General features: G+C 69.4%; 48 protein-coding genes, 1 pseudogene and 1 riboswitch (1 of these 50 cut by a window edge). Of the genes and pseudogenes, 28 read left to right on the top strand and 21 right to left on the bottom strand.

Annotated elements, in window-relative coordinates:
• Together andAa and WT60_RS22415 are read left to right on the top strand one after the other, a co-directional pair.
• Positions 1-197: the end of an anthranilate 1,2-dioxygenase system ferredoxin--NAD(+) reductase gene (gene andAa, locus WT60_RS22410; protein ID WP_060356288.1), read on the top strand. The gene continues 1,045 nt to the left of window position 1, outside the view; 197 of the gene's 1,242 nt are visible here — the last part of the coding sequence; the start codon falls outside the window, past its left edge; it ends in the stop codon at positions 195-197.
• A gap of 183 nt (positions 198-380) precedes the next feature.
• Positions 381-797: an HIT family protein gene (locus WT60_RS22415; RefSeq protein ID WP_038751023.1), complete on the top strand. Its 417-nt coding sequence runs from the start codon at positions 381-383 to the stop codon at positions 795-797.
• Positions 798-851: 54 nt separating this feature from the next.
• Here WT60_RS22415 and WT60_RS22420 read toward each other — a convergent pair whose 3' ends face one another.
• On the bottom strand, positions 852-2,504 hold the full coding sequence (locus tag WT60_RS22420; RefSeq protein ID WP_038751065.1) for a phospholipase D family protein: 1,653 nt from the start codon (positions 2,502-2,504) through the stop codon (positions 852-854).
• Between the two features lie 170 nt (positions 2,505-2,674).
• Here WT60_RS22420 and WT60_RS22425 point away from each other — a divergent pair, with 170 nt between their 5' ends.
• The 5 genes from WT60_RS22425 (at position 2,675) to WT60_RS22455 (ending at position 9,765) form a co-directional block, all read left to right on the top strand.
• Positions 2,675-3,208, top strand: a complete 534-nt coding sequence (locus WT60_RS22425; protein WP_060356303.1) for a GNAT family N-acetyltransferase — start codon at positions 2,675-2,677, stop codon at positions 3,206-3,208.
• A 29-nt stretch (positions 3,209-3,237) separates the two neighbouring features.
• Positions 3,238-4,524: a DUF445 domain-containing protein gene (locus WT60_RS22430; protein ID WP_038751025.1), complete on the top strand. Its 1,287-nt coding sequence runs from the start codon at positions 3,238-3,240 to the stop codon at positions 4,522-4,524.
• Positions 4,525-4,740: 216 nt separating this feature from the next.
• Complete coding sequence (locus WT60_RS22440) at positions 4,741-6,321, top strand: Na+/H+ antiporter (RefSeq protein WP_060356290.1); 1,581 nt, start codon at positions 4,741-4,743, stop codon at positions 6,319-6,321.
• A 323-nt stretch (positions 6,322-6,644) separates the two neighbouring features.
• Positions 6,645-8,285, top strand: coding sequence for an acetolactate synthase large subunit (locus tag WT60_RS22450; RefSeq protein WP_038751030.1), 1,641 nt, complete (start codon positions 6,645-6,647; stop codon positions 8,283-8,285).
• Between the two features lie 46 nt (positions 8,286-8,331).
• Positions 8,332-9,765: an aldehyde dehydrogenase family protein gene (locus tag WT60_RS22455; protein ID WP_059671637.1), complete on the top strand. Its 1,434-nt coding sequence runs from the start codon at positions 8,332-8,334 to the stop codon at positions 9,763-9,765.
• Positions 9,766-10,013: 248 nt separating this feature from the next.
• Here the strand turns inward: WT60_RS22455 and WT60_RS35305 are convergent, their stop codons facing one another.
• Positions 10,014-10,361, bottom strand: coding sequence for a MaoC family dehydratase (locus WT60_RS35305; RefSeq protein WP_236860912.1), 348 nt, complete (start codon positions 10,359-10,361; stop codon positions 10,014-10,016).
• Between the two features lie 899 nt (positions 10,362-11,260).
• On the opposite strand from WT60_RS35305, the gene WT60_RS22465 reads away from it, so the two are divergent.
• The 9 genes from WT60_RS22465 to WT60_RS22515 all read left to right on the top strand — a co-directional run bounded on the left by WT60_RS22465 (position 11,261) and on the right by WT60_RS22515 (position 23,739).
• Positions 11,261-12,358: a hybrid sensor histidine kinase/response regulator gene (locus WT60_RS22465; RefSeq protein WP_038751033.1), complete on the top strand. Its 1,098-nt coding sequence runs from the start codon at positions 11,261-11,263 to the stop codon at positions 12,356-12,358.
• 193 nt (positions 12,359-12,551) lie between these two features.
• Positions 12,552-14,228, top strand: a complete 1,677-nt coding sequence (locus WT60_RS22475) for a methyl-accepting chemotaxis protein (RefSeq protein WP_060356291.1) — start codon at positions 12,552-12,554, stop codon at positions 14,226-14,228.
• A gap of 28 nt (positions 14,229-14,256) precedes the next feature.
• Positions 14,257-14,793 carry a chemotaxis protein CheW gene (locus WT60_RS22480; protein ID WP_060356292.1) on the top strand — a complete coding sequence of 179 codons (537 nt, stop codon included), beginning with the start codon at positions 14,257-14,259 and terminating at the stop codon, positions 14,791-14,793.
• Positions 14,790-16,937 (top strand): CheR family methyltransferase, encoded by a 2,148-nt coding sequence (locus tag WT60_RS22485; protein ID WP_060356293.1) that lies wholly within the window; start codon positions 14,790-14,792, stop codon positions 16,935-16,937. Before WT60_RS22480 ends, WT60_RS22485 begins: the two co-directional genes overlap by 4 nt.
• Complete coding sequence (locus tag WT60_RS22490) at positions 16,918-17,646, top strand: chemotaxis protein CheW (protein WP_059581104.1); 729 nt, start codon at positions 16,918-16,920, stop codon at positions 17,644-17,646. The genes WT60_RS22485 and WT60_RS22490 overlap by 20 nt, the downstream gene beginning before the upstream one ends.
• Positions 17,643-20,027 carry a hybrid sensor histidine kinase/response regulator gene (locus WT60_RS22495; protein WP_060356294.1) on the top strand — a complete coding sequence of 795 codons (2,385 nt, stop codon included), beginning with the start codon at positions 17,643-17,645 and terminating at the stop codon, positions 20,025-20,027. Before WT60_RS22490 ends, WT60_RS22495 begins: the two co-directional genes overlap by 4 nt.
• A 4-nt stretch (positions 20,028-20,031) precedes the next feature.
• Positions 20,032-21,054, top strand: a complete 1,023-nt coding sequence (locus WT60_RS22500; RefSeq protein ID WP_060356295.1) for a chemotaxis response regulator protein-glutamate methylesterase — start codon at positions 20,032-20,034, stop codon at positions 21,052-21,054.
• 382 nt (positions 21,055-21,436) lie between these two features.
• Complete coding sequence (locus WT60_RS22505; RefSeq protein ID WP_038751047.1) at positions 21,437-22,159, top strand: haloacid dehalogenase type II; 723 nt, start codon at positions 21,437-21,439, stop codon at positions 22,157-22,159.
• A 146-nt stretch (positions 22,160-22,305) separates the two neighbouring features.
• A riboswitch (Fluoride riboswitch) is annotated at positions 22,306-22,372 on the top strand.
• A gap of 83 nt (positions 22,373-22,455) precedes the next feature.
• Positions 22,456-23,739, top strand: coding sequence for a voltage-gated chloride channel family protein (locus WT60_RS22515; protein ID WP_060356296.1), 1,284 nt, complete (start codon positions 22,456-22,458; stop codon positions 23,737-23,739).
• Between the two features lie 106 nt (positions 23,740-23,845).
• On the opposite strand, the gene WT60_RS22520 is transcribed toward WT60_RS22515, so the two are convergent.
• The 6 genes from WT60_RS22520 to WT60_RS22550 all read right to left on the bottom strand — a co-directional run bounded on the left by WT60_RS22520 (position 23,846) and on the right by WT60_RS22550 (position 29,103).
• Complete coding sequence (locus WT60_RS22520) at positions 23,846-24,793, bottom strand: CPBP family intramembrane glutamic endopeptidase (protein WP_059644535.1); 948 nt, start codon at positions 24,791-24,793, stop codon at positions 23,846-23,848.
• Between the two features lie 353 nt (positions 24,794-25,146).
• The gene (locus tag WT60_RS22525) at positions 25,147-25,422 is read right to left on the bottom strand and encodes a DUF4180 domain-containing protein (protein ID WP_060356297.1); all 276 of its coding nucleotides are present in this window, start codon (positions 25,420-25,422) and stop codon (positions 25,147-25,149) included.
• Positions 25,423-25,701: 279 nt separating this feature from the next.
• Positions 25,702-26,373: a glycine zipper 2TM domain-containing protein gene (locus WT60_RS22530; protein ID WP_059671631.1), complete on the bottom strand. Its 672-nt coding sequence runs from the start codon at positions 26,371-26,373 to the stop codon at positions 25,702-25,704.
• Between the two features lie 15 nt (positions 26,374-26,388).
• The gene (locus WT60_RS22535) at positions 26,389-26,871 is read right to left on the bottom strand and encodes a hypothetical protein (RefSeq protein ID WP_186448648.1); all 483 of its coding nucleotides are present in this window, start codon (positions 26,869-26,871) and stop codon (positions 26,389-26,391) included.
• Complete coding sequence (gene trpS, locus WT60_RS22540; RefSeq protein WP_038751052.1) at positions 26,831-27,871, bottom strand: tryptophan--tRNA ligase; 1,041 nt, start codon at positions 27,869-27,871, stop codon at positions 26,831-26,833. The genes WT60_RS22535 and trpS overlap by 41 nt, the downstream gene beginning before the upstream one ends.
• A gap of 167 nt (positions 27,872-28,038) precedes the next feature.
• The gene (locus tag WT60_RS22550; RefSeq protein WP_060356298.1) at positions 28,039-29,103 is read right to left on the bottom strand and encodes a GlxA family transcriptional regulator; all 1,065 of its coding nucleotides are present in this window, start codon (positions 29,101-29,103) and stop codon (positions 28,039-28,041) included.
• A gap of 87 nt (positions 29,104-29,190) precedes the next feature.
• Between WT60_RS22550 and WT60_RS22555 the strand changes: the two genes are divergently transcribed.
• Positions 29,191-29,889 (top strand): DJ-1/PfpI family protein, encoded by a 699-nt coding sequence (locus tag WT60_RS22555; RefSeq protein WP_059581126.1) that lies wholly within the window; start codon positions 29,191-29,193, stop codon positions 29,887-29,889.
• A gap of 367 nt (positions 29,890-30,256) precedes the next feature.
• On the opposite strand, the gene WT60_RS22560 is transcribed toward WT60_RS22555, so the two are convergent.
• Positions 30,257-32,251: an ABC transporter ATP-binding protein gene (locus WT60_RS22560; protein ID WP_059644546.1), complete on the bottom strand. Its 1,995-nt coding sequence runs from the start codon at positions 32,249-32,251 to the stop codon at positions 30,257-30,259.
• Positions 32,252-33,296: 1,045 nt separating this feature from the next.
• On the opposite strand from WT60_RS22560, the gene WT60_RS22575 reads away from it, so the two are divergent.
• Positions 33,297-34,178, top strand: coding sequence for a Dyp-type peroxidase (locus WT60_RS22575; RefSeq protein WP_038744348.1), 882 nt, complete (start codon positions 33,297-33,299; stop codon positions 34,176-34,178).
• Between the two features lie 59 nt (positions 34,179-34,237).
• On the opposite strand, the gene WT60_RS33905 is transcribed toward WT60_RS22575, so the two are convergent.
• Both WT60_RS33905 and WT60_RS34650 read right to left on the bottom strand, forming a co-directional pair.
• The gene (locus tag WT60_RS33905) at positions 34,238-34,765 is read right to left on the bottom strand and encodes a hypothetical protein (RefSeq protein ID WP_145986855.1); all 528 of its coding nucleotides are present in this window, start codon (positions 34,763-34,765) and stop codon (positions 34,238-34,240) included.
• 38 nt (positions 34,766-34,803) lie between these two features.
• Entirely contained in the window at positions 34,804-34,953 is a 150-nt protein-coding gene (locus tag WT60_RS34650; protein ID WP_156432572.1) for a hypothetical protein, read from the bottom strand.
• Positions 34,954-35,060: 107 nt separating this feature from the next.
• On the opposite strand from WT60_RS34650, the gene WT60_RS22590 reads away from it, so the two are divergent.
• Entirely contained in the window at positions 35,061-36,287 is a 1,227-nt protein-coding gene (locus tag WT60_RS22590) for a DUF3472 domain-containing protein (RefSeq protein ID WP_052145000.1), read from the top strand.
• Between the two features lie 485 nt (positions 36,288-36,772).
• Here WT60_RS22590 and WT60_RS22595 read toward each other — a convergent pair whose 3' ends face one another.
• Both WT60_RS22595 and WT60_RS22600 read right to left on the bottom strand, forming a co-directional pair.
• The gene (locus tag WT60_RS22595) at positions 36,773-37,174 is read right to left on the bottom strand and encodes an OsmC family protein (protein WP_059644556.1); all 402 of its coding nucleotides are present in this window, start codon (positions 37,172-37,174) and stop codon (positions 36,773-36,775) included.
• A gap of 90 nt (positions 37,175-37,264) precedes the next feature.
• Positions 37,265-38,191 carry a LysR family transcriptional regulator gene (locus tag WT60_RS22600; RefSeq protein WP_059671651.1) on the bottom strand — a complete coding sequence of 309 codons (927 nt, stop codon included), beginning with the start codon at positions 38,189-38,191 and terminating at the stop codon, positions 37,265-37,267.
• Positions 38,192-38,344: 153 nt separating this feature from the next.
• Between WT60_RS22600 and WT60_RS22605 the strand changes: the two genes are divergently transcribed.
• The 6 genes and pseudogenes from WT60_RS22605 (at position 38,345) to WT60_RS22635 (ending at position 44,372) form a co-directional block, all read left to right on the top strand.
• Positions 38,345-39,577 (top strand): acyl-CoA dehydrogenase family protein, encoded by a 1,233-nt coding sequence (locus WT60_RS22605; protein ID WP_038744327.1) that lies wholly within the window; start codon positions 38,345-38,347, stop codon positions 39,575-39,577.
• Positions 39,574-40,653 (top strand): phosphotransferase family protein, encoded by a 1,080-nt coding sequence (locus tag WT60_RS22610; RefSeq protein WP_060356300.1) that lies wholly within the window; start codon positions 39,574-39,576, stop codon positions 40,651-40,653. The genes WT60_RS22605 and WT60_RS22610 overlap by 4 nt, the downstream gene beginning before the upstream one ends.
• Positions 40,650-41,339, top strand: coding sequence for a histidine phosphatase family protein (locus WT60_RS22615; protein ID WP_038744337.1), 690 nt, complete (start codon positions 40,650-40,652; stop codon positions 41,337-41,339). The genes WT60_RS22610 and WT60_RS22615 overlap by 4 nt, the downstream gene beginning before the upstream one ends.
• Before the next feature lie 34 nt (positions 41,340-41,373).
• The gene (locus WT60_RS22620; protein WP_038744322.1) at positions 41,374-42,144 is read left to right on the top strand and encodes an SDR family oxidoreductase; all 771 of its coding nucleotides are present in this window, start codon (positions 41,374-41,376) and stop codon (positions 42,142-42,144) included.
• Positions 42,145-42,340: 196 nt separating this feature from the next.
• The gene (locus WT60_RS22625; protein WP_060356301.1) at positions 42,341-43,132 is read left to right on the top strand and encodes an SDR family oxidoreductase; all 792 of its coding nucleotides are present in this window, start codon (positions 42,341-42,343) and stop codon (positions 43,130-43,132) included.
• A 77-nt stretch (positions 43,133-43,209) separates the two neighbouring features.
• Positions 43,210-44,372: pseudogene (locus WT60_RS22635) on the top strand (NADP-dependent oxidoreductase).
• Positions 44,373-44,767: 395 nt separating this feature from the next.
• Here WT60_RS22635 and WT60_RS34655 read toward each other — a convergent pair.
• The 4 genes from WT60_RS34655 to WT60_RS35575 form a co-directional block, all read right to left on the bottom strand.
• The gene (locus WT60_RS34655; RefSeq protein ID WP_100185375.1) at positions 44,768-45,073 is read right to left on the bottom strand and encodes a hypothetical protein; all 306 of its coding nucleotides are present in this window, start codon (positions 45,071-45,073) and stop codon (positions 44,768-44,770) included.
• 93 nt (positions 45,074-45,166) lie between these two features.
• A complete protein-coding gene (locus tag WT60_RS34660) occupies positions 45,167-45,421 on the bottom strand; it encodes a hypothetical protein (protein ID WP_186448649.1) in 255 nt (84 codons plus the stop codon).
• A 7-nt stretch (positions 45,422-45,428) separates the two neighbouring features.
• Positions 45,429-46,634, bottom strand: coding sequence for an MFS transporter (locus WT60_RS22650; RefSeq protein ID WP_060355634.1), 1,206 nt, complete (start codon positions 46,632-46,634; stop codon positions 45,429-45,431).
• A 174-nt stretch (positions 46,635-46,808) separates the two neighbouring features.
• Complete coding sequence (locus WT60_RS35575) at positions 46,809-47,333, bottom strand: hypothetical protein (RefSeq protein WP_186448650.1); 525 nt, start codon at positions 47,331-47,333, stop codon at positions 46,809-46,811.
• 229 nt (positions 47,334-47,562) lie between these two features.
• Between WT60_RS35575 and WT60_RS22660 the strand changes: the two genes are divergently transcribed.
• Together WT60_RS22660 and WT60_RS22665 are read left to right on the top strand one after the other, a co-directional pair.
• Positions 47,563-49,608 carry a TonB-dependent receptor gene (locus tag WT60_RS22660; protein WP_060355635.1) on the top strand — a complete coding sequence of 682 codons (2,046 nt, stop codon included), beginning with the start codon at positions 47,563-47,565 and terminating at the stop codon, positions 49,606-49,608.
• A 491-nt stretch (positions 49,609-50,099) separates the two neighbouring features.
• Complete coding sequence (locus WT60_RS22665) at positions 50,100-50,528, top strand: hypothetical protein (RefSeq protein ID WP_059581162.1); 429 nt, start codon at positions 50,100-50,102, stop codon at positions 50,526-50,528.
• 244 nt (positions 50,529-50,772) lie between these two features.
• Here WT60_RS22665 and WT60_RS22670 read toward each other — a convergent pair whose 3' ends face one another.
• The 4 genes from WT60_RS22670 to WT60_RS22700 all read right to left on the bottom strand — a co-directional run bounded on the left by WT60_RS22670 (position 50,773) and on the right by WT60_RS22700 (position 55,719).
• Positions 50,773-51,831, bottom strand: coding sequence for an AI-2E family transporter (locus tag WT60_RS22670; protein ID WP_038747983.1), 1,059 nt, complete (start codon positions 51,829-51,831; stop codon positions 50,773-50,775).
• Between the two features lie 215 nt (positions 51,832-52,046).
• Positions 52,047-52,631 carry a YSC84-related protein gene (locus WT60_RS22680; RefSeq protein ID WP_038747986.1) on the bottom strand — a complete coding sequence of 195 codons (585 nt, stop codon included), beginning with the start codon at positions 52,629-52,631 and terminating at the stop codon, positions 52,047-52,049.
• Positions 52,632-52,679: 48 nt separating this feature from the next.
• Entirely contained in the window at positions 52,680-53,060 is a 381-nt protein-coding gene (locus WT60_RS22685) for a DUF883 family protein (RefSeq protein WP_038747989.1), read from the bottom strand.
• Between the two features lie 784 nt (positions 53,061-53,844).
• The gene (locus WT60_RS22700; protein WP_060355637.1) at positions 53,845-55,719 is read right to left on the bottom strand and encodes an ExeM/NucH family extracellular endonuclease; all 1,875 of its coding nucleotides are present in this window, start codon (positions 55,717-55,719) and stop codon (positions 53,845-53,847) included.
• A 364-nt stretch (positions 55,720-56,083) separates the two neighbouring features.
• Here WT60_RS22700 and WT60_RS22710 point away from each other — a divergent pair, with 364 nt between their 5' ends.
• The gene (locus tag WT60_RS22710; RefSeq protein ID WP_038748132.1) at positions 56,084-56,437 is read left to right on the top strand and encodes a YciI family protein; all 354 of its coding nucleotides are present in this window, start codon (positions 56,084-56,086) and stop codon (positions 56,435-56,437) included.

A 56,437-nucleotide genomic window follows, 5' to 3' on the forward strand; every position in this document is an offset into this window, starting at 1 on the left:
GCTCGCCCGAGCGCGACGGCGCGTTTTGCGTGTTCGCGCTGAACGCGCGCGGCGAGCTGAAGGCGGTCGCGGCCGTCAACGCGGGGCGCGAGATCGCCGCGTGCCGCCGATTGATGACGGCGAACGTCGCGCTCGATCCCGCGCGCCTCGCGGACCCGTCCGCCGCGTTGCGCTCGATGTTGCCTCGCGGTGCGTAGCGCGTAGCGTCCGCGCCTTGCGGAACGGCTGCCCGATCGATGCCGTCACGCACGCGTGCGAGCGCCGGACGCTTGCGCGCGTGCGCCTTCTCGCGCCGTATCGCTTGCGCGTTCGCGCGCGAGCGGTAAGAATCGCGTGTTGACTGACATCCGACAGACAGGCTCGCGAGCCGGGAGACTTTGATGGCCTACGATCAATCGAACATTTTTGCGAAGATCCTGCGTGGCGAGGTGCCGTGCATCCGGTTGTGCGAAACGGACACGACGCTCGCGTTCATGGACATCATGCCGCAATCGAAGGGCCATGCGCTCGTCGTGCCGAAGGAGGCGGCGGAGACGTTCTACGAGCTGTCCGAGGAAGCGGCGGCGGAATCGATGAAGATGGTGAAGCGCGTCGCGCTCGCGCTGCGCAAGACGCTCGAACCGGAAGGGCTGTTCATCGGCCAGTTCAACGGCGCGGCGGCGGGCCAGACGGTGCCGCACGTGCATTTCCACGTGATCCCGCGCTGGGCCGACGAGCCGCTCAAGATGCACGCGCGCGAGATGGCCGATGCGGCGGAACTGCAAGCGCTGGCGGAGCGGATTCGCGCGGCGTTGTAAGCGCAACATGCGCGGGCGGGCGCGGCGCGGCGACGGGCTGCGCCGCGCCGCGCGTCAAAGCTGATCGTCGATCGGCAACAGCAGGCACAGCCCCGCCAGCAGGTTCCGATAGAAGCCCGCGTTCGGATCGACGCTGTACGTGCGCACGCGGCCGTCGGCGACCTCGGTCCACACGAGCGGCCACGCCGTCGCGCTCGCGCCCGCCGTCTGGAGCGCATCCGGCGCGTGGGGCGCGAGCGTCACGCGGTAGCTGATCGCCGGCTTCGTCACTTCGTCGAACAGGTTCGCGACTTCGTTCGCGAGTTGCGGGCTGTGAATCACGAGCGCGAGCTCCGTGTTCAGGTGCGCGGAGCGCGGATCGAGATTCATCGAGCCAATCACGAGAATTTTCCGATCGATCACGTACGCCTTCGCATGCAGGCTCGCGCGTGAGCGCGAGCCGAGCATGCCGATGCGCGCGCGTGCCTGATCCGGCTTGTATTCGTACAGCTCGACGCCGTGCCGCAACATCGGCACGCGATACGGCGCGTAGCCGGCCTGCACGGCGACGGCATCCGTCGCCGCGAGCGAATTCGTCAGGATCGCTACGCGTACGCCGCGCGCGGTCAACTGGCCGAGCGCCTTCACGCCCGCCTTGTGCGGCACGAAATACGGCGACAGCACGAGGAATTCGCGCTGCGCGTCGCGCGTCAGCGCGATGAGCCGCTGCATCGGCGGGCTTTTGTAGCTGTCGTCTGGCGCGGCGATCTTGTCGGGCGAATCGGCGGTGAACTCGGCGCTCGCCCAGACGAGGCCGAGTTCGCTGCGCGCGATCTGCGCGGAAAGCGGCGTCGCGTTCAGCGGCTTCGCGTTGTACGGCGTCGCGTTCGCGCGCCAGTGCGCCCGCAGCGCTTCGCGTGCCGCGTCCAGATCGGTCGCGTCGTAGTGCCGCCGATTCAGCGCCGGCAGCGGATACGTGAGCGCGCTCGCCCAGTACGCGTCGAAGCTTGCCGAAATGTCGCGCGTGACGGGGCCGGCCGCGAGCACGTCGAGATCGCGGAACTGCAGCGTCGGGCTCGCGTTGAAATACTCGTCGCCGAGATTGCGGCCGCCGACGATCGCGATCTGGTTGTCCGCGATCATTGCCTTGTTGTGCATCCGGCGCGTGAAATTGTCGATCTGCGTGAAGAGGTTCGTCGTGCGCGCGAGCATCCCACGGCGCGCGGCGCCGAACGGATTGAACACGCGCACTTCGAGGTTCGCGTGCGCGTCGAGCGCGGACATCAGCTTGTCGACGTCCTTGAAATTCAGATCGTCGACGAGCATCCGCACGCGCACGCCGCGGTCGGCCGCATACAGCGCGGCGCCGAGCAGCAGCTTGCCCGTCGTGTCCTCGGCGGCGATGTAGTACTGAATGTCGAGCGTCTTCGTCGCCGCGCGCGCGACCGCGATGCGCATCTGCAGCGCCTCGTCGCCGCGCGGCAGCACGAGAAAGCCCGATTCGCCCGGGTGCAGCGGCGCTTGCGTGGCGAGCGCGGCCGCGAGGGGCGTCGACGTGCCGGGCGGCAACGCGTAGGAGACCGTGCGGTCGAGCGCCGTGGCGGGCGGATGCGTCGCGCAGCCGGCGAGCCCGAGCGCCGCGCACACCACGAGCGCGCACGCGGCGGCCGTCATGAAGCGGGTGGGGCGGTGCAGCGGCAAGCCGCGGCGGGCGGCACGATCCGGCACGTTGAGACCTCCTTCGGGCATCTGTCTGGATGATCGTCGAATCGACGGCACGGCAGGCCGGGCGCCGCGCGAAGGCATTCTAAGTGGCGCCGGCGACGCGGGTCAACCGAGCCGCGCGCCGCCCGGTGTACCATCTGACGAGTCCGTCATTCCTGCTCGCGAAGCCCGTCATGGCCCATCCGGCATCCTCGCCTTGCATCGAAATCAGGCGCCTTCGCGCCGCGCACGCGGCCGACTATCGCGCGATCCGCCTCGCCGCGCTGAAGGACGCGCCGGACGCATTCGGCTCGACCTACGAAGCCGAGGCCGCGCGGCCTCCGGTCGCGTTCGCCGAGCGGCTCGACAGCGCGATCGTGTTCGGTGCGTACGTCGACGGCGCGATCGCAGGCATGGCCGGCTTCAAGCGTCGGGAAGGCGCGAAGGAGCGTCACAAGGGCTTCCTGTGGGGCATGTATGTCGCACCCGTTGCAAGGCGGCGCGGCGTCGGCGCGGCGCTGCTCGACGCGGTGCTCGCGGCCGCGGAGCAAGCGGCCGAGCAGGTGACGCTCGCCGTCGCCGACGGCAACGGCGCGGCGCGCGCGTTCTACGAGCGGCACGGCTTCGTCGCGTACGGCGTCGAGCCGCGCGCGCTCAAGGGAGCGAACGGCTACGCGGACGAATGGTTGATGGTGAAGTTCCTGCCGTCCGCGCCGCCGCGCGCGTGACGAGACGAAATCGATACGACCGGATCGCGATGCTCGACGACAAGGAACGGGAACTCCGAAACAGCAAGCGGCGCGCGCTCGCGCTGCTGCTCGCCGCGGCGGGCGTGTTCGCGGCGACGCTGTTCGCGCCGCGCGGCTTCTGGATCGACGGCGTCAAGGCGATCGCGGAGGCGTCGATGGTTGGCGCGCTCGCCGACTGGTTCGCGGTCGTCGCGCTGTTTCGGCGCGTGCCGATACCGTTCGTGTCGCGGCACACGGAGATCATTCCGCAGAACAAGGAAAAGATCGCCGACAATCTCGCCGCATTCGTGCAGGAGAAGTTTCTCGATCCGGCGTCGATCGTCGCGCTGATCAAGCGGCACGACCCGGCGGCCCGGCTCGCGCAGTGGCTCGCGACGCCGCGCAACGCGCACGTGCTGGGCGGCTACGCGACGCGTCTCGTCGCGTTCGGGCTCGACATGACCGACGACGCGCGAATCCAGTCGTTCGTGAAGGACGCGTTTCATGCGGCGCTCGACCGGATCGACCTGTCGCGATCCGCGGGCGCGATCCTCGACACGCTGACGAAGGACGGCCGCCATCAGGCGTTGCTCGACGACGGGATCGCGCAGATCGTCGGATTCCTTCGCGATCCCGACAATCGCGCGTCGATCGCGACGTACATCGTCGACTGGCTGAAATACCAGTTTCCGAAGATGGAGAAGCTGCTGCCGACGAGCTGGCTCGGCGAGCACGGCGCGGAGCTGATCTCGAACGTCGTGACGCGAGTGCTCACGCAGATCGCCGAGGACCCCGAGCATCGGCTGCGGCGCAGCTTCGACGACGCGGCAGCGCGCCTCGTGGTGCGATTGAAGCGCGACCCCGCGTTCATCGAGAAGGGTGAGGAAATCAAACGCTATCTGCGCGACGGCGACGTGTTCAACCGCTACGTGAAGGACATGTGGGACCAGCTTCGCGCCTGGCTGAAGGCCGATCTCGCGCGCGACGATTCGGTCGTCCACCAGCGCGCGACGGCGCTCGGCGGCTGGCTCGGCGAGCGGCTCGCGCAGAGCCCGCAATTGCGCGACTCGATGAACGAGCACGTCGAGCGCGCGGCGAGCGAGATGGCGCCCGAGTTCGCCGAGTTCCTGACGCGGCACATCAGCGACACCGTGAAGAACTGGGACGCGCGCGAGATGTCGCGGCAGATCGAGCTGAACATCGGCAAGGATCTGCAATACATCCGGATCAACGGCACGCTGGTCGGCGGGCTGATCGGGCTCGGGCTCTATGCGGTGTCGAGCCTCGCGCGCTGGGCGGGCGCGCTGCCTTTCTGAGCGCGCGCGTTCGTCGCCGCTGCGCTTTCGGCGCTTTCGCCGGGATCAGCGAGATCAGCGAGATCAGCGAGATCAGCGAGATCACCGCGCCGAAGCATCGGCATCCTGAACGAATTTGACGATTGCGCGCTCGACGCCGCATGCGTCGGCATGCTGTAATCGCGCGATCGGCCGCCCGTCGTTCGGCCGTTTAACTCTCGCGTGGAAGGCGCACCCATGTCTCCGGTCTCGGCATTCAAGCTCGTCCTGCTGTCGTTTCTCGCGATCGTCGCGCTCGAGCTGCTCGCGAAGCGGCTCAAGCTGCCGCCCGCCGCCGCGCTGCTCGTCGGCGGCGCGGGCATCGCGTTCCTGCCCGGCTTGCCGCCCGTTGATCTCGATCCCGATCTCGTGCTGATCGTGTTCTTGCCGCCGCTGCTGATGGACGGCGCGTACTTCTCGGTATGGGAGGAGTTCAAGCGCAACGTCGGCGGCATCATGATGCTCGCGATCGGCGCGGTCGCGTTCACCACGTTCGCGGTCGGCTTGGCCGTGCATCTCGTCGCGCCGGGCCTGCCATGGGCCGCGTGCTTCGCGCTCGGCGCGATCGTGTCGCCGCCCGACGCGGTCGCCGCGAAGGCCGTGCTCGAGCGCGTCGCGCTGCCGCGCCGGCTGATGGTGCTGCTCGAAGGCGAGAGCCTGCTGAACGACGCGGCGGGGCTCGTGCTGTTTCGCTTCGCGCTCGCCGCCGCGCTGACGGGCGCGTTCAGCGCGGGCGACGCGCTCGTGCGCTTCGCGGAGCTCGGCTTCGGCGGCGTCGCGGTGGGCTTCGTCGTCGGCTGGCTGATCGTGCGCTTCCTGAAACTCATCGAGGACGACTATCTCGTGATCACGACGGCCGTTCTCGCCGCATGGATCAGCTACATCGCGGGCGAGATGTTCGAGGTGTCCGGCGTGATCGCGACCGTGACGACCGGGATGATGCTCGGCTGGCATCAGCACGAGGTGTTCTCCGCGTCGGTGCGCAATCGCGGCACCGCGTTCTGGCAGGTGATCGTGTTCCTGCTCGAGGCGCTCGTGTTCGTGTTGATCGGCCTGTCGCTGCGCGGCGTGATCGTGCGGCTCGGCGGGCTCGGCGAGGTGTTCGCGACGATGACGCCCGCGGTGGTCGCGGTGCTGGCCGCCGTCGTCGTGTCGCGCTTCGTCTGGGTGTTCGCGGTCGAGCTGCTGAAGGCGCCCGTCGCGCGCGTGCGCGGGCGTGGACCGCTCGCCGACTGGAAGGCGGCGGCCGTGATGAGCTGGGCGGGAATGCGCGGCGTCGTGACGCTCGCGATCGCGCTGTCGCTGCCGGACGCGATGCCGGGCCGCGATTTGATCCTCGTCGCCGCATTCGCGGTGATCCTCGTCACCGTGCTGCTGCAGGGCACGACGATCGGGCCGCTGATTCAACTGCTGAGGCTGCGCGATCCGGGGCCCGCGCCGCATCATCTGACGGAACCGCAGACGTGGGCGCGCGTCGAGGCCGCGCAGCTCACGGCGATCCAGCCGCTCGTGCGCGACGCCGGCGGCAACCTCATTCATCCGCGGCTGCTCGAGCAATATACGTACCGCGCGAACGTGACCGCGCGCCATCAGAACGAGCCGGCGTTTCCGGAGCACGAGCGCAACGCGCACTACGACGTCGTGCTCGCGGCGATCGCGGCCGGCCGTGCGGAGCTGCTGCGGCTGCATCGCGGCGGCCAGATCCACGACGAGATGCTGTACCTGCTCGAACGCGATCTCGACTTGCAGGAGATCGCGGCGCAGCACGCGAAGGGATAGCGGCGCGCGCGGCGCGCATGGTTCTTCGGCGTGTCATCGTTTCGTAAGCTGCCCGCCTCGAAGCGGCTTTTTCGGCGATCTCCTACAATCGAGAATCGCCGCCACCGATGCGCCGCCGATGCGGCGTCGATCGCGCGCCGGCAGCCGTCCGGCCGCGGCCGGAAATAGCGGGCCGCGCAGCCCATCGCCGCGGCTGTTTCGCTCTGCTTGCTTTTGCTTTTGTCTGTCGAAGGAAAGGGTCGCGTGCGCCGTAGGCCGGCGTAAGCGTCGCTCAACGCCGCGCGCGCCGTAAGCCGGAGGCGCGGCACCAACCGAGAGTCCCCATGAAAGCATCCGATCTGTTCGTGAAGGCGCTGGAGGCGGAAGGCGTCCAGTATGTGTTCGGCATTCCCGGCGAGGAAAACCTCGATCTCCTCGAGTCCCTGCGGCGCTCCCGCATCAAGCTCGTACTGACCCGCCACGAGCAGGCGGCGGGCTTCATGGCGGCCACCTACGGGCGGCTGACCGGCAAGACGGGCGTGTGCCTCGCGACGCTCGGCCCCGGCGCGACGAATTTCGTGACGGCGGCCGCGTATGCGCAGCTGGGCGGCATGCCGATGCTGATGATCACCGGGCAAAAGCCGATCAAGTCGAGCAAGCAGGGCCATTTCCAGATCGTCGACGTGGTCGGGATGATGCAGCCGCTCACGAAGCTCACGCGGCAGATCGTGTCGATCGGCAACATTCCGTCGGCGGTGCGCGAGGCGTTCCGGCGCGCGGAGGAAGAGCGCCCCGGCGCCACGCACCTCGAATTGCCCGAGGACATCGCGCACGAGGAGGGCGACGGCAAGCCGATTCCCGCGAGCTACAGCCGCCGGCCGATCGCCGAGGAGAAGGCGGTCGCGCACGCGGCCGAAGCGATCCAGGCGGCGCGCCATCCGCTCTTGATGATCGGCGCGGGCGGCAATCGCAAGACGACCCGCAAGATGCTCAAGGAATTCGTCGACACGACGGGCATACCGTTCTTCACGACGCAGATGGGCAAGGGCGTGATCGACGAAACGCATCCGCTGTGGCTCGGCAACGCGACGCTGTCGGACGGCGATTTCGTGCACCGCGCGATCGAGCACGCGGACTGCATCATCAACGTCGGCCACGACGTGATCGAGAAGCCGCCGTTCTTCATGCGCGCCGACGACAAGACCGTGATCCACGTGAACTTCCTCGGCGCGCAGGTCGATCCCGTGTACTTCCCGCAGATCGAGGTCGTCGGGGACATCGCGAACGCGGTGTGGCAGATGAAGGAGACGCTCGCGCGCCAGCCGCACTGGGATTTCTCGCGCTTCATGCTGATCAAGGAGCACTTCGAGGCGCACCTGAAGAAAGGGCAGGACGACCCGCGCTTTCCGATGTATCCGGTGCGGATCGTCAACGATCTGTACCGGTCGATGCCGGAGGACGGCATCGTCTGCCTCGACAACGGCATGTACAAGATCTGGTTCGCGCGCTACTGGCGCGCGCACGAGCCGAATTCGCTGCTGCTCGACAACGCGCTTGCGTCGATGGGCGCGGGCCTGCCGTCGGCGATCGCGACGAAGATCGTGCATCCGCAACGCAAGGTGATGGCCGTGTGCGGCGACGGCGGCTTCATGATGAATTCTCAGGAGCTCGAAACGGCGGTGCGGCTCAAGCTCGACCTCGTCGTGATGATCCTGCGCGACGACGCGTTCGGAATGATCCGCTGGAAGCAGGAGAACATGAACTTCCCCGATTACGCGATGACGCTCGCGAACCCGGATTTCGTCGCGTACGCGCAGAGCTACGGCGCGCATGGGCACCGGATCGCGTCGGCCGACGAACTCGAGCCTCTCGTGCGCGAATGCTTTGCGTCGCCGGGCGTGCATCTGATCGACGTGCCGATCGACTACTCGGACAACGAGCGCGTGCTCAATCGCGAAATCAAGCGCCTGTCGGCGCAGTTGTGACCGCAGTGGGCGGCACGGCGCATCAAACCGGACGGAGTGATTCGACATGCTGAAGGAAACCTATCCGTATTACCTCGCGAACGAGGCGGTGTACGCGAACACCGATCTCGACGTCACCGACAAGTACAGCGGCGAGGTCGCGACGCGCGTCGCGCTCGCCGACGCGAAGGCGATCGACGCCGCGATCGGCGCGGCCGTCGCCGCGCAAAAGCCGCTGCGCGAGCTGCCGGCGTTCAGGCGGCAGGCGATCCTCGAGCACTGCGTCGCGCGGTTTCGCGAGCGCTTCGACGAGCTGGCCGAAGCGCTGTGCATCGAGGCGGGCAAGCCGATCAACGATTCGAAGGGCGAAGTGACGCGCCTCATCGACACGTTCCGCGTCGCGGCGGAGGAATCGGTGCGCATCGAGGGCGGCCTCATCAACCTCGAAATCTCGCCGCGCGCGCAGGGCTACAGCGGCTATTACAAGCGCGTGCCGATCGGGCCGTGCTCGTTCATCTCGCCGTTCAACTTTCCGCTGAACCTCGCCGCGCACAAGGTCGCGCCCGCGCTCGCCGCGGGCTGCCCGTTCGTGCTGAAGCCCGCGAGCCGCACGCCGATCGGCGCGCTGATCATCGGCGAAGTGCTCGCGCAAACCGATTTGCCGAAGGGCGCGTTCTCGATCCTGCCCGCGCATCGCGACGGCGCCGATCTCTTCACGACCGACGAGCGCTTCAAGCTGCTGTCGTTCACGGGCTCGCCCGCGGTCGGCTGGGCGCTGAAGGAGAAGGCGGGCAAGAAGAAGGTCGTGCTCGAACTCGGCGGCAACGCGGCCGCGATCGTCGACGCCGATCAGCGCGAGCGGCTCGACTACGTCGTCGAGCGGCTCGCGTTCGGCGCGTACTATCAGTCCGGGCAGAGTTGCATCGGCGTGCAGCGGATCATCGCGCATGCGGATGTCTACGACGCGCTGCGCGAGAAGCTGATCGCGAAGACGCGCTCGCTGAAGATGGGCGATCCGAAGGACCCGGCGACGTTCGTCGGCCCGATGATCTCCGAATCCGAGGCGCGGCGGCTGGCCGGCTGGATGGAAGCGGCCGTCGCGGCGGGCGCGAGGATAGTCGCGGGCGGCGGCGTCGACGGCGCGATGTTCGAGGCGACGCTGCTCGAGAACGTCGGCCGCGATCAGGATCTGTATCGCAAGGAGGCGTTCGGCCCCGTCGCGCTGCTCGAGACGTTCTCCGATTTCGACGACGCGCTCGCGCGCGTGAACGACAGCGATTTCGGCCTGCAGGCGGGCGTGTTCACCGATTCGCTCGCGCACGCGCAGCGCGCGTGGGACGAGCTCGAAGTGGGCGGCGTCGTGATCAACGATGTGCCGTCGTTCCGCGTCGACAACATGCCGTACGGCGGCGTGAAGGATTCGGGGCTCGGCCGCGAAGGGATTCGCTACGCGATCGAGGACATGACCGAGCTGCGGCTCATGGTGGTGCGCAAGCGTTGATTGCGGCGCGGCGGCGTGATGCGGTGCCGCCGTCGCGCGCGTCGCCGCCGCTTCGCTGCGCGCTCGGCTTGTTCGGTGCGCTCGGCGTGCGATTCCGCAGACCTATCCTTTCGTCACGAGCATCCGGCGGATCGGCGCGCGGGAAGCGGGCGAGCGCGACGGGCGGTGCGTGGCGTCGATGCAGGGCGAAATGCGCAGCGGCCGCCGCGACAAGACGGCCGCGAATCGCGGCGACGGCGCCTTGCGCGCTACGCCGCCGCGATCGCGTGGCCCGGCAGGCTGAGGCTCGTCGACTTCGCGAGCACGCAGACGTCGCCCGCCGCGTTGCGCAGCGTGCCTTCGAGGCGCACGACGTCGCCTTTGAGCTTCGGGTTCGGCTCGATCGCGACGATCCGCCATTCCATCGTCGCCGTATCGCCCGCCGCGACCGCCTTGCGGAACTGAAATTCGAATTCGAGCCCGAGCGCCGGCCGCCGCTCGCTGAGGAACGTCGCGACCATCCCCATCATCAGCGCCGAATAGTGCGTGCCGCTGACGATCAGTCCGCCGAATCGCGTCGATCCGGCGAGCGCCTCGTCGTGATGCAGCGGATTCATGTCGCCGGCGAGCGCGGCAAATCGGCGAACGGATTCAATGTCGAACGTGACCATTTTCGAGATAGTTTCGCCGACGTTGTAACTCGTATTCATGAGGATGCGCAGAATAATTGGATAAGAAAGTGGCGGCCGCGTATTAAACGGCAATTGCCGAATATCGAGATAAGGCGGCAATGGCCGCGATCGTCGCCGTCTCGAAAAACCGGGGGGGCGGCGCGCGAAGCGTTCCCGCTCACGCCGGCATTGACGGCGATGCGCGCCGCCGCATCGATTGGAGATGCTATCGTTCACCGACCGGACGGTCAATCTGACGGCGCGTCCGGCCGAACCGGGCGGCTTCGTGCATGTGTGAGGCGTCGAGCCGAGAGCCGAGCGCCGGCGCGTGTCGCGCGCGCGCGTCAAACGCCCGTCGAGCGGGCGTCGCGGGCCGATTTCCGGCAGGTCGCGCAGGTTCGGCGAACATGCGGTGACTTGCGTCGAAGAAAACGTTTGCGCTCCCTTCATCTTCCGGCGTCGCGAGCCCGATTGATAAACCGCACTGTGGCGAGCAGATAACACACTGCTCGGATGCAATTGCGCGCCGCGCGTATCCGGCGCATTGTGACCACGAAATCAGCCGGGCCGCTCCGACACACGCTTTTACCTGATCGAACGATGACTCGATCGTAAAAAGGAGTGAAATGCGCATCGATTATCGAGCGAGATCAGCGAGCGGACTTAATTTCATTTAACATCAGCACTTTATATTCGTTTTAAGAAAGAATGAGGGCCCGTTTCATTGCCGTTCACGAGGAACGGCGGGCTCGCGCTCACGCGATCGCATGCTGAACCAGCCGGGCAGGCGAGCGACGAACGGGGCTGGAACAGGCAACAAGGCAACGATTGCGTAGCGCTACGACATGATGAACAAAACGAGTAGGGATAATGCTTCGGATTCGCTTGAATCGGGGATCTCGGTGCTGCTGGTCGACGACCAGGCGTTCGTCGGCGAAGTGATTCGCCGCTCGCTCGTCCCGGAGGGCGACATCGTGCTGCACACGTGCACCGACGCGCAGCGCGCGCTCGCGATGGCGAGGGAAGTGAAGCCGACCGTGATCCTGCAGGACCTCGTGATGCCCGACATCGACGGCCTTGATCTCGTGCGCGCATGGCGCGCCGACGCGCAGACGGCGCGCGTGCCGATCATCGTGCTCTCGGCGAAGGAAGAGCCTGTCGTCAAGCGCGCGGCGTTCGTCGCCGGCGCGAACGACTATCTCGTCAAGTTGCCCGACACGATCGAGCTGATCGCGCGCATCCGCTACCACTCGAATTCCTACCTGATGCTGCGGCAGCGCGACGAGGTGCTCGATTTCCTGTCGCACGACATGCGCACGCCGCAGACGTCGATCCTCGCGCTGCTCGACGTCTATCGCAACGAGCACGGCGCGATGCCGCCGATTCTCGAGCGGATCGAGACGCACGCGCGCCGCGCGCTCGCGCTCGCCGACGGCTTCATTCATCTGACGCGCGCGCAATCGGAGAAGCGGCCGAGCGAGACGGTGAGCCTGAACGAGGTCGTGCTCGATGCCGTCGACCAGATGTGGGAGAAAGCGGGCAGCGTCGGCAGCCGCGTGAGCGCCGACGTGCCGCCGACGGAGTGCCTGTGCATCGGCGACCGGATGATGCTCACGCGCGCGGTCGCCAATCTCGTCGACAACGCGCTGAAGTATGGGCCGGCGGGCTCGGAGGTGCGCTGCACGCTCGTCGAGGACGGCGACGGCTGGCTGATCGGCGTCGAGGACGAAGGCGCCGGCATCGCGCCCGAGCAGCGCGCGGCCGCGACCGAATCGTTCGTGCGGCTCGTGCCGGCGGGCGGCGCGCAGCGCGGCGGCTTCGGGCTCGGGCTCGCGTTCGTGCGCGCGACGGCCGCGAAGCATCGCGGTCTGATCCTGATGCGCTACACGCCGCGCGGCTTCCTCGCGGGACTTCGGATTCCGAAGGATGCGAGCGCCGCGTGACGCGCGCGCTGGCCGCACGCCGCCGTCCGTGCGACACGATCCGCTTCGCGCGCGCCGACCTGTCCTCGTTCACGATGGTTCAAGTTACACTCGCGATGCCCGGGTTTCGCGTCGCGCCGGGATCGATGCGATCCGCCCCGCGCGTAGCGCGACGCTTTCCTCATCTGATTTTCCGCCAGCCGGATAAAACGACATGCCCACAGTGACGCCTCGCGCCAGCCACGAGATTCTTCGCAAACCCGCCGCCGGCAGCCGGCTCACGCTGGGCAACCGGATACTGTTCAGCTTCGGCGCGCTGTTCGTGCTGATGCTGTTCATGGCGGCGCTGTCCTATCAGCGCCTGCGCGCGATCAACGACGAAGCGATCAGCATCGAGCGCGATTCCCTTCCGGGCGTCTATCTCGCCGCTTCGTTGCGCGCGGCGACGAACGAATCGTACATCGCGCTGCAGCGCGCGGTGTTCGTCGACGCCGACGCCGACGCCGTCCGGCGCGATCTCGCGAAGGTGCCCAGCCTGCTCGAGGAAACCGACAAGCTGATGTCCGCGTATCAGGCGTCGATCTACCGCAACGACGATCAGGAGCGCTTCAACGCGTTTCGCGCGTCCTACGAGCGCTACGTGCCGCTCCTGAACGACGCCGTGCAGAAGGCGCACGGCGCGAAGCCCGATTCGCTCGCCGCGTACGCGAAGATGACGCCCGCGTGGGAAGAGGTGATTCGCACCGCCAACGTTCTCGTGCAGGAGAACCGGCGCTTCGCCGAGCAGTCGGCGACGCTGATCCGCGAATCGGTGCACGGCACCGAGATCACGCTCGCGGTCGCGCTTGGCGTCGTGCTCGTCGCCGCGCTCGTGCTCGGCTATTTTCTCTATCGCGCGGTGACGGTGCCGATGGCGCGGCTCGTCGACGTGCACGACGTGATGCGCACGGGCGATCTGACGCAGCGCCTGAACCTCGGCCGCAGCGACGAATTCGGCACGCTCGAGAGCGGCTTCAACCGCATGGCCGACGAGCTGACCGCGCTCGTCGCGCAGGCGCAGCAGTCGTCGCTGCAGGTGACGACGTCGGTCGCCGAGATCGCGGCGACGTCGCGCGAGCAGCAGGCGACGGCGAACGAAACGGCGGCGACGACGACCGAGATCGGCGCGACCTCGCGCGAGATCTTCGCGACGTCGCGCGATCTGCTGCGCACGATGAACGAGGTGTCGGCGGTCGCCGAGCAGTCGGCGACGCTCGCGGGCGTCGGCCAGAGCGGCCTCACGCGGATGGGCGAGACGATGCGCAGCGTGATGGATGCGGCGGGCTCGGTGAACGCGAAGCTCGCGATCCTCAACGAGAAGGCGATCAACATCAACCAGGTCGTCGCGACGATCACGAAGGTCGCCGACCAGACCAACCTGCTGTCGCTGAACGCCGCGATCGAAGCGGAGAAGGCGGGCGAGTACGGCCGCGGCTTCGCGGTCGTCGCGACCGAGATCCGCCGCCTCGCGGATCAGACGGCGGTCGCGACGTACGACATCGAGCAGACGGTGAAGGAGATCCAGTCGGCGGTGTCGGCGGGCGTGATGGGGATGGACAAGTTTTCCGAGGAAGTGCGGCGCGGAATGCGCGACGTGCAGCAAGTGGGCGGCCAGCTGTCGCAGATCATCGCCGAAGTGCAGACGCTCGCGCCGCGCTTCCAGATGGTCAACGAAGGGATGCAGACGCAGGCGAGCGGCGCCGAGCAGATCACGCAGGCGCTGTCGCAACTGTCGGAGGCCGCGCAGCAGACGGCGGAATCGCTGCGGCAGTCGTCGCAGGCGATCGACGATCTGACGCTCGTCGCGAACCAGTTGCGCACGGGCGTGTCGCGCTTCAAGGTCGACGCGTGATGTGCGTGACGCGCCAAGCGGAGCCGACATGCTGTTCCTGCTGTTTCACCTAGACGGCGAGCGCTACGCGCTCGATGCGGCGGAGATCGCCGAAGTGCTGCCGCTCGCCGCGACCAAGACGATTCCCGGCGCGCCCGCGTGGGCGGCCGGCATCCTCATGCATCGCGGCGAGCCGGTGCCGGTGATCGACGTGCCGCGGCTCGCGCTCGGCCGCGCCGCGCAGCCGTTGCGCTCGACGCGGCTCGTGCTCGTGCGCTACCGGCTGCCTGCCGCCGAGCCGGCGGTCGCGCCGCCGCGCGTGCGTCTGCTCGGGCTCATCGTCGAGCGCGCGACGCAGACCGCGCGAATCGCGCGCGACGCGTTCCGCGACAGCGGAATCGCGACGCCGCACGCGCGCTGGCTCGGGCCGATCGCGAGCGACGCGGACGGCGTCGTCCAGTGGGTCGCGGTCCAGCACATCGTTAGCGGCGATGCGCGCGCATTGCTGTTCGACTACGCGGCGGCGCTCGATCCGGCCGGCGCGAGCGCGCCGCTCGCGGGCGCACCGACGGGAGGCAGCCGATGAACGCGTTCGATCCGCGCTTTCAGGCGTGGCTGTCGCGCGAGACGGGGATCGATCCGGCCTCGCTCGGCAACGACTTCGTCGCGCGCGCGCTCGCCGAGCGGATCGCCGCGACGCAGCCGGGCGCGGGCGGCGATGCGGCCGAGCAGGCCGCACGTTCGCCGCAGCCGATCACGAGCGAAGCGCTCGATGCGTACTGGCAGCGCCTGAACGCGTCGGACGACGAGCGGCGCGCGCTGATCGAGCTGTTCGTCGTGCCGGAGACGTGGTTTTTCCGCGAGCGCGAGGCGTTCGGCGCGCTCGCGCGGCTCGGCGCGCAGCGGCTGTCGGCTCAGCCCGCGCGTGCGCTGCGGGTCCTGAGCGCGCCGTGCTCGACGGGCGAGGAGCCGTATTCGGCGGCGATGGCGCTGCTCGACGTGGGCATCGATCCGGCGCGCTTCGAGATCGACGCGCTCGACATCAGCGCGCGCGCGATCGCGCACGCGGAGCGCGCGCGCTACGGGCGCAACTCGTTTCGCGGCCACGCGCTCGGCTTTCGCGGCCGGCACTTCAAGGCGGCGGCCGACGCCTGGGTGCTCGACGAGCGAGTGCGCGCGTGCGTGCGGTTCCGGCAGGCGAATCTGCTGGATCTGCTCGGCTGCCCCGGTCAACCGTACGACTTCGTGTTTTGCCGCAACGTGCTGATCTATTTCGATCGCGACGCGCAGGATCGCGTCGTGCGGATCGTCGAGGAGCAGCTCGACGAGCGCGGAATCCTGTTCGTCGGGCCGGCCGAGACGGGGGTCGTGATGCGGCAGGGGCTGACGTCCGCGCAGATTCCGTTGGCATTCGCGTTTCGCAAGCCGGCCGTGGACGCGTCGGCGTGGCCCGGCGCGAACGGCACCGGCGCGCATGCGGCGGGCGCCGCGTGGCGAGGCGGATCGGCGGCGGCGGGCATCGCGGGCGCCGATCGCACGCCGACGCTCGGCGGCACGTTGCGCGCGGTCGCGCATGAATGGTTCTTCGATGCCGGATGGCCGACGCCCGAGCCGATCGCGCGCGCGATCGACGGCGCACCGGCCGAGCCGTCCGCCGGATCGTCGGTGCCCGCGCCGGCCGCGATGCGCCCCGCATCCGAGCCGCTCGCGCGTGGCGGTGATTCCGAATCCGATTCCGACTTCAGCTCCGATTCCGACTTCGACTTCGACTCCGGCTTCAACTCCGGTTTCAACTCCGGCTCCGATCCCGGCTGGCGGGCCGTCGGCGCATTCGCGCGCGCGCCCGACGTCGCGCGGCCCGGTGGCGAACCGCTCGCGCGAGCGGTTCGCGACGCCGCACGCGCCGCGATCGCGCCGCAAGCGAACGCGTTCGATGCGGGCTGGGCGGCGGCCGGCGCGTTCTCGCGCGCGCCCGGCGGCGCGCACGCGCACGCCGATGCGTTCGAGCGTGCGGGCGGCGGCGCGCATGTCGCGGCCGAGCCGCTTGCGCGTCGCGCGAACGTCGCGCGTCCGGCGCTCGAATCACTGCCCACGGCGGCGGCCGACGCCGGTTGGCCCGCTGCCGGGCCGATCGCGCGCGATGCCGGCGCCGCGCCGCGCACGTCCGCGTCGCTCGCGCGGGCGTTCGACACCGCGTGGCTCGCGTCCGGGCCGATCGCCGGCGCGGCCGGCGTCGCGCAGCCGGCACCCGCGCCGCGCGCGCCCGGCTCGCCGGCGCTCGGCGGCGCCGCCGCGATGGGCGCCGCGATCGACGCCGCGCAGCGCGCGACCGGCGATCCGCGCATCGGCGCGCCGCCCGAGGCGCTGCTCGACGTGGCCCGCCGCCTCGCCGACGCGGGCGCGCTCGACGCCGCGCAGCAGGCGGTGCATGCGTCGATCGAACAGTCCGGCCCGTGCGCCGACGCCTTCTACCTGCTCGGCCTGATCGCCGATGCGCGAGGCCGCGGCGACGAAGCGGCGGACTGCTATCGGAAGGCGCTGTACCTCGAGCCGTCGCATTACGAAGCGTTGACTCATTTGGCGACGCTGCTCGACATAGCGGGCGATCGCGACGGCGCACAGTGGCTGATGCAACGGGCCCGGCGCGCGGCCCAATACGAATCGGCCGCGTCCGTGACCGACACGGACGGCGGCGAACCGAGAGGAACCCATGGACCGCGACGCCGTTGAGCGACCACGGATCGCATTCGACATCGACGCTTGCTGGAATCGCATCGGCACGCGCGGCGACCGTTCGTGCGAGCGGCTCGATACGTACCGCCGCTGCCTGAATTGCCCCGTGTTCGAGCGTCACGCGGCGCTGCTGCTCGACCGCCCGCTGACCGACGCGGATCTCGCCGACGCGGCGCGCCTCGCCGCCGAGCGCGCGCCGCGCGCGAACGCGGCCCCGGCCCCGTCGGCGGCGCGCGACGGCGCGGCCGAGACCGTTCATTCGGCGTTCGCGTTTCGCGTCGCCGACGAATGGCTCGCGCTGCCGATCCGCGTGCTGCGCGAGATCACCGACACGAGATCGATTCATCCGCTGCCGCATCGCCGCAACCGTGCGGTGCTCGGCATCGTCAACGTGCGCGGCACGCTGCGCGTCGCGGTGTCGCTCGCGGAGCTGCTGAGCCTCGATGCGCGCGCCGATAGCGCCGCGTCGCGCGCGAGCTTCACGCGCATGCTCGTCGTCGCGCATCGCGGCGATCCGGTCGTGTTCCCGGTCGACGAAGTCGAAGGCGTGCTGCGCTTCACGCCGGCCGAGTGGATGCCGGTGCCGGCGACCGTCGCGCGCACGGGCGACGCGCATTCGCGCGGCGTGTTCGCGTGGCGCGGCAAGACGATCGGCCTGCTCGACGAGGACCGCCTGTTCGATTCGCTCACGCGGAGCCTGCGATGAGTCACGACGACGATTTCGGCCGCGCGTCGCTGCTCGAGCTGTTCCGCGAGGAGACGCACACGCAGACGCAGGCGCTCTCCGAGCGGCTGCTCGCGCTCGAGCGCGGCGCGCAGGACGCGGCGACGCTCGAGGCGTGCATGCGCGCCGCGCATTCGCTGAAGGGCGCGGCGCGGATCGTCGGGGTGCCGCAGGGCGTCGACATCGCGGGGCGAATGGAGGATTGCTTCGTCGCCGCGCAGCACGGGCGGCGGCCGCTGACGCCGTGTCATGTCGACGCGCTGCTGACGGGCGTCGACCTGCTCGTGCGCGTGGGCGATCCGCAGGCGGCGGCGTTGGTCGCGCAGCACGAGATCGACGCGTTCGCGGCGGCGCTCGCGGCGGCGGATGCGGGGACGGGCGACGCGCAGACGGGCGACGCGGGCGAGGCGGATGGCGCGGGCGCGCGCGGCGGCGGGGCGGCGGGCGGAGATGCCGCCGCCGGATCGAGCGGGAAGACCGACGCGATGCGCGCAAGCGGCGGCGGACGCGGTGCGGGCGATGCGAGCGGCATGGGCGGCGCGAGTGGCGCGGGTGATGCGAGTGATGCGGCCGGTGTCGGTGGCGTTCGCGTTGCATCGGACGCCGGCGAAGCACGCGGCGCATCCGGCTCGATGCGCCGCGTGCGCGCGGACACGCTGAACCGCCTGCTGAGCCTGTCCGGCGAATCGCTCGTCGAATCGCGCTGGCTGAAGCCGTTCGCCGAATCGATGCTGCGCGTGAAGCGCGCGCAGCGCGATGCGGCCCGCTCGCTCGACGCGCTCGTCGAATCGCTCGCCGACGACGCCGACCCGCGCGTGCTCGGCGCGCTCAACGAGGCGCGGCAGATGTTCACCGACGTGCAGCGCACGTTCGCGACGCGGCTCGACGAGCTCGACCGCTTCGAGCGCCGCAGCTCGCACATCGCCGAGCAGCTCTACGACGAAGCGCTGCAATGCCGGATGCGCCCGTTCGGCGACGCGACGCGCGCGTATCCGCGCGTCGTGCGCGATCTCGCGCGCTCGCTCGGCAAACGTGTGCGCTTTTCGATCGCCGGCGAAGCGACGCAGGTCGACCGCGACATCCTCGACATGCTCGACGCGCCGCTCGGCCACCTGCTGCGCAACGCGATCGACCACGGCGTCGAGCCGCCCGATGCGCGGCTCGCGCGCGGCAAGCCGGCTGAAGCGGCCATCACGCTCGAGGCGCGGCACAGCGCCGGGTCGCTGCTCGTCAGCGTGAGCGACGACGGCCCCGGCGCCGATCTCGCCGCGGTGCGCGCGGCGATCGTCCGCCACAATCTGACCGACGAGGACACGGCCGCGCGCCTGTCCGATCAGGAACTGCTCGAATTCCTGCTGCTGCCGGGCTTCTCGATGCGCGAGCAGGTGACGGACGTGTCCGGCCGCGGCGTCGGCCTCGACGCGGTGCAGGAGATGGTGAAATCGGTGCGCGGCGCGGTGCGGATCTTCAACGAGCCGGGCCTCGGCATGCGCTTCGTGCTGCAGCTGCCGCTCACGCTGTCGGTGATCCGCAGCCTGATCGTCGAGGTCGGCGGCGAGCCGTACGCGTTCCCGCTCGTGCAGGTGCGCCGCACGCTCGAGCTCGACCGCGCGGACATCGACGTGCTCGAAGGCCAGCAGCATTTCCCGCTCGACGATCGCCGCGTCGGCCTCGTCACCGCGCATCAGCTGCTCGACGCAGGCGAGCTCGACGAGGGTCGGCCGACGACGGCCGTCGTCGTCGTGGGCGGCGAGCCGGAAACCTACGGCGTCGCGGTCGACCGCTTTCTCGGCGAGCGGATGCTCGTCGTGCAGCCTTTAGACGGACGCCTCAACAAAATTCAGAACATTGCGGCGGGCGCTTTGCTGGAAAATGGCGATCCGGTGCTGATCGTCGACGTCGAGGATCTGATCCGCTCGATCGACAAGCTGATTCGCGGCGGCGAGCTCGCGAAGGTGCGGCGCGGCGATCAGGACGCGCTCGCGCGGCGCAGCAAGCGCGTGCTCGTCGTCGACGATTCGCTGACCGTGCGCGAGCTGGAGCGAAAATTGCTCGAGAAGCGCGGCTACGACGTGACGATCGCGATCGACGGGATGGATGGCTGGAACGCGATTCGCAGCGACAGCTTCGACCTGGTCGTCACCGACATCGACATGCCGCGGATGGACGGCATCGAGCTCGTCACGCTGATCAAGGGCGATCCGCTGCTGAAATCGGTGCCCGTGATGATCGTCTCGTACAAGGATCGCGACGAGGACCGCCGGCGCGGGCTCGAAGCGGGCGCCGACTATTACCTGGCGAAGGGCGGCTTCCACGACGAGGCGTTGCTCGACGCCGTGCACGACCTGATTGGGGACGCGTAAAGCCATGAACATCGGCATCGTCAACGACTTGCCGCTCGCCGTCGAGGCGTTGCGCCGCACGATCGCGCTGCGGCCCGAGCATCGCGTGCTGTGGGTCGCGACGGACGGCGCGCAGGCCGTCGATTTCTGCGTCGCGCAGCCGCCCGACCTCGTCTTGATGGATCTCGTGATGCCGAGAATCGACGGCGTGTCGGCGACGCGCAGCATCATGGCGCGCTCGCCGTGCGCGATCCTGATCGTCACCGCGAACGTCGGCGCGAATGCGTCGTACGTGTACGAGGCGATGGGCGAAGGCGCGCTCGACGCGGTCGACACGCCCACGCTCGAGCAGGGCGGCAGCGCCGATCCGTCGCAGCCGCTGCTCGCGAAGATCGACCAGATCGGCCGGCTGCTCGCGACGCGCACGCCGTCCGCCGCGCCGTCCGCCGCCGCGCCCGCGCCGCAGGGCGCGCTGCCGCCGCTCGTCGCGATCGGCGCGTCGGCGGGCGGGCCGACCGCGTTGACCGCGCTGCTGCGGCGGCTGCCGGAGGATTTCCCGGCGGCGATCGTGATCGTCCAGCACGTCGATCAGGCGTTCGCGATCGGGATGGCGCAATGGCTCGACGGCTACTCGCCGCTGCCGGTGCGCATCGCGCGGCAGGGCAGCGTGCCGCAGATGGGCGAGGTGCTGCTCGCGGCGACGAACGATCACCTGCATCTGACGCCGCGCGGGCTGCTCGGCTACACGCGGCGGCCGGAGGAGACGCCTTATCGGCCGTCGGTCGACGTGTTCTTTCACAGCATCGTCGAGCACTGGAAGGGCGGGGCGATCGGCGTGCTGCTGACGGGCATGGGACGCGACGGCGCGCTTGGCCTGAAGGCGATGCGCACGAAGGGGCATTACACGATCGCGCAGGACGAGGCGACGAGCGCCGTGTACGGCATGCCGAAGGCGGCCGCCGCGATCGGCGCGGCGACCGCCGTGCTGCCGCTCGACCGGATCGCCGATCAACTGATCTCGCTCGTTCCGCGCAGCAAGCATCGCTGACGCTGAGCGCGCGTTCGAAGCGTTCGAAGCGTTCGAAGCGTTCGATGTCTTCCCCGAGTTCCCCTTCGCACCGCGGATTCGGCTTCCAATTCGACATCGACATCGACTTCTGCCTCGATTGCGTCCTAGCGAAAGCGCGCGCGCTATTCGCCGATAATGTCGAGCGGCAGATGTGCGATTTTCCAGACGTGCAGGAGCGGCGGTCCGCGTTCGGCAGTTTGCGTTCGGCGGCCGCACGGGGCGGTTCTGCGTTCGTCGATCCCGCCCGCGCGGCCGGCCGCGGCACGAGCCGGCCGCGCGCGCACGGCCGACGAGCACCGCACGATTTCCCCGACGGGCCCGCTGCATCCTGAAACTTCATCCCACGACTCAGGAGAGCATCATGCAAGCGCTTGGCGTGAAGGCGTTGGTTTTCGACGTGTTCGGCACCGTGGTCGATTGGCGCGCGGGCATCATTCGCGACGCGGGCCCCTTTCTGGCGAAGTATGGCCGCGCGGGGGCCGATCCCGCGGCGTTCGCCGATGCGTGGCGCGCGAGCTATTCGCCCGCGATGGAGGAAGTGCGAAGCGGCCGGCGGCCGTTCACGCGGCTCGACGTGCTGCACCGGGAGAATCTCGAGGCGATCCTGCCCGCGTTCGGCGTCGATCGCGCGAGCGTGCCCGACACCGATCTCGACGAATTGAATCTCGCGTGGCACCGGCTCGATCCGTGGCCCGATTCGGTCGCGGGGCTCGCCCGGCTGAAGGCGCATTACATCATCGCGCCGCTGTCGAACGGCAACGTGATCCTGATGATCGACATGGCCAAGCGCGCCGGTCTGCCGTGGGACGCGATCCTCGGCGCCGAACTCGCGCAGGCGTACAAGCCGACGCCCGAAGCGTATCTGCGCACGGCCGACATCCTCGCGCTGCGGCCCGAGCAGGTGTGCCTCGTCGCCGCGCACAACGGCGATCTCGCGGCCGCGCGGCGCTGCGGCTACCGCAGCGCGTTCGTCGCGCGCCCGCGCGAGCACGGCCCCGCGCAGACGACGGATCTGCGCGCGGAGCAGGATTGGGACGTCGTCGCGGCGGATTTCGTCGAGCTCGCGCAGCGGCTCGGCGCGTGACGAGCGACGCGGCGCGCGGCCGGGCGACGGGCCGCGCGCCGTGCCTCGACCGGCCGCGCATGCGCTGAGGGCCGAGGGCGCGCGGCAACCGCCGCGCCGCGTTCGCCGCGACGGTTGCCGCGCGCGAGCCGCATCGCGTACAATCCGCGGCGACCGGAGATGGCATGCCTCCGTACAACCGCCGGCGAGCCGGCTGATGATGCCTACGCGTTCCTGGGTGCAGGAGGTCGTAGGCCATCCGTCAACAAGCGGCATCCTGCCGCCCGGGTTTGATGTCCTGTCGAATCTGGAAATCCATGAAACGTCTGCACACCCTCGAGCCCGTCGCGGCGCTCGCGCATCTGTGCCGCTGGCTCGCGCTGTCGGCCGTCGTCGGCGCGCTCGCCGGCTCGGCGTCCGCGTTCTTTCTCCGGGCGCTCGATCTCGCGACGGGCGCGCGCGTCGCGCATCCGTGGCTGCTGTGGCTCCTGCCCGTCGCGGGCTTCGCGACCGGCTGGGTCTATCATCGCGCCGGCCGGTCCGTCGAGCGCGGCAACAACCTGCTGATCGACGAGATCCACGATCCGCAGCGCATCGTGCCGAAGCGGATGGCGCCGCTCGTGCTCGCCGCGACCGTTCTCACGCATCTGTTCGGCGGCTCGGCGGGGCGCGAAGGCACCGCGGTGCAGATGGGCGGCGCGCTCGCCGATCGCGTCACGCAGCTTTTCGCACTCGGCCGCGACGACCGCCGGATCATGCTGATGGGCGGGATCGCCGCCGGCTTCGCATCGGTGTTCGGCACGCCGCTCGCGGGCGCGGTGTTCGGCCTCGAAGTGCTCGCGATCGGACGGCTGCGTTACGACGCGCTGCTCGCGTGCGTCGCGGCGTCGGTCGTCGCCGATGCCGTGTGCCGGATGTGGGGCATCCATCACACTGTCTATGCGGTGCCGTTCGTGCCCGCGTTGAGCGCGGCGGGCGCCGCGTCGGCGGTGGCGGCCGGCATCGCGTTCGGCATCGTCGGCCGGTTGTTCGCCGCGGCGACGCATGCGCTCGGCGCGCGCGCGAAGCGGTGGATCGCCTATGCGCCGTTGCGTCCCGTCGCGGGCGGCGCGCTCGTCGCGCTCGCGGCGACGCTCCTTCACACGCCGCAGTATCTCGGCCTCGGCATTCCGACGATCGAAGCCGCGTTTCGCGGGCCGCTGCCCGTCTACGATTTCGCGGGCAAGTTCGCGTTCACGGTCGTCACGCTCGCGTCGGGTTTCAAGGGCGGCGAAGTGACGCCGCTCTTCTACATCGGCGCGACGCTCGGCAACGCGCTGTCGCATCTGCTCGCGCTGCCCTTGCCCGTGCTCGCGGGGCTCGGCTTCGTCGCGGTGTTCGCCGGCGCGGCGAACACGCCGATCGCGTCGACGATCATGGCGATCGAACTGTTCGGCGCGCCGATCGGCGTGTATGCGGCGCTGGCCTGCGTCGTCGCGTATCTGTTCTCCGGGCAGGCGGGCATCTATCGCGCGCAGCGCGTCGGTCAAGCGAAGCTGCCGGGGCCGCGCGGCGACGCGAGCGTCGCGCAGCCGGCTGCGAAGGAGGCGGCGGCGAGGTGAGCGCGCGCCGCGGCGCGTGGGGACGGGGCGGCGCGTGCGTGACCTCTAAAGGCGCGTTGCAGCGCGCCGGCCGCGCGCCGATTGCGAATCGACCGCCGCAGGCGGCTCAGATCATCTGTCGGCGCTTGTGCGCGAGCGCCGGATCGTTCGACGCCGCGCGCGGCGGCAGGCGCCATGCGACGTATGCAAGCGCCGCGAGCGCCGGAAACACGAGCACGCTCGCCTCGGGGCCGACCGTGCCGCCGCTCAGCCAGACGGGGCCGATCGCGTGGCTCCTGAACAGCGTGTCGTGCGCGGTGAGCCCGCTGTCGGCCGCGCCGAACAGGAACGACTCGCTCCAGTCCCACATCGCATGCTCGCCGAGCGCCCACCACAGCGAGCCGGTGCGCCAGATCGCGACGCACGCGACGAGCCCGTACATCACGATGGGCACGATGCCCGCGATGTTCTCGTTGCGATTCGATACGTGCGACATGCCGAACGCGAGCGACGTGAGCGCCGCCGCGACGACGGGATGCGCGCGCTGCGCGAGCTTGAAGAACGGGTAGCCGCGAAACGCCACTTCCTCGGCGAGTGCGATGAGCGCGAACGCGGCCGCCCACGCGAGCGCCGATTCGAGCGCGGCCGCCCGGCTCGCGCCCGAGTATTCGATCGTCGCGCCGCCCGTCAGCACGAGCAGGCCCATGATCGCCGACACGGCGACGAGACTGCAGAGCGCGCCCCAGACGAAGTGCGACGCGCTGTGCGGCGCGCGCAGCCCGTAGTCGAGCCATGAGCGACGGTCGATGCGGCTCATCACGCGCGTCGCGATCAGCGATGCCGCGCACAGCGCGAGCTCGAACGGAATCTGGCCGGCCGCGCTCGACTCGATGTGCGGACGAAACGGATGGTGCGCGATGCGAGCCGCGTAGCCGAGCGCGAGCACGATCGCCACGACGATCGCCGCATACAGCAGCACGGCCCAGCCGGCTCGCAGGCCGTGGGCGCCGTACCAGATGCGTTTGAGTCGAGGCGATGACGGGGGCGGCCAGCCGGTTTTGTTCACATCTCCCATTTGCACGTCACTGGTTTTTCGATGGAAATGCTTACGAATTGCCTTCGCGTACGTCGCTCGGCCAGGTCTCGGAATGCGGCGCGTACCGGGCCGAATGGTACATCCGGCGCGAGGAAATGTGGTGTCGCGGATTGTGGAGAATGGTCGCGATGTGTCGCGCGATGCGCGGCGGGGCCTCGCGCGGGTTCAGCGAGCGGTTTCAGCGCGTGCGTCCGGGGCGGGCGGCGATGCGTCGGGTGCGCCGCAACGCCGTTCGCATCGCCTCGCGCTGGGCGCCGCACGGGATCGACGCGCCGATTCGGGTTCGCGATCCGTGCGGTTCGGCGCGCGCGCGACGCGATGGCTCCGCGCGCTCAGTGCGCGCCGGCGGCGCGGCTGCGCTCGGGCAGCCGTTGCGCGAGCGCGCCGACATCTGCGGCGAACCAGAACGTATCGCCGCGATTTGTTTCGTGCACGAGTTCGCGCAACGCGCGGCCGCGCGCGAGCGCCGCGTCGATGTCGCCGACGGCGGCGAGCCTCGCGCGATAGTGGATCGGCTTCCGCGCGAGGTGTCCGGCGACGCGCGTGACGAGGCCAAGGAAGTCGATGTACGCCTGCTCGCGAAGACGAGGAAGGCGAAAGGGACGCAAGGATGCGTCGGCTCGTGCAGTCCGGCGCATGCCGCGAATCGTCGAACGATCACGCGGCCGGACGTTCGAGACGGGCTTCGCGACGCCGCATAAAAAAACGACGGGAGCCGGGCGGCCGTAATCGTCGAACGATCACGCGGCCGGACGTTCGAGGCGGGCTTCGCGACGCCGCATAAAAAAACGACGGGAGCCGGGCGGCCGTAACGGCCGGCCCCGAGCTTTCCGTCGCTTTGCTCATGCGCCGCGTACGCGGCCGCCGCCGCTGTCGGGCGGCGCGATTCAATACCGTGAAATCTGATTGCCGTCGATGCGCACGCGATCGCCCGGGCGCAGATCGCCCGGCGTCTGCAGGTCGAACGAGCGCATCGAGCCGTCGCTCAATTGCACGTCGACGCGATAGGCGCTCGGCTGCGCGCCCATCTGCTGGCCGATCTGGTTGCCCGCGACCGCGCCGCCGAGCGCGCCGATGACCGTCGCGGCGTCGCGGCCATGGCCGCGGCCGATCTGGTTGCCGAGCACGCCGCCGACGAGCGCGCCGACGACCGTGCCCGCGACGCCCGACGGGCCGATCGCGCCGCCGATCGGGCGGATTCCGGCGATCGTGCCGTACTGGGTCGAGTAGCCGGGCTGATAGCCCTGCTGATAGCCGGATTGATAGCCGGGCTGCGCGTAGCCTTGCTGCGGATAACCGGGCTGCGAGTAATCAGGCTGTGCAGGCTGTGAGTAATCGGGCTGCGCGTACGACGGTTGCGAGTACGACGGCTGCGCATACGACGGCTGCGAATAGACGGGCGCGCCGTACTGCGGCTGCGAACCATACGGTCCGTACGCACCCGGCGCGACGCATGCGCTCAGCGACAGCGCGGCCGTCGCGGCGAGCGACGCGAGCAGAGCAGTCTTCGTGAAAGCCGGGCGCTGCGTTGCCGTCTTTCGGATGGGCTTCGTGTTCATGGTAGCGGGTGGTTGCTATTGCACGGCGGCAGTATAGGGAATGCCGTCATCGTTGGATGAGCGCCGCGCGTAACAGTGTGTAAAGTCTGTAGCCGCGCGGTCGGCGCGTGCGGAAATCCCGTCCTGGACGGCTGTTTTCGGGCCGGTGAAACGATTCGTCCGAGGAAACGGCGCGTTGTCGAGCGCGTGCGTCGAGCGATCCGACCGACACGCTCGAACGGCACACGCCAAGCGATGCCGCCATGCAGCGATACCCAGACGCTCCAGCGTCCCGGTGCTGCGGCGAAACGTCGAAACGGTGAATCGATGAATCGATGAATCGATGAAACGATGAAACGATGAAACGGTGAAACGATGAAACGATGAAACGATGAAACGGTGAAACGGTGAAACGGTGAAACGGGCGAAAAGGCGAAAAGGCGAAAAGGCGCAACGTCGCTCCGCGCCGACGCGCGCGTCACCCGACGAACCGCCGGTACGAAAACGCGCCCAGCGCATCGCGCACGTCGTCGAGCGTGCGTTGCGTGACGTCGTTCGCGCGCGCGGTGCCTTCCTTCAGCACGTCGACGACGTAGCCCGGCTCGCGCGCGAGCTGCGCGCGCCGTTCGCGGATCGGCGCGATCAGCGCCTGCAGCTTGTCTTCGAGGCGGCGCTTGAGCGTCATGTCGCCGAGCCCGCCCGCGCGATACGCGGCCTTCAGCCGCTCGACTTCGTCCGGCTCGTCGTCGAACGCGTCGAGATACGTGAACACGACGTTGCCTTCGACCGTGCCCGGATCGGACACGCGCAAGTGGTTCGGATCGGTGTACATCCGCTTGACCGCATCGGCGATCGCAGCCGGCGGCGACGACAGCGCAATCGCGTTGCCCTGCGATTTGCTCATCTTCGCCCGGCCGTCGACGCCCGGCAGCCGCCCCGTCGACGAGATCAGCGCGCTCGCCTCGGGCAGCACGTCGACGCCCGCCTGCCGGTTGATGCGCCGGACGATCTCGTTCGTCTGCTCGATGAGCGGCAGCTGATCGTCGCCGACGGGCACCGTGTCGGCCTTGAACGCGGTGATGTCGGCCGCCTGCGCGACCGGGTAGCAGAGAAAGCCCGCGGGAATGTCGCGGCCGAAGCCGCGCGCGTGGATCTCGTCCTTGATCGTCGGATTGCGCTCCAGACGCGCGACGGTGACGAAGTTCAGATAGAAGAGCGTCAGCTCGGCGAGCGCGGGCAGCCCCGATTGCACGGCGATCGTGCTCCTGCGCGGATCGATGCCGACGGCCAGATAGTCGAGCGCGACCTCGATCACGTTGCGGCGGACCTTGTCGGGATCGTGCGCGTTGTCGGTCAGCGCCTGCGTGTCGGCGACGAGGATGAACTGCCGGTGGGTGTCCTGCAGCGCGATGCGCGTCTTCAGCGAGCCGACGTAATGGCCGAGGTGCAGCGGGCCGGTCGGGCGGTCGCCCGTCAGCGCGATCGGCGCTCGTGCCGGGATCGAGATGTCGTCTTGCATGAACGGTTTCTCCGGGAAGAACCGCCGCAATCCGGGCCGAGCTGGGGCGCGATCGACGCAATGCCGGCCGGATGCGGCGGCATGGTCGTGAACGGGATGTGACTATGCCGCTGCGTCAGGCGCGGCGCCAGCAGTGCGAGAGGGGAGGAAGCTGCGTGGACATGCGGCTAGGGTCGCACATTTTCGGTTCTCGCGCCATGCGGCGCGAACCGCTCGCGGTACGCCCGCGGCGTCACGCCGAGCATGCGCAGGAAGCTGCGCCGCATCGTTTCCTCGCAACCGAACCCGCAGTGCGCGGCGATGCGCTTGATCGGCAGCGGCCCGCCGGCCAGCAGATTGCGCGCCGCCTCGACGCGCATCTGCTCGATCGCGCGCGCGGGCGTCTTGCCGGTCGCCTCGCGATAGCGGCGCATGAAGCTGCGCTCGCTCATGCCGGCGCGCGCGGCGAGCGCCGCGACCGACAGATCCGCGCCCGGATTCGCGGCCGCCCACGCGTGCAGTTCGCTGAAGCCGCCGCCTTCATGCTGCAGCGTCAGCGCCGTGCTGAATTGCGCCTGGCCGCCCGGCCGCTTCAGGAACACGACGAGATGCCGCGCGACGTCGAGCGCGAGCGCGCGGCCGAGATCGTTCTCGACGAGCGCGAGCGCCAGATCGATGCCGGCCGTGACGCCCGCCGACGTCCAGACGTTGCCGTCGCGTACGAAAATGGGATCGGGGTCGACGCGCACGCCGGGGTAGCGCCGCGCGAGTTCTTCGCAGCGCGACCAGTGCGTGACGGCGCGGCGGCCGTCGAGCAGCCCCGCCGCCGCGAGCACGAACGCGCCCGAGCACACCGACGCGACGCGCCGCGTCCGGGCCGCGCGGCGGCGCACCCAGTCGACGAGCCGCGGATCGCGCGTCGCGTCGTGGACGCCCCAGCCGCCCGCGACGATCAGCGTGTCGGACGGCTCGCGCGCGGCGGGCAGCGGCGCGGCGAAGAACGCAAGCCCCGCCGACGACGCCACCGAACGCGCGTTCGCGGCGACGACGCGCGGCGCGTACGGAATCGCGAGGCCGCGTTGCGCCGCGAAGTCGTTCGCGGTCGAGAACACCTGGAGCGGCCCGGCGACGTCGAGCAACTGCACGTCGTCGAAGGCGAGCACGTGTACGGCGCGGCGCGCGGCGGCGGGCGCGGGCACGGGTATGAGCGGCTCGGCTGGCGGGATTCGTGGGGACTTTGGCATATCCGCCATACGGTACTTGCGTACAGTCGGTTTGTCCACGACGCCGGCGCGGGCGCGCGGCGCGGTGCGACAACCGCGAAAAGGAGGAGGTGAGGAATGGCCATCGAAGTGGGATTACTGCTGTTTCCGCAGGTGCAGCAACTCGACCTGACCGGGCCGCACGACGTGTTCGCGTCGCTGCCGGGCGTCACGGCGCGGCTCGTCTGGAAAACGCGCGAGCCGGTTGCGGCGAGCAGCGGGCTCGCGCTCGCGCCGGACGCGACGTTCGACGACTGTCCGCCGCTCGACGTGATCTGCGTGCCGGGCGGCATGGGCGTCGCCGATCTGATGGAGGACGCGGACACGCTCGCGTTCATCCGCCGGCAGGCGGCGCACGCGCGCTACGTGAGCTCGGTGTGCACGGGCGCGCTCGTGCTCGGCGCGGCGGGGCTGCTGCGCGGCCGGCGCGCGACGACGCACTGGGCGTTCCATTCGCTGCTCGCGCCGCTCGGCGCGATTCCGGTGCGCGAGCGCGTCGTGCGCGACGGCAACCTCGTGACGGGCGGCGGCGTGACGGCGGGGATCGATTTCGCGCTGACGCTCGCGGCGGAACTCGTCGGCGAGGACGTTGCGCAGGCCGTGCAATTGCAACTCGAATACGCGCCGGCGCCGCCGTTCGACGCGGGCGATCCGGACACCGCGCCGGCGCGGATCGTCGAGCGCGTGCGCGAGCGGTCGAAGCCGGTGCTCGCGCGGCGCGAGCAGGTGGTCGCGCGCGTGGCGGCGGCGCTGGAGCGCGGCCGGGCGGAGCGTTGACGCGTATGGTCCGTTGACGGACGGGGGCGCGAGCCGGAGATAGCGGAGCGCGGCGGCGCGGGGCGCGGGCGGATGCCGCCGGATCGCGGGGCGGCGCTCGCGCGGACAGCGTGCGCTTCGAAGCGACGCCGCGCTGCGTGGCTCCGCTCCGTTCGTCGCGATTCGATCGAATCGCGTTTGACCGCGTGGATCGAACGCCGCGACGCTGCGCGCCGTTCACGCGGGGCGTGCGTGCGGGGCGTCGCGATTGCGCGTGATGTGCGCGCGTCGCGTGAAGCGCATCGCGCGAGCGCGACGCAAGACGAAGCGACGCAAGACGGTCGGCGCGCTCGCGCGCGCCCGTGCCTTGCCTTCGTCGCGCCCGCGGCTACTTCTCGACAGCGACCGCCGAATCGTCGATCCGCCCGTCGCCGTCGTCGGGCGCGCGATGCGCGCGCCGCGCGTCGTGTCCGTCGAGCACGCCGGGCTTGTCGCGTTCGCCGCGCTCGTTGCGCTCGTCGCGTCCGTCATGCTCGTCGCTCAGCCACTCGGCGGCGTCGCCGCCCGTCTGCTCGATCAGGCCCTTCGCGAGCTCGAGCGCCTGCCGCTCGAACAGCCGCCGGTAGACGCCGCCTTCGAGCCGGATCAGCTCGTCGTGGCTGCCTTCCTCGATCACGCGCCCCTTGTCGAGCACGATCAGCCGATCGAGCGCGCGCACCGTCGACAGCCGGTGCGCGACGACGAGCGTCGTGCGTCCGACCATCAGCCGCTCCATCGCCTGCTGGATCAGCACCTCGCTTTCGCTATCGAGGCTCGACGTCGCTTCGTCGAGGATCAGCACCGGCGCGTCGGCGAGGAACGCGCGCGCGATCGCCACGCGTTGCCGCTCGCCGCCCGACAGCTTGATCCCGCGTTCGCCGACGAGCGTGTCGTAGCCCTGCGGCAGCTCGGCGATGAACTCGTGCGCGCTCGCGAGCCGCGCGGCGCGCTCGATCTCGCCGCGCGTCGCGCCGGGTCGCGCATACGCGATGTTCTCGGCGAGCGTGCGGTGGAACAGCAGCGGCTCCTGCTGGACGATCGCGATCTGGCTGCGCAGCGAAGCCTGCGTGACGTCGGCGATGTTCTGCCCGTCGATCGCGATGCGCCCGCCGTCGACGTCGTACAGCCGCTGAATCAGCTTGATGAACGACGTCTTGCCCGAGCCCGAATGCCCGACGAGCCCGATTCGCTCGCCCGGCGCGATCCGGATCGAGAAATCGTCGTACAGCGGCTTCGCATGCGCGCCGCTGTAGCCGAACGTCACGTGCTCGAAGCGGATCTCGCCGTGCGCGATCGAGATCGGCTTCGCGCCCGGCTTGTCGTCGATGCCGAGCGGCTGCCGCTCGAGCGACACGAGCTCCTCCATGTCGTTGACGGAGCGCTGCAGGTTGCGGATGTGCATCCCGATGTCGCGCAGATAGCCTTGCAGCACGAGGAACGTCGTGAGCGCGAACGCGATGTCGCCGACGCTCGCGCGATCGTGCGCCCACAGCCACAGCGCCGCGCCGAGGATCGCCGCCTGCATCGCGACGAGCATCGCGCCCTGCACGCCGCCGTTCAGCGTGCCGCGCCGCCACGCGCGGCGGGTGCGCGCGCGCCACTTCGACACGACGCCGTCGAGCCGCGCCTCTTCGCGGGTCTCCGCGCCGAACGCCTTGACGACCGGGTTGCAGCTCACCGCGTCGGCGAGCGCGCCGCCCATACGCGTGTCCCACAGGTTGCCGAGCCGCGCGGCGGGCGCGACGAAGCGCAGCGACATCGTGACCGTCACCGCGATGAACACGACGGAGCCGCCGCCGACCACCGCGCCCATCACCGGCCAGTGCGAGCCGAGCAGCAGCGTCGCGCCCGCGAGCATCACGACGGACGGCAGCAGCGCGACGAGCAGCGTGTCGTTGAGCAGGTCGATCGCCCACATGCCGCGCGTGATCTTGCGCACGGTCGAGCCGGCGAAGCTGTTCGCGTGCCAGTCGGTCGAAAAGCGCTGCACGCGATGGAACGCGTTCGCCGCGATCTGGCTCATCATCTCGAGCGTCAGCACGATGATGTTGCGGAACGCCGCCTGCCGCAGCAGCGTGCACGCGAGCCCGATGCCGATCAGCATGCCGAACGCGTGTAGCGCGCGGCTCCATGCGAGCGCCTTGTCCGCGGCGGTGACGCCGTGCGACAGCGCGTCGACGAGGCGTCCCGCGAAGAGCGGCGTCAACACGTCGCCGAGCGCGGTGGCGAGCGCGAAGAACGCGATGGCGGCGATGCGCGCGGGTTGCGCGCGCCAGTGCCGGAAGGTGAACGCGAGCACGTCGGTAAACGCTCGTCCACCCGGATGGGTTGTTTTTTGGGCCATTTGTCGGGGCCCGGTCGCTCGTGGCGAACGGGACTTGTCGATTGTTGTTCGAAACGAAAGCCGGACGCATGCCGCTGCGCGTCAGCGCGCGAAGCGAAGGCGGGGAACTGTCCGGAAGCTGTGCGGGCTGGATAGCGGCCCGCGAAGACGACGACTTAGAACGCGCGTCGTGGAACTGCCGTCGGGGAGGTGACATGCATTCGCGACATCTGGCACCTCCTTCGAACGTTGGGTGAGTGGAGTGAAAGCGAGCGGAGTTCAACTCGTGAAGCGATTCTAGCGGCCGTTTCGCATTGCTGCAATGTCAGACGAATGGATGTTGCCGATTCGATACGGGGCGATGCGCGGCGATGCGGCTCGCCGCGTTCGATTGGGGGCGGAGGGAGTCGGTTGGCATCGGGACTCGACGTGCGCCGCGATTGCCACGCGCGGGCGTACGGGCGTATGGGCGTATGCGTGTGGCGCTATGCGCCCGGCGCGCCCGCGCCCGGCGGGCCGAAGCGGTTCACGCGGACGTGTACGCGCGCGCGTGCGCGTACACGTCCGCGGCGCGCGAAGCTGTCACGGCGTGCATGTCGCCGATGCGGAAGTCGCGGGCGGGATGCGTCCGCTGATATGTCCCGGGCGGGTGCGTCGGTTTGGCCTTGCGCGCGGCCGGACATGCTTCGAGCGCGTGTATTGCGACCGTGGCTCCCCGTTCCGGGGGGGCCGCGGCGAACGCATGTGCTCGGGACGACGCGTTCCCGACCGGGACGGCGCGAACGGACGCACGCCGAGCGGGCGCGTCCCAGACGGGCGCGTCCCAAACATGCAGCCCCGAACGCGTCTCTCCCAGAAGGGCCGCTCCCGAACGGGCATGTCCCGAACGGGGACGTCCCGAACGGGCACGTCCCGAACGGGCACGTCCCGAACGGGCATGTCCCGGACTGGCATGTCCCGAACGGGCACTTCCCAAGCAGGCACGTCCCAAGCAGGCGCGTCCCGACGTTATGGGACAATCCGGCGTCCCCCACCCTGTAGAACCGAACACTGCATCGAGGAAACGATGAGCGATTTTCAGCAAGGCATTCTGGCTCCGATTCCGGCGGCGAGCCGCTACCTGTCCTTCCGGATCACGCATCCGGAGCGTGCGGCGAGCGCGCTCGCCGCGTTGCGCGACGCCATTGACGGCGTCGACACGGTGATCGGCATCGGGCCGTCGCTCGTGCAGGCGCTCGACAAGAAGATCGACGGCCTGAAGGAGTTTCCCGAGCTGTCGGTGCCGGGCGCGCCGGTGCCGTCGACGCCCGCGGCGCTCTGGGTCTGGCTGCGCGCCGACGATCTCGGCGCGGCCACCGTGCGCTCGCGCGAGATCGAGCAGCTCGTCGCGCCCGCGTTCGAGCTCGACTGCGCCGCGAACGCGTTCCGCTACGCGGACGACCGCGACCTGTCCGGCTACGAGGACGGCACCGAGAACCCGGAAGGCGACGAGGCGATCGAAACCGCGTTCGTGTCCGGCAAGGGCGCGGGCTTCGACGGCGCGAGCTTCGTCGCGGTCCAGCAATGGGTGCACGACTTCGGCAAGATGCGCGAGATCCCGGGCGACGAAATGGACCGGATCATCGGCCGCCGCAAGGACGACAACGAAGAACTCGAAGACGCGCCCGCGTACGCGCACGTGAAGCGCACCGAGCAGGAGAGCTTCAAGCCGGAGGCGAAGGTGCTGCGGCGCTCGTCGCCGTGGGCGGACGAGCGCCGCGCCGGCTTGTATTTCGTCGCATTCGGACATTCGTTCCGCGCGTTCGAGGTGCAGATGCGCCGGATGATCGGCGCGACCGACGGCGTGCACGACGGCCTGTTCCGCTTCACGCAGCCGATCACCGGCTCGTTCTTCTGGTGTCCGCCCGTCAAGGGCGGCAAGCTCGATCTGTCGGCGCTCGGGCTGTAACGCGGTCGCGCGGCGTCGCCGCACGGGCATCCGTGCGGCCAGCGCGTGCAGCGAATCCGTCAATTCGCGTGCGTGACGGCGGACCGTTCCACGTCGCCGCGTTGCGCGCCCGAATCTTCCGTCAGGGCTTGCGCAGAAACGCCGGGCTCGCGATCGGCCGCGCCGGCGCCGGCGCCGTGCCGCTCGCATCGCTCGCCGCTGTGCCGTGGGCCTTGTCTCCCGAATCCGAAGGCTTGGGTTTGCACGGCCGCATCGTCGACGCGCGCGCTCAGGCGGGCTGCACGCCGCAGGTCTCGCAGCGTGCGATCCGGAGGGACACCACCGTGAGTCTCGTCGGCGCGGGGCTCGGCGTATCGCCGGTTCCCGCATCCCCGCGCGAGGATCGGCGCAAGACGGTCGTTTATCGCGACATCGACGCGCCCGGCACGCCGGGTTTCGTACGAACCGGCATCGGCGCGGCGTCGCGGCGATCGTTCCCCGTCACTCGAAGCATTCCGGGAATCGGCGTTCGGGGCATCCGGTCGACGGATTTCGAATGCGATCGAGGCTGATTCGCGCTGCCGGCGAATACCGACGCGAATGCGCAATCAATCGGCAGCCTGATGTTTAATCGGCGGCAATCGATTCATCGGAACGGACGTTTTTCGAACGGCTTCGATTTCCTGTCGGCAGCGCCGCTTCGTTCGGGCGAAGTGAGCAGTGTCGCGCGTTGCGAGCCGCCGGACGGGCCGATGAAAAGCGCGGCGCCGATTTTCACGGAGTCGGCTTCGATCATTTAAACAAGTAGATAACATATTAAATATTAAAAGAAATTGATTATCCCGTTGGATATGGTCGGTTATTTTCATCGGGCGAGTGAGCGTCGCTTATAGTGCACGACGCATGTCCGCCAATCGAAACATCCGTACGAGGAGGATCGAATTGAAATTCAAGTGCATCGCAGCAACCGTCCTGGCCGTGGCGGCCGTCGACGCGACGGCCGCCGGCGCCTGCCTGAACGGCTCCGTGATCGCTTCGTCGACGAGCGCGCCGCTCGTCGCGAGACAAGGCTCGGCGTTCTCGTCGACGCTCTACGATCCGGCGATCACGTCGAACAACCGCACGCACAACCCCGTCATGCTGACGGTGAAGGTGACGAACAAGGGCCAGCCGGTTTCCGGCTGCGACGTCGCGTGGCAGCCGCGGGGCGCAGGCAGTGCGTCGGGCTGGCTCTTTCCGGTGAACGCGTCGACCGGCGCGGACGGGGTCGCGTCCGCGTGGTGGATCGCCGGCAGCGGCGGCGCGCAAACGGCGGTGGCGAGCATCCGCAGGTTCGACGGCACGGCGCAGAGCGTCGCGATCGGCGGCTCGGCGCAGCCGCACCGAACGCGCGCGAACTCCGTCCATCTGAACTACCAGCAGGCGAGCGGCTGGACCGCGTTCAGCGTCGACGTGACGCCCGAAGCGCTCGCGCCGACCACCTATTGGGAAGCGATCGGCTGGCCGGGCGCTTACACCGGCATCCAGTCGGTCGACGGCAAGCAGAACGGCCTGGTCCTGTTTTCAGTGTGGGACGCGAACGGCAAGTCGCCGCAGATCATCGCGAAGGGGCCGGGCGTCAGCTGCACGCAGTTCGGCGGCGAAGGCACCGGCTACAAGTGCTCGAAGAGCCATGCGCCCGTCGCGGGCCGGACATATCGCTTCATGGCGTCGATCGCGCCCGTCGCCGGCCAGAACCAGACCGACTATTCGGTGTGGTTCACGGACACGTCGACCAACGTGCGCGAGCTGATCGCGACGCTGCGCTATCAGAAGAGCCTGCAGTCGGCGAATTTCGCGAACAGCTTCGTCGAGGATTGGGCGACGCAAGGCGCGTCGTGTCTCGACGCGACGCAGCGGGCCGGACAGTACGGCAACGTATGGGCGTTCGACAGGGTGGCCGGGCGGTGGGTCGCGGTCAAGAAGGCGACGACGTCGGCCGTCTACACGCCCGATCACAACGAGATCTGCTCGAACTATCAGTTCTCGGTGGTCAACGGCAACTTCCGGATGAGCACGGGCGGCTACGCGGTGGGGCAGCCGCACAATCTGCCGGGCGGGCCGAAGTCGATTCTGCTGACGCTGCCTTGACCCTCGGGCGCGTCGCGCCCGTTCGGCGGCGTGGGGCGTGACGCGTCGTCTGGCCCCGCCTCGCCGCTTGGTTGCATGCCGCCCGGTTGCATCGTCGCTCGCGGTTCGGGCGGTCGGTGCGACGGCCGGGCGCGGTGCCGCCGCCGGTTCGGTTCTGGCGGGCGAGCTTACGTGCGGCTGCCGAGAGGTCGGCGCCGGTGACTGAAGCGGCGCTGCCGCCACCGCCGCCACCACCGCGGATGCGAAGCGCGCACGCGCGAGAGCCTGCAACGCGCATCCATCGAACGGGCGGGCCCGATTTGTCCCGCATCGCCGCCGCTAAGCGATCGAGGCGCGTCACCGCGTCGCCCGACGCCTGACGCCTGACGCCCGACACGGCACGGTGCGGCGCAACGCGGCACGCACAACGCGGCACGCACGAGGCCGCCGCGTGTCGCAGCGCAACGCGGCACGTCGCGCCGCCCTACGCCGCGCCGCCGCATCCGTCACTTCAACGTCGTCTCGATCCGCGTCCCGCGCTTGATGAACAGCGTGACGGGCGTCTTCTCGGCGATTTCCGCGAGCCGTTTGCGCTGCGCATCATCGAGCGCGCCGTCGACCGCGATCGTGCGCCGCACGTACTGCGCGCCCTCGCGGTCGACGTGCAGTTCGGCGCGCGCGGCGAGGCGCGCGGCCGGCCATTCCTTGCGCTGCATGTACATCCGCAGCGTCGCGACCGTGCACGCGGCGAGCCCCGACAGCACGAGCTCGTACGGCGCGGGCCCGACGTTGCCGCCGCCCTCGTGCTCGTTTTCGTCGCCTTGCAGGCGATGCTTGCCGGCTTCGAGATCGACGACGTAGTTCGGCGCGTCGAGCGCCATTTCGGCTGAGGCGTGAATGAGCGGCATCGCGTGTCCTCGAGGTAAAGGGAAGGAGCGGCCGGCATGCCGGCCCCGATTCACGAGCATAAACGGCTTCGCGCCCGCGTGCAGCGGCCGTCATGCGCCCGCGGGATGCGTCGACGCCGCGCGCACGGCATCGATCACGCGCTCGCGGAGCCACTGGTGCGCGCGGTCGAGCTCGCGCGATTCGTGCCAGTACGCGAGGATCGGATAGGGCTTGAGCCGCAGCGGCAGCGGCTGGACCGCGATCGGCAGGAGCCGCGTCATGCGTAGCGCGTACGAGCGCGGCAGCGTCAGCAGCAGATCGCCCGACGCCGCGATCTGGCACGCGGCGAAATAGTGCTGGCAGACGAGCTGGATGCGGCGGAAGCGGCCGTCGGCGCCGAGCAGCACGTCGAGCGTGTGCGGTTCGCCGAGCGGCGACACCGTCACGTGCCGCGCGGCGAAATAGTCGGCTCGGCGCAGCGGCGCGCCCGCGAGCGGATGATCGCGCCGCATCGCGACGACGAGCGTGTCGTCGACCACGTTTTCGCCGACGATCCGGGGCCCCGCGGGCACCCGGCGCTCGATCGCGAGATCGAGGTTGCCGCTGCCGAGCTCGCGCTCGATGTCGGCGACGGGCACGCGGCGGCTCACGAGCCGCACGCCGGGCGCGTCGCGCGCGAGCGACGCGACGAGCTGCGGCAGCGCGATCGATTCGAGCACGTCGCGCACGCCGACGACGAAGCCGAGGTCGAGCGCGTCCGGGCTGAGGCGCGTCTGAGCGCGCGCCGCGTCCTGCAGCCCCTTCAGATGCAGCTGGACGTCGGCGATCACCGCGCGCGTGCGCTCGGTCGGCACGACCTTGTTGCCCTGCCGCACGAAGAGCGGATCGCCGAAGTGCGCGCGCAGCCGGTTCAGCGCGTGCGTGACGGCCGGCTGCGTCAGGTGCAGCGCGCGCGCGGCGGCGCTGATGCCGCCTTGCACGTAGACCGCGTCGAGCACGCGGAACAGGTTCAGGTCGAGTCGGTGGTCGGGCGGCATCGGCATGTCGGGGATTCGGCGTTCCGGGAAGGCTCGCGCGATCGCGCAAGCCCATCAGTGAAGTCTATGTCCTTGCATAATAAATATTCATTTCATCGATTGTCGAGGATCGCGTACGCTCGTCTTCATTCGAACCGACCACACGGAGACGCCATGGATTTCTCCCCTTCGGCCCGCAGCCGCGAACTGAGCGAGCGCATCGCGGGCTTCATGCGCGACGAGATCGCGCCCGTCGAGGCGCGCTATGTCGAGCAATCGACGGGCGGCGCCGACTGGCGCCTCTGGCGCCAGCCCGACGTGATGGAAACGCTGAAGGCGAAGGCGCGCGCGGCCGGCCTGTGGAACCTGTTCCTGCCGCAGGCCGAGCACGGCGGCGCGGGGCTGTCGAACGCGGAGTACGCGCCGCTCGCCGAACTGATGGGGCACTCGTTCATCGCGCCCGAAGCGTTCAACTGCAACGCGCCCGACACCGGCAACATGGAGGTGCTCGCGCGCTACGGCTCGCCCGAGCAGCGCCGCCGCTGGCTCGAGCCGCTCCTCGCGGGCGAGATTCGCTCGGCGTTCTGCATGACGGAGCCGGAGGTCGCGTCGTCGGACGCGACGAACATGCGGGCCACCGCGGCGATCGACGGCGACGAAGTCGTGCTGAACGGCCGCAAGTGGTGGTCGACGGGCATCGGCCATCCGCTCGCGCGCGTCGTGATCTTCATGGGGCTCACCGATCCGCAGGCGGAGCCGCACCGCCGGCACACGATGGTGCTGTGCCCGCTCGACGCGCCCGGCGTGAAGATCGAACGGATGCTGCCCGTGTTCAATGCGTACGACGAGCCGTCGGGCCACGGCGAAGTCAGCTTCACGAACGTGCGGCTGCCCGCGTCGAACGTGATCCTCGGGCCGGGGCGCGGTTTCGAGATCGCGCAAGGCCGGCTCGGGCCGGGCCGTATCCACCATTGCATGCGCGCGCTCGGCGCGGCGGAGAAGGCGCTCACGCTGCTGTGCGCGCGCGCGACGACGCGCACCGCGTTCGGCAAGCCGCTCGTCAAGCTCGGCGGCAACGGCGACGTCGTCGCGAACCTGCGGATGTCGATCGAGCAGGCGCGCCTCCTGACGCTGAAGGCCGCGTGGACGATCGACACGCAGGGCGTGAAGGCGGCGCTGTCGCTGATCTCGCAGATCAAGGTGGTCGTGCCGGCGGTCGCGCAGCAGGCGGCCGACGCGGCGATCCAGATCCACGGCGGCGCGGGCCTGTCGAACGACTTTCCGCTCGCGGCGCTCTATGCGTACGCGCGCGTGCTGCGGATCGCGGACGGGCCGGACGAGGTGCATCGCGCGGTCGTCGCGAAGCTCGAGGTGAAGCGGCAGCTCGCCGCGGCGGAGGCGGCATGAGCGTGCGCCTCGACGATGCGCGCGACGTGCGCGACGAAGACCGGCTCGACGCGGCGAAGCTCGACGCGTGCCTGAAGTCGCGGATCGACGGCTTGACGGGCGAGCCGAGCATCCGGCAGTTCCACGGCGGCGCGTCGAACCTGACCTACCTGATCGGCTATGGCGATCGCGAGCTGGTGCTGCGGCGGCCGCCCGCGGGCGCGAAGGCGGGCACCGCGCACGACATGCTGCGCGAGGCGGCGGTGATGGCGGCGCTCAAGCCGGACTACCGCTACGTGCCCGCGATCCTTGCGCGCTGCGACGACACCGCGGTGATCGGCAGCGAGTTCTACGTGATGGAGCGCATCGCCGGCGTGATCCTGCGGCGCGAACTGCCCGCCGGGCTGAACCTCGATCGCGACGGCGTGCGCAAGCTGTGCGAGAGCTTCGTCGATCGGCTGATCGAGCTGCACGCGATCGACGCGTCGCGCGCCGAAATCGCGGCGCTCGGCAAGGGCGAGGGCTACGTCGCGCGGCAGTTGAGCGGCTGGGGCGAGCGCTGGCGCAAGGCGCTCACCGACGGCGCGAACCCGTGCGACGACGTGCTCGCGTGGCTCGAGCGCAACCGCCCGGCGAGCGAGCGCCGCATCTGCGTGATTCACAACGACTATCGCTTCGACAACGTCGTGCTCGATCCGGCCGACCCGTTGTCGATCGTCGGCGTGCTCGACTGGGAGATGGCGACGCTAGGCGATCCGCTGATGGATCTCGGCGGCTCGCTCGCGTACTGGGTGCAGGCCGACGACGATCCCGCGTTCGTCGCGATGCGCCGCCAGCCGACGCACGCGCAAGGGATGATGACGCGCCGCGAGGTGGTCGACTATTACGGCGCGCGCACGGGCATCGACGTCGGCGGCTTCGAGTTCTACGAAGTGTTCGGCCTGTTCCGGCTGATGGTGATCGCGCAGCAGATCTACCGGCGCTTCGTGCTCGGCCATACGACGAACGAGCAGTTCGCGGGCTTCGGCGCGGCCGTGCGCTATCTCGGCGAGCGGTGCCGGCGCGTGATCGCGGCGGCGGCCGGGAGTGCGCGATGAGCGAGCTGTTCCTGATCCGCCACGCGCAGGCGAGCTTCGATGCGGCCGATTACGATTGCCTGTCGCCGCTCGGCGACGAGCAGTCGGCGCGGCTCGGCGCGTGGATGGCGCGCGGCGCGCGGCGGCCCGGGCTGATCGCGACGGGCACGCTGCGCCGCCACGCGCAGACGGCCGACGGCTGCGCGCGCGCGGCGGGCGTCGACGCGCCGCGACTCGCGCTCGCGGGCCTCGACGAGCTCGACTCGGACGAGTTGATCGCGCGTCATCGGCCCGAGCTTGCTTCGCGCGACGCGCTGCTGCGCGCGATGGGGGCGCAAGCCGATCCGCGCCGCGCGTTCCAGGCGCTGTTCGCGGCGGCCGTCGCGCGCTGGACGGGCGGCGCGCACGACGGCGACTACGTCTGCCCGTGGCCCGAATTCCGCGCGCGCACGCTCGCGGCGTGGGACGCGCTCGCGCGGCAGCCGGCGCGCGAGATCTGGGCGTTCACGTCGGGCGGGCCGATCGGCGTGATCGTCGCGACGCTTCTCGGCGTGCCCGTCGAGCGCAGCTTCGAGCTCGCGTGGCCGCTCGTCAACACGAGCGTGAGCCGAATCAGGATCGGCCGCGGCGGCGCGCGCGTGACGACGTACAACGGCTGGCCGCACCTCGACGGCGCGGACGACGAGCGGCTCGTCACGCATCGCTGATTTCCTCCCCCTTCATCGACTCAGGATATTCTCCATGACCGCATCCAACCTGTTCGATCTGTCCGGCAAGATCGCCGTCGTCACGGGCGCGAGCCGCGGCATCGGCGCGGACGCCGCGAGGCTGCTCGGCGCGTTCGGCGCGCACGTCGTCGTCACGAGCCGGCGCATCGACGATTGCCGCACGATCGCGAACGAGATCGTCGAGGCCGGCGGCTCGGCCGAGGCGGCCGCGTGCCACATCGGCGAGCTCGACCAGATCGACGCGCTGTTCGCCGCGCTCGAAGACAAGCACGGGCGGCTCGACGTGCTCGTCAACAACGCGGCGGCGAATCCGTACTACGGGCCGATCGTCGACACCGACCCCGGCGCGTTCCAGAAGACCGTCGACGTGAACATCCGCGGCTACTTCTTCATGTCGAGCCGCGGCGCGAAGCTGATGGGCAAGGGCGGCGGCGGATCGATCGTCAACGTCGCGTCGGTGAACGGCGTGGTTCCCGGCTACTGGCAGGGCATCTACTCGATCACGAAGGCGGCGGTGATCTCGATGACGAAGGCGTTCGCGATCGAATGCGCGGCGAGCGGCGTGCGGTGCAACGCGCTGCTGCCGGGCCTCACCGACACGAAATTCGCGTCGGCGCTGACGCAGGCGCCCGACGTGCTGAAGCAGGTGCTCGCGCACGTGCCGATGCGGCGCGCCGCGCAGCCGTCGGAGATGGCGGGCGCGGTGTTGTATCTTGCGTCGGCGGCGTCGAGCTACACGACGGGCGCGGTGCTCAACGTCGACGGCGGGTATTTGTCCGTCTGACGGTTGGCGCTCGGCGTACGCATGCCGCACCGGATGCCGTACGCTGCTGACGGCGGCGCCGATTGCGATTGCAGCCGCGTTCACGGCGACGCGTGGGGTGCGCGACGCATCATGTATCACGCATTCCGCATGCGCGCGATCGCGCATGCGACGAGCGAATAGCGAATAGCGAATAGCGAAACGACTGGGAGTGTTCATGACGAAGAACTTGGCGCCGCGTCTTGCCGGCAAGCGGGCGTTCATCACCGGCGCGGCGGGCGGCCTTGGGCGCGCGATCGCGCGGCGAATGGCCGAGCAGGGGGCGAAAGTGTTCCTGACCGACATCGTCGACGCGGCGGTGCTCGACGCATTCGCGGCGCAGCTGAACGAAGCGGCGGACGAGCGCGTCGCGTGGGCGGCCGTGCAGGACGTCGCCGACGAAGTGCAGTGGGCGTCGCGGCTTTCGCAGGCGAACGACGCGATGGGCGGATTGTCGGTGCTGGTGCACAACGCGGGCGTCGGCTCGTTCGGCGCGGTCGGGCAGATTCGGCTCGACGAATGGCGGCGCGTGATGGCGATCAACGTCGAGAGCATCGTGCTCGGCACGAAGCATGCGCTGCCGTATCTGGAGGCGGGCGCGCCCGCGTCGATCGTCAACATCTCGTCGGTCGCCGCGTTCAAGCACGAGCCTGACTACACAGCGTACAACGCGTCGAAGGCGGCGGTCGCTTCGCTGACGAAATCCATCGCGGTGGATTGCGCGCGCCGGCAGACCGAGGTGCGCTGCAACTCGATCCATCCGTCGTTCATCATGACGGGCATCGTCGCGCCGATCGTCCAGCAAGTCGGCGAGAAGGAGGCGGCGCGCAAGCTCGCGCGCGGCGTGCCGATGCGCCGGCTCGGCGAGCCGGACGACGTCGCGCATGCGGCCGTCTATCTCGCGTCCGACGAGAGCCGCTACGTGACGGGCGCGGAGCTCGTGATCGACGGCGGAATGTGCGCGGTTTGACGTGGCATGCGCATGCCGGCGATGGTCTTTATGCGCAGCCGCCGGCGCGTTCGAATCATGCGCGGCGACGTGATTGCATCGTTGCGGATCGCGCATCGCGCATCGCGCATCGCGCATCGCGCATCGCGCATCGCGCATCGCGCGCATGCGACAGCGGTATGCGCGCCGAGTTCGCCAACGCGGCGTACGCCGCATCTTTCCACTCATCCTGAAGGTGACGCCCATGTCCAACCCCGTCAATCGCCAACTGCGCCTGAAGGCGCGCCCCGACGGACGCGTCGGCCAGGAGCACTTCACGCTCGTCGAAGCGCCGTTGCCCGAGCTCGGGCCGGGTGAGATGCTCGTGCGCGTGCTGTATCTGTCGATGGACCCGACCAATCGCGTGTGGATGAGCGACATCCCGCAATACCTGCCGCCCGTCGCGATCGGCGACGTGATGCGCGCGCTCGGCATCGGGCGCGTCGTCGCGTCGAATGCGCCGGGGTTCGCCGAGGGCGATCTGGTGCAGGGGCTCGTCGGCTGGCAGGACTACGCGCACGTGCGCGCCGACGAAGCCGCGCAGTACACGAAGCTGCCCGCCGCGCTCGGCCTGCCGCTGCCGCGCCTGCTCGGCGCGTGCGGGATGAGCGGGCTCACCGCGTACTACGGGATGACCGAGATCGCGCCGGTGCAGCCGGGCGAGACGCTCGTCGTGTCGGCCGCGGCGGGCTCGGTCGGCTCCGTCGCCGGGCAGATCGGCAAGATTCACGGCGCGCGCGTCGTCGGCATCGCGGGCGGCGCGGACAAGTGCCGCTATCTGACCGAGGAGCTCGGCTTCGACGCGGCCGTCGACTACAAGGCCGACGGCTGGAAGCGCGCGCTGAAGGATGCGACGCCCGACGGTGTGCACGTGAACTTCGAGAACGTCGGCGGCGAGATCATGCGCGCGGTGCTGTCGCGGATGGCGATCGGCGGGCGCGTCGCGCTGTGCGGCGTGATCGCGAACTACAACAGCGGCCGCCCGTCCGACGACGTCAGCGTGCTGATCGCGAAGCGGCTGACGATGCGCGGCTTCCTGATTCTCGATTACCGCAAGAGCCGCGAGGCGGTCGCGACGCTCGCCGGCTGGCTGCGCGACGGCAGGCTGAAAGCGGAGGAGACCGTCGTCGACGGACTGAGCAACGCGCCCGACGTGCTGAATCGGCTGTTCGACGGCAGCCATCGCGGCAAGCTCGTGTTGCGGGTCGATCCGCAGGCTTGATAGCGTCGTCGCGTCGCGTCGCGTCGCGCTGCGTTGCGTTGCGTTGCGTCGTGCCGACGGGCGCTCGGTTGATCGGGCGGCGCTCGCGCGCCGTGCGCTTTTTTCGGGTCGCGCTGCGTTCGGCGACGGCGCGCGCCGAACACGTCTATTCGTCGATATCACGAAGGGCGGCTCGACCGCACGCGTACGTCGAGACAAAAAGACGCCACGGCGGCTTGCCGTGGCGTGGGAATTCCAGTCAGGGGGGGAGGGTTGACTGGGTCTAGCCGCTCTGGCGCGCCGTGCGTCCGGAAACGACACGGCATCCTAAGCAGTTCCCATTGTTGGGAATCGGGCGAACCAAGTCAATTTCGGCAAATTAACGCAATTTACCGTGCGTTACCGGCGGGCGATCGTTATGCTGCCGACAGAGTCGAAGGCGTCGAAGGCGTCGAAGGCGTCGAAGGCGTCGAAGGCGTCGAAGGCGTCGACCGCGTCGACCGCGTCGACCGCGTCGACCGCGTCGACCGCGTCGACCGCGTCGACCGCGTCGACCGCATCGACCGCATCGACCGCATCGACCGCATCGACCGCATCGACCGCATCGACCGCATCGACCGCATCGACCGCATCGACCGCATCGACCGCATCGACCGCATCGACCGCATCGACCGCATCGACCGCATCGACCGCATCGACCGCATCGACAACTTCAACCGCATGCCGTTCGCAGTCGCCTCGAAGTTTTCGGATGCTTCGCCAGCCTTTGCGGTTTCAATGCGTCGACTTCGAGCCTCGCGAATGCATCGATTACTTCAATCGATGCGCGCGCCGCGAATGTCGACACACCGAAACACCGAAACACCGAAACACCGAAACACCGAAACACCGAAACACCGAAACACCGAAACACCGAAACGCCGACACACCGAAAGAAGCCGCGCGGCCGCACGCGCGGCCACGGCGCCGGCAGTCGAGCCGCGGCCGGCCGCGGCGCGCGCGACGGTTTCGCCGCCGCTCGAATTCACCGCATCCTCCGATTCAAGAAAATGCCGCAGCGCGCCGCTCATGCGGCGCTCAGGACGCCGCCGGCCCCGCCGCAACGTCTTCGTGCTTGCCGCGCATCGCGATTCCCCACAGGATCACCACGCCGCTCGCGAGCGTGAAGCCCGTGCACATCCACGCGACGGGCGCGAGCCCGAGATGCAGGAACGGCGCGACGGCCTGCGTCGCGAGCGCCGCGCCGCCGAGGCCGAAGAACATCAGCAATCCGGCCGCGCGTCCGGCGATCGACGGCTCGGCCGCGAGCGCGCGCGCCATCGACGCCGGTCCGCGCAAGCCGAGTGAGCCGCAGAACAGCATCCACGACGCGACGACGAGCGCGGTCGAGCGCAGCTCGAGATGCGCGAGCAGCAGGAACGCGGCGGCGGCCGCGAACTGCAGCAGCGCGCCGAGCGAGATGATCCGGTCGAGGCCGAGCGCGTCGGTCCATTTGCCGCTGCGCGCCGCGGTCAGCATGAACGCCGCGACGCCGCATGCCTGCAACAGGCTGAACGTCGATGGCCCCGCGCCGAGCCAGATCTCGACGACCTGCGGCGCGCTCGCGACGAACGTGAGCAGCGCGGCGAAGCACAGCGCGTGGCCGAGCGCATAGCCGAGATAGACGGGCGAGCGCAGCAGCCGTCGATAGCCGCCCGCGCGTCCGTTCGCGTTCGCGGGAGCGGGCGCCGGCGAAGCGGCGGGCACCACGCGGAACACGAGCGGCGCCACGACGACGGACAGCGCGACGATGATCCAGAAGCTCATTCGCCAGTCCGCGACGACGAGCAGCGCCGCGCCGACGACCGGCGCGAGCCCCGGCACCGCGCTTTCGATGATGCCGAGCCACGCGAGCGCGCGGACCGCGCCGCCGTCGCCGAACGATTGCCTGACGAGCGCGGGGACGATGACCGTCGCCGCGCCGACGCCGAAGCCTTGCACGGCCCGCGCGCCGATCAGCACGCCCATCGACGGCGCAAGCGCGCACGCGGCGCCCGCGGCGAGTTGCAGCAGCACCGCGAATGCGAGCGTGCGGCGGTGGCCGAGGCGGTCGGCGGCGGCGCCCCAGACGAGCTGCGAGACGGCGAGCGCGGCCGAGAACACGGCGAGCGTCGCCTGCGCGCTTTCGATCGAGCCGCCGAGCTGCTGCGGCAGGGACGGCACGGCGGGGAGATACAGGTCGGTTGCAAGGAGCCCGACGGCCGTCAACAGGGCCAGCGGGAAAATCGATCGAAGAGGATGCATGCGTGAAACTGAAAGGACTTTGTCGGTTTGCGAGCGCCCGACGATACCACGTCGACGCGCGCGGCCCGCGCGGCGCACGTTCGCGACGACGAGGGCGCAAGCGCTTGGCGGTCGACGTTCCGAGTTCGACTCCGCGAGTCTACGGCGCGGGGCGGCGCGCGATCCACGCATCAACTATGCGCACAGCAATGCAGCGGCGCTTGTGTATGTATGTGCGGCAAGAGGAAAGCCGGCCGAGACCTGGAGCGCGGGGTGCGGAGCGCGCTCGCGCGCGCCATGCGTCGTGACGATGTCGAGGGCGCTTGAACGGCATGGCGAGGCGCGCGGCGAGCGGCCCGGCATGAACGGCGTGTCAATCGCGCAATGACGGCCCGGCGCAGCGCATGCTCGGTGGATGAATGCGGCAATCACGCTGGACTGATTCCGCGCATCGTCGGTTTTGCGTGCCGGCGCGACTTGCGGCGGCGGCTGTCGTCGCCGAGGATGCAGGCACGGCCTTGCCGATGCCACCATCACCGATGCCGCCACCGCCACCGCCACCGATGCCGAGCCGATGCCGAGCCAATGCCGAGCCAATGCCGCCGCTACCGATGTCGCCACTACCGATGTCGCCACTATCGATGTCACCACCGCCCTGACCGCGCCCAAACGCACCGTAAGGCATTTGTTGCTTAAATTGAAATGATATAACATATCCATCCCATCGTAAGCCGCCGCGAGCCGCGACTGCACCGTCGCAGCCAGCCGGATCGGCTGTCGATGTGTTTCGCCACGGCCTACGTGCGCGCAGGATTTGATACGTTATATCGTTTCGATGGCGCTGCGCGATTCGGTCCGTGATCCCGTCCACTCCGACAACACCACACCGATTACCGCAATGGATGACCACCGACGCCCCGCGCCGCCTTTCGTTCGCAGGCTGCATCCCATGTCGCTGCTGCTCGCCGCGAGTCTCGCACACGGCGAGACGCTCGCGCCGCCCGCCGATCGCCCGTCGAACGAGCCGCCGGCGACGACGCTCTCGCCGATCTTCGTGACCGCCAATCCGCTCGGCGCATCGGCGCTCACGTCGCCAACCGCGTCGCTGTCCGGCGATGCGCTGACGCTGCGCCGCGCCGATTCGCTCGGCGATACGCTCAACGGCCTGCCCGGCGTGTCGACGACGACCTACGGCCCGCTCGTCGGCCGCCCGATCATCCGCGGCATGGACGGCGACCGCATCCGGCTGCTGCAGAACGGCGTCGCCGCGTACGACGCATCGTCGCTGTCGTACGACCACGCGGTGCCGCAGGAGCCGCTCACCGTCGAGCGCGTCGAGATCGTGCGCGGGCCGGCCGCGCTGCTGTACGGGGGCAACGCGGTCGGCGGCGTCGTCAACACCATCGACAACCGGATTCCGCGCGAGGCGGTCAACGGCGTTTCGGGCGCGGTCGACGCGAGCTACGGCGGCGCGAACAACGCGCGCGCGGGCGCGGCGCTCGTCGAGGGCGGCAACGGCCGCTTCGCCTTCCATCTCGACGCGTTCGGCCGCGAGACCGACGAGCTGAGAATCCCCGGCTATGCGCACTCGGCGCGCCAGCGCGCGCTCGACGGCGAGGACGCGAGCGAGCCGTACGGCAAGCTGCCGAACAGCGACGGACGCCGCTACGGCGGCGCGGCGGGCGGCTCGTACACGTGGGCCGACGGCTACGTCGGCGCGTCGTACAGCGGCTACGAATCGAATTACGGCTCGGTCGCCGAGACCGACGCGCGGCTGCAGATGCGGCAGGAACGCGCCGCGGTCGCGTCGGAAGTGCGCAATCTGCGCGGGCCGTTCTCGCAACTGAAGTTCGACTTCGGCTACACGAATTATCTGCACAAGGAAATCGAGGACGGCGTGACGGGCACGACGTTCCGCAACCACGGCTACGAGGCGCGCGTCGAGGCGCGTCACCGCAAGCTAGGCCCGTTCGAGGGCGCGCTCGGCGTGCAGGTCGGCCAGAACACGTTCTCCGCGCTCGGCGGCGAGGCGCTCGCGCCGACGACGCGCACGACGAGCGTCGCGCTGTTCGGCCTCGAGGAATGGCAGGCGAGCGACGCGCTGAAGCTGTCCGCCGGCGCGCGCATCGAGCACGTGCGGCTCGACCCGAGCGCGAACGGCGACGACAAGTTCGGCTTCGCGCGCTCGCGCGACTTCAATGCGGGCAGCGTGTCGGCGGGCGCGCTGTACCAGCTCGCGCCTGCGTGGGCGCTCGCGGGCAACGTGTCGTACACGGAGCGCGCGCCGACCTTCTACGAGCTGTATGCGAACGGGCCGCACGGCGCGACGGGGCAATACCTGATCGGCCTGCCGGATGCGCAGAAGGAGAAGGCGGTGTCGACCGATCTCGCGCTGCGCTATGCGAGCGGGCCGAACCGCGGCAGCGTCGGTGTGTTCTACAGCCGCTTTCGGAACTATCTCGCCGAATACGACACCGGGCGGCTCGTCGACGACGAGGGCGCGCTCGTCGCGGCCGGCGCCGCCGACGCGCTGCGCGAGGCCGTTTATCGCGGCGTGCGCGCGGAGTTCTACGGCGTCGAGCTCGAAGGCAAGTGGCGCGCGTTCGAGAAGCGCGGGCATCGCGTGGATCTCGAGCTGACGGCCGACTACACGCACGCGCGCAACGCGGACACGGGCGAGCCGCTGCCGCGGATCGCGCCGCTGCGCGCGACGCTCGCGGCCGATTACGGCTACGGGCCGTTCGGCGCGCGTGCGCAGGTCACGCACGCATGGGCGCAGCACCGCGTGCCCGACAACGATCTCGCGACGGACGGCTACACGTCGCTCGGCGTCGTGCTGACGTACAAGTTCCGCGTGGGCGCGACGAACTGGCTCGCATACCTGCGCGGCGACAACCTGACGAACCAGGATATCCGCTACGCGAGTTCGGTTGTGCGAAACATCGCGCCGCAGGGCGGACGCAGCGTGACGGTCGGGATGCGCACGACGTTTTGAGCGCGCGATGTGCGGGTGGGGAACCGGCGGCAAGGGGCGGCCAGGCTGAGCGCGGGGGCGCACTTGATGATTGACTAGTCTTGCCGCTTGGTGCCTCATGCCGAACGCCGAACGCCGAACGCCGAACGCCGAACGCCGAACGCCGAACGCCGAACGCCGAACGCCGAACGCCGAATGTCGAATGTCGAATGTCGAAGGGCGAACGCCCAACGCCCAACGCCCAACGCCCAACGGCAAACGGCAAACGGCAAACGGCAAACGGCAAACGGCAAACGGCAAACGGCAAACGGCAAACGCCAGACACCAGACGCCCAAGGCTCGGAAAACCCACGGAACCCACAAAACGCACAAAATCCGACGTCCCCGCAACCCCTCTTCTGTTCCCGGCCGTTCGTTTGTAAGATAGCGGTCGCCGCGCGCGGTGCTGAGGGCGCGCGCGGCGTCGTGCGAAACGGCATGACTTTCTTCCGCCATTCCTTTTCGAGTCGAGCATGAAAAGAACAATCCAGAAAAGCTGGGCGGCGCTCGTGCCGCTGCTCGTCGCGGGTTCGGTCTGCGCCGCCGCGCCGCTGTGCCAGACGCAGAAGCTCGGCGCGCACACGTCGAAGATGTGCGTCGAGCAGACGCCGTTCAAGCACGACTACTACACGCTGTGGGTCGACGATTCGCCGATCTTCATGCTGCCCGACGACTACGTCGAGAAGGTCGCGCTGACGCACACGGTGCCGGAGGACGGCGCGATCGAGTTCCCTCTGTCGAAGCAGGGCACGCCGACCGTGACGATTGCGGGCGGCTGCGAGCCGATCAGCGAGACGCAGGGCAAGGGCGCGGACGCGGTGAGCCTCGAGACCGGGCGCGTGTGCTCGTTCAACTGGGGCAAGGAGCCCGTCGTCAAGGATCTGCGCTTCAGCTTCGAGTAACGGGGGCGGTGCGCGGCGGCGCCCGCGGCGATGCGTCGTGCGTCGCACATGCGGATGCCGCTGCCGCTCAGGCTCGATCGGCTCGCCGGCACGCGTTGGGGGGCGACCGCAGCGGGCTTCGGCGTCGCCAAAGAAAAACCCGGCCGAGGCCGGGTTTTTTCGTTTGGAATGCCGACGAGCATCGGGTCGCGCATCGGATTGCCTGTTGGGCGGCGCGCCAAGCTGCCGCTGCCCGCGCCACGCATCATTCCAGGTCTGCCTGCTCCGTGCGCGCGAAGATGTCCCAGCTCGCCATGAACAGCGCGGCGACGAGCGGGCCGATCACGAAGCCGTTGATTCCGAAGAGCGCCATCCCGCCGAGCGTCGAGATCAGCACGACCCAGTCGGGCATCTTGGTGTCCTTGCCGACGAGGATCGGCCGCAGCAGATTGTCAACGAGCCCGATCACGCCGACGCAGAACGCGACGAGGATCACGCATTTCCAGATTTGCCCCGTGATCGCGAAGTAGCCGGCGGCGGGCACCCAGACGAGCCCCGCGCCGATCGCGGGCAACAGCGACAGGAACGCCATCAGCGCGCCCCAGAGGATCACGCCCTCGATGCCGAGAATCCAGAAGATCAGGGCGCCGAGCGCGCCCTGCACGGCCGCGACCGCGATGTTTCCCTTCACGGTCGCGCGCACGACGGTCGTGAACTTCGTGAGCAGATGCTGCTTGTGCTCGTCGTCGAGCGGCAGCGCGCGCCGCACGCGGCGGCCGATTTCGCCGCCGTCGCGCAGCAGGAAGAACACGAGATACAGCATCACGCCGAAGCTCACGACGAACTGGAACGTGTTCTGTCCGATGCTGAGCGCCTGCGCGGCGACGAACTGGCTGATCGCGGCGGCCCCGTCGGTGAGCTTCTTCTGGATGCCGGCGATGTCGGTGAGCCCGTAGTTGCGCAGCACCCGGTGCACGGACGTCGGCAGCGCGTGCATGAACTCCTGGAAGTACTGCGTCATGTTCGGCTGCATCGCCTTGATCTGCTGATATGCGTACGCGATTTCCTGCACGAGCGTTCCGGCGACGAACGCGAGCGGCAGGATCACGATCAGGATGATGAGCGACAGCGTGACGAGCGCGGCGAGATTGCGGCGCTTGCCGAAGCGCGCGGCGAGCCAGCGCTGCACCGGCTGAAACAGGATCGCGAGAATGGTCCCCCAGAAGATTGCGCCGAAGAACGGCGTCAATATCCAGCAAAGGCCGACGGTGACGACTAAAAGCAGCAGGTGGAAGAATTTCTGGTGATCGTGCCCGCTATCCATGGTGTGCTCGGGGAGGATGGTTGATCGGCCGGGCAAGCCGCGTCGCGGCGGCCCGCCTTGATGCGTGGATTATGCCTGACGCGTGCCGCACGGCGAGCGTGCGCTGCCGCGCCCTGAGCGCACATCGTTCGGGCTGCGATCGAAAGCGCCGCGGCGCAACGCCGCGGCGCGGGCGGGGACGCGGCGCGAATGCGCGATGCGCCGCGCCGCTTTCGTCAGAGCTTCAGGCGCGTGACCTTCGTTCCGTTGATCGACAGATCGCCCATCAGGCCGGCGTTGGTCAGCACGATCACGTCGACCGGGCCTGTCGCGGTCGACGTGTCGACCGCGCCGTTCGCGCCCATCTTGACGAGCGCGACCGACGCGTCGGCGCCGGCGGCCCAGCCTTGCGAACCGCGGAATTTGTCGAGCGCGTCCTGCGTCATGAACAGGAAGATGAGCGCCTTCGATTGCGCGCCCGCCTGCAGGCCGACCGACAGCGACGACGTGTTGTAGTAGCCGAGCGTCGCGCCGCCGACGCGCAGCGCGCCGTTGCCGCTCTGGCCGCCGAAGATGAAGCCCGCCTGCAGCACGTTCGGGAACACGAGCACGCCGCGCGATTTCGCGACGAGTTCGTGCGAGCCCGGCACCGTCGAGTAGAGGCGCGACAGCGTCGCGTTCACGCGCGCGTCGATCGCTTCGCGGGTCGACGCATTGGACGCCGCGGTCGACGGCGTGTCGGGCGTGGTGGTGCAGCCCGCGAGCGCCAGGCTGCCGAGCATGGCCGCGATCGCGGCTTTCATAACGAGAGTCTTGCGCATGATGCTTCCTCCATCTTGAAGGTTGAACGTCGGGCGACAGCGCCGCGCTTATCGACGCGCAAGGAGGATGCCTGCCGCGAATGCGAGGCCGGCGACGATGCCGGCCGTCTGCCACGGATTGTCGTGGACAACCCGGGACACGCGTTGCGCGGATTGCCGCAGCCGGCGCGACGCGTGCCACGATGCGTCGTCGAGCGTGTCGCGCGCGGCTTCGAGCCGCCCGTGCAGGCGCTTGCGGAGCGCCTCGATGTCGACGTCTTCCTTGAGCAGCGCGTCGAGCTCGTCGACGAGCGAGCGCATGTTGTCCTTCACGTCGCCGTTCAGGTCGCGCGCCGCGGAACGCGCATCGTGCGCGAACCGGCGGCCGGCGCGTCGTGCTTCGGAGAGGCCGCGGTCGAGCTTGTATTCGACGGAGTCGGAAAGAGCCATGATGATCGTTCTCCTGAGGGTTTGAGGGAAAGGTGCGGACGTTGCCCCTATGTGATCCGCTATCCGGCCCCGAGTTTCGCGCGGCGGCGGCGGCGCGCCGGCGCGGTGGGGCCGAAGCCTTTGCGGGGCGGGGCTCGGCGGAAAATGCAACAGTTTGTGCGGCAATCGGGCGCAGCGCCGCTGCGCGTTCGAATCGATGGTGGAAGTTTTTGCGGATCGGTGTGCCGGATTTCGGTAAATGTGACTGGCGTCGCGTGCGGGAGAAGGGGGGCTTTCTTCTTGTTCGCGCGTTTTGCGCATCGTTGCGATGCGCGTCGCCAGACGGGCACTCGCGCCGAGATCGTGAGGATTCCGTCGTTTTCGGATACGCATGCGCGCATGTGCATCGATGATTCGATGTCGGCAGCATCGGTCGAGTCGTCGATGCGTTGAATCGGTGATTCACCGATTCAACGATTCACCGACGCGCTGATGCGCCTATGCGCCTATGCGCCTATGCGCCGATTCGACGGTGCCCGGAGGCGCCGATGCGGCTGTCGAACGTGTTCGAGATCCGCGTTCGGGCCGCGGCATGACGCGATGAAAAGCGGCATGCGCGCCCGCCACTTCTCGCCATCGAGAACACAACCGCCGACGGCCGGCACGTTGCCAGCCCGGTTTGCGGCGTCGCTCGCGTGAACGCCGATAGCGGCGCGTTGCGCATCGCACGCCGTCCGCCGTCCGCCGTCCGCCGTCCGCCGCGCGCAGCGAACGGCGAGCGGCGAGCGGCGCGACATCGACAGCGTTACCGCGAAGCGCGGCGGCTATGCGCCCCCGCCATTTCCGCGCCCCGGCGCGAGGCCGCCGCCGCGTATTCGTCGGCGAGCGCGACGTCGATCAGCACCGGATCGTGATCGGACGAGCGATACGCGTCGGGAGCGTAGTACGTGCGCTGCTGCTCCGCGCTCTTGTACGCGAGCGTGTATTGCAGTGCGACCGGCTCGTCCGCGTTGATGTGCCAGTCGTGCACGGCCTTCACGCGCGACGCGAGCGCGCCCGTCGCGAGCGCGTGATCGAGATAGCCGGCCTCGCCGTTGTACATATAGCTGTATGCGCCCGAGCCGATCTTGCTCGACACGAGATTCAGGTAGCCGCGCGACTCGAGCGCGCGAACCGGGTCTTCATACGTGTAGCTGTTCAGGTCGCCGATCAGCAGCACGCCTTCGCTGTGCGCGCCGGTCGGATTGCGGGCGAGCCAGTCGGCGACTTTCGCCGCCGCGCGCGTGCGCGTCGCGTTCCAGCAGCCCTGACCGTCGCCCTGGTCGAGGTCGTCGCCCGCCGCGTTCGGGCAGTTCTTCGATTTCAGGTGATTCACGGCGACCGTCACCGCGCGCGAGCCGCGGACCGGGCGGAACGTCTGCGCGAGCGGCTGGCGGTTCTTGTCGTCGATCGCGAGCGTCGCCGGCTCGCCGACCGGCTTGACCTTGCGGCTGTCGTAGATCAGCGCGACCGCGATCGCGTCCCCGCCGAGCCGCGCGACGCCCGGATCGACGACGCGCCAGCCGTCGCCGAGCTTCGCCGCGAGCTGGCGCACGGCGCTCAACTCGCCGTAGCCGTCGTTCTCGATTTCCATCAGGCCGATCACGTCGGCGTCGAGCGCCTTCAGCGCGCTGACGATCTTCGCGTCCTGCCGGACGAATTCTTCATAGCTCTTCGCTCCGCGGTTGTTCGGATCGTCGAAGCCCTTGCCCGTGCCGTCGCCGTTGAAGTAATTCAGTACGTTGAACGAAGCGACCCGCAGGTTCGCGCGCGGATCGCGCGCGGGCGCGGACGTGCGCGGGTTCGCATTCGCGGCGAACGCCGGCGTGCGCGAGCCCGGCACCGGCTGCAGGCGCCACGTGCCGTAGCGCATTTCGAGCACGCCTTCGACGTTCGCCGCCGTGTAGCCCGCGCGCAGCGTGTTCGCGGCGGAGAGCGCCGGCGCCGGGTAGGGAACGGTCGCGGGATTCTGCTTGTTCGAGCCGTCGTCGAGGATCAGCCGGTTGCGTGCGTTCGCGTCGGCCACCGTGTTCGCCTGCGCGGGCGGCACGACGCTCGTCGGCGTGCGCAGACGCCCGTTGCTGAGCAGCACGCTGCCGTAGCGGCCGAGCTCGTAGACCTCGGTGACGGTCAGCGTCTGCGGCAGCCGCACGAGCATGCCCTCATAGGCGGCGAACGTGCCCGGGCTGTCGACGGGCAGCGTGAGCGTAGCGGGCGTGACCGACTGGCCGCCCGCGCAGACCGCGATGCCGCCCGACAGCGTGAGCTGCGTCTGCCCGTATTTCTCTTCGACCTTGCCCGTCAGATGCACGAGGTCTCCCGCCTGCGCGCGCGCTTTCGGCGCGTAGACGAACAGCCCCTCGGAGACGCCGGGCTGATTGCGGCGCTGCGGATCGGCTTGCTGGACGAAGAAGCCGCCGAAGCCGTCGGTGCCGCCGAAGTCGGCCGTGACGACGGCTTCGATTGATACGTTCCGGCCGGCGAGCGGCGACGGCGCGCCGGCGCCTTGAATCTCGGCGATCGGCGTCGTGCTGCCGCCGCAGTTCGTGCTGACGGGCGCGGCCGTGGCCGCGAGGGCGGGCGCGGTCGCGATGGTGGACAGGAGCGACAGGGCGGTGAGCAAGGGCGTCGGAGTGCGCATGGGGACAGTCCGTTGTGTGGGAATCCTGAAAGCTTAATGGTGCATGTTGACAGTTTTGCGTAAAGAATAGATATGGATATGTAATCGGGCCAGGTTTTTTCGAGCAATGGCCCAGCGCATCGACGGCGCGGGCGCGGCGGCGCGCGAGCGAACCGTTTCCATCGTCCGGGCCGCTGGAGCCGGTTGCGCTCATGCGCCGGGCGAGCGAATGGCCACACGGCTTCGCCGCGCGCGGGCAGCCATCGATTCCGATGGACCGCCGCTCGTTGGCCGCTCAAAATAGAAGCGCAGCCGTCCGTGATCGGCGGCGCGATGTGGCCGCATCGCGCGATTCCGGAGGGCCACGTCATAGGAGGTGACGCAAATGAGCTATATGTTGTTGATCGTCGAACCGCGGGGCCAACGCGCGGCACGCGCGCGAGCCGAAGGCGAGATCCTGTACGAGCGGATGCGCCACTACGCCAGCGAGTTGCAGTCGCGCGGCATACTGATCGGCGCCGAATCGCTCGTGTCCGACGACAAATCGACGCGCGTGCAGGTGCGCAACGGCGAAGTGCGGCTCGTGGACGGGCCGTTCGCCGAAGCGAAGGAAATGGTCGGCGGCTTCTTCCTGCTCGACGTCGCGACGGAAGGCGAGGCGCTCGCGATCGCCAAGGATTGCCCCGCAGCCGAGTGGTGCTCGGTCGAAGTGCGCGAGATCGGCCCGTGCTTCTCGTGA

The organism is Burkholderia sp. MSMB617WGS (assembly GCF_001532025.2).
GTDB lineage: Bacteria > Pseudomonadota > Gammaproteobacteria > Burkholderiales > Burkholderiaceae > Burkholderia > Burkholderia savannae.

Excerpts from the sequence above, each read along its gene's own strand:
- WT60_RS22415 (WP_038751023.1), top strand. The coding sequence starts at position 381 with ATGGCCTACGATCAATCGAACATTTTTGCGAAGATCCTGCGTGGCGAG.
- WT60_RS22425 (WP_060356303.1), top strand. The coding sequence starts at position 2,675 with ATGGCCCATCCGGCATCCTCGCCTTGCATCGAAATCAGGCGCCTTCGC.
- WT60_RS22430 (WP_038751025.1), top strand. The coding sequence starts at position 3,238 with ATGCTCGACGACAAGGAACGGGAACTCCGAAACAGCAAGCGGCGCGCG.
- WT60_RS22440 (WP_060356290.1), top strand. The coding sequence starts at position 4,741 with ATGTCTCCGGTCTCGGCATTCAAGCTCGTCCTGCTGTCGTTTCTCGCG.
- WT60_RS22450 (WP_038751030.1), top strand. The coding sequence starts at position 6,645 with ATGAAAGCATCCGATCTGTTCGTGAAGGCGCTGGAGGCGGAAGGCGTC.
- WT60_RS22455 (WP_059671637.1), top strand. The coding sequence starts at position 8,332 with ATGCTGAAGGAAACCTATCCGTATTACCTCGCGAACGAGGCGGTGTAC.
- WT60_RS35305 (WP_236860912.1), bottom strand. The coding sequence starts at position 10,361 with ATGAATCCGCTGCATCACGACGAGGCGCTCGCCGGATCGACGCGATTC.
- WT60_RS22465 (WP_038751033.1), top strand. The coding sequence starts at position 11,261 with ATGATGAACAAAACGAGTAGGGATAATGCTTCGGATTCGCTTGAATCG.
- WT60_RS22475 (WP_060356291.1), top strand. The coding sequence starts at position 12,552 with ATGCCCACAGTGACGCCTCGCGCCAGCCACGAGATTCTTCGCAAACCC.
- WT60_RS22480 (WP_060356292.1), top strand. The coding sequence starts at position 14,257 with ATGCTGTTCCTGCTGTTTCACCTAGACGGCGAGCGCTACGCGCTCGAT.
- WT60_RS22485 (WP_060356293.1), top strand. The coding sequence starts at position 14,790 with ATGAACGCGTTCGATCCGCGCTTTCAGGCGTGGCTGTCGCGCGAGACG.
- WT60_RS22490 (WP_059581104.1), top strand. The coding sequence starts at position 16,918 with ATGGACCGCGACGCCGTTGAGCGACCACGGATCGCATTCGACATCGAC.
- WT60_RS22495 (WP_060356294.1), top strand. The coding sequence starts at position 17,643 with ATGAGTCACGACGACGATTTCGGCCGCGCGTCGCTGCTCGAGCTGTTC.
- WT60_RS22500 (WP_060356295.1), top strand. The coding sequence starts at position 20,032 with ATGAACATCGGCATCGTCAACGACTTGCCGCTCGCCGTCGAGGCGTTG.
- WT60_RS22505 (WP_038751047.1), top strand. The coding sequence starts at position 21,437 with ATGCAAGCGCTTGGCGTGAAGGCGTTGGTTTTCGACGTGTTCGGCACC.
- WT60_RS22515 (WP_060356296.1), top strand. The coding sequence starts at position 22,456 with ATGAAACGTCTGCACACCCTCGAGCCCGTCGCGGCGCTCGCGCATCTG.
- WT60_RS22520 (WP_059644535.1), bottom strand. The coding sequence starts at position 24,793 with ATGGGAGATGTGAACAAAACCGGCTGGCCGCCCCCGTCATCGCCTCGA.
- WT60_RS22530 (WP_059671631.1), bottom strand. The coding sequence starts at position 26,373 with ATGAACACGAAGCCCATCCGAAAGACGGCAACGCAGCGCCCGGCTTTC.
- WT60_RS22535 (WP_186448648.1), bottom strand. The coding sequence starts at position 26,871 with ATGCGCTGGGCGCGTTTTCGTACCGGCGGTTCGTCGGGTGACGCGCGC.
- trpS (WP_038751052.1), bottom strand. The coding sequence starts at position 27,871 with ATGCAAGACGACATCTCGATCCCGGCACGAGCGCCGATCGCGCTGACG.
- WT60_RS22550 (WP_060356298.1), bottom strand. The coding sequence starts at position 29,103 with ATGGCGGATATGCCAAAGTCCCCACGAATCCCGCCAGCCGAGCCGCTC.
- WT60_RS22555 (WP_059581126.1), top strand. The coding sequence starts at position 29,191 with ATGGCCATCGAAGTGGGATTACTGCTGTTTCCGCAGGTGCAGCAACTC.
- WT60_RS22560 (WP_059644546.1), bottom strand. The coding sequence starts at position 32,251 with ATGGCCCAAAAAACAACCCATCCGGGTGGACGAGCGTTTACCGACGTG.
- WT60_RS22575 (WP_038744348.1), top strand. The coding sequence starts at position 33,297 with ATGAGCGATTTTCAGCAAGGCATTCTGGCTCCGATTCCGGCGGCGAGC.
- WT60_RS34650 (WP_156432572.1), bottom strand. The coding sequence starts at position 34,953 with ATGATCGAAGCCGACTCCGTGAAAATCGGCGCCGCGCTTTTCATCGGC.
- WT60_RS22590 (WP_052145000.1), top strand. The coding sequence starts at position 35,061 with ATGTCCGCCAATCGAAACATCCGTACGAGGAGGATCGAATTGAAATTC.
- WT60_RS22595 (WP_059644556.1), bottom strand. The coding sequence starts at position 37,174 with ATGCCGCTCATTCACGCCTCAGCCGAAATGGCGCTCGACGCGCCGAAC.
- WT60_RS22600 (WP_059671651.1), bottom strand. The coding sequence starts at position 38,191 with ATGCCGCCCGACCACCGACTCGACCTGAACCTGTTCCGCGTGCTCGAC.
- WT60_RS22605 (WP_038744327.1), top strand. The coding sequence starts at position 38,345 with ATGGATTTCTCCCCTTCGGCCCGCAGCCGCGAACTGAGCGAGCGCATC.
- WT60_RS22610 (WP_060356300.1), top strand. The coding sequence starts at position 39,574 with ATGAGCGTGCGCCTCGACGATGCGCGCGACGTGCGCGACGAAGACCGG.
- WT60_RS22615 (WP_038744337.1), top strand. The coding sequence starts at position 40,650 with ATGAGCGAGCTGTTCCTGATCCGCCACGCGCAGGCGAGCTTCGATGCG.
- WT60_RS22620 (WP_038744322.1), top strand. The coding sequence starts at position 41,374 with ATGACCGCATCCAACCTGTTCGATCTGTCCGGCAAGATCGCCGTCGTC.
- WT60_RS22625 (WP_060356301.1), top strand. The coding sequence starts at position 42,341 with ATGACGAAGAACTTGGCGCCGCGTCTTGCCGGCAAGCGGGCGTTCATC.
- WT60_RS34655 (WP_100185375.1), bottom strand. The coding sequence starts at position 45,073 with ATGCGGTTGAAGTTGTCGATGCGGTCGATGCGGTCGATGCGGTCGATG.
- WT60_RS34660 (WP_186448649.1), bottom strand. The coding sequence starts at position 45,421 with ATGAGCGGCGCGCTGCGGCATTTTCTTGAATCGGAGGATGCGGTGAAT.
- WT60_RS22650 (WP_060355634.1), bottom strand. The coding sequence starts at position 46,634 with ATGCATCCTCTTCGATCGATTTTCCCGCTGGCCCTGTTGACGGCCGTC.
- WT60_RS35575 (WP_186448650.1), bottom strand. The coding sequence starts at position 47,333 with ATGGATATGTTATATCATTTCAATTTAAGCAACAAATGCCTTACGGTG.
- WT60_RS22660 (WP_060355635.1), top strand. The coding sequence starts at position 47,563 with ATGTCGCTGCTGCTCGCCGCGAGTCTCGCACACGGCGAGACGCTCGCG.
- WT60_RS22665 (WP_059581162.1), top strand. The coding sequence starts at position 50,100 with ATGAAAAGAACAATCCAGAAAAGCTGGGCGGCGCTCGTGCCGCTGCTC.
- WT60_RS22670 (WP_038747983.1), bottom strand. The coding sequence starts at position 51,831 with ATGGATAGCGGGCACGATCACCAGAAATTCTTCCACCTGCTGCTTTTA.
- WT60_RS22680 (WP_038747986.1), bottom strand. The coding sequence starts at position 52,631 with ATGCGCAAGACTCTCGTTATGAAAGCCGCGATCGCGGCCATGCTCGGC.
- WT60_RS22685 (WP_038747989.1), bottom strand. The coding sequence starts at position 53,060 with ATGGCTCTTTCCGACTCCGTCGAATACAAGCTCGACCGCGGCCTCTCC.
- WT60_RS22700 (WP_060355637.1), bottom strand. The coding sequence starts at position 55,719 with ATGCGCACTCCGACGCCCTTGCTCACCGCCCTGTCGCTCCTGTCCACC.
- WT60_RS22710 (WP_038748132.1), top strand. The coding sequence starts at position 56,084 with ATGAGCTATATGTTGTTGATCGTCGAACCGCGGGGCCAACGCGCGGCA.